The sequence below is a fragment of the Burkholderia sp. AU45274 genome (genome assembly GCF_030482505.1).
Taxonomy (GTDB): Bacteria; Pseudomonadota; Gammaproteobacteria; order Burkholderiales; family Burkholderiaceae; genus Burkholderia.
In genome coordinates, this window is sequence record NZ_JAUJQE010000009.1 from 224,202 (window position 1) to 280,143 (window position 55,942).

General features: G+C 64.4%; 55 protein-coding genes and 1 pseudogene (2 of these 56 only partly in view). 26 read left to right on the forward strand and 30 right to left on the reverse strand.

What is annotated here, in order from left to right; all coding sequences use genetic code 11:
- Positions 1-443: the 3' portion of an LLM class oxidoreductase gene (locus QZM35_RS28590; protein WP_218828885.1), read on the forward strand. The gene continues 517 nt to the left of window position 1, outside the view; only the last 443 of its 960 coding nucleotides appear in the window; its start codon lies beyond the left edge, outside the window; the stop codon is at positions 441-443.
- A 117-nt stretch (positions 444-560) separates the two neighbouring features.
- Here the strand turns inward: QZM35_RS28590 and QZM35_RS28595 are convergent, their stop codons facing one another.
- Entirely contained in the window at positions 561-1,061 is a 501-nt protein-coding gene (locus QZM35_RS28595; RefSeq protein WP_089431940.1) for a lipocalin-like domain-containing protein, read from the reverse strand.
- A gap of 163 nt (positions 1,062-1,224) precedes the next feature.
- Here QZM35_RS28595 and QZM35_RS28600 point away from each other — a divergent pair, with 163 nt between their 5' ends.
- Both QZM35_RS28600 and QZM35_RS28605 read left to right on the forward strand, forming a co-directional pair.
- Complete coding sequence (locus QZM35_RS28600; RefSeq protein ID WP_301777293.1) at positions 1,225-2,130, forward strand: LysR substrate-binding domain-containing protein; 906 nt, start codon at positions 1,225-1,227, stop codon at positions 2,128-2,130.
- A 130-nt stretch (positions 2,131-2,260) separates the two neighbouring features.
- Positions 2,261-2,698, forward strand: a complete 438-nt coding sequence (locus tag QZM35_RS28605) for an N-acetyltransferase (RefSeq protein WP_301777294.1) — start codon at positions 2,261-2,263, stop codon at positions 2,696-2,698.
- A 33-nt stretch (positions 2,699-2,731) separates the two neighbouring features.
- Here the strand turns inward: QZM35_RS28605 and QZM35_RS28610 are convergent, their stop codons facing one another.
- From QZM35_RS28610 to QZM35_RS28620, 3 genes are all read right to left on the reverse strand, one after another.
- Entirely contained in the window at positions 2,732-3,571 is an 840-nt protein-coding gene (locus tag QZM35_RS28610) for a peptidyl-prolyl cis-trans isomerase (RefSeq protein WP_089428648.1), read from the reverse strand.
- 353 nt (positions 3,572-3,924) lie between these two features.
- The gene (locus QZM35_RS28615) at positions 3,925-5,859 is read right to left on the reverse strand and encodes an SMP-30/gluconolactonase/LRE family protein (protein WP_301777295.1); all 1,935 of its coding nucleotides are present in this window, start codon (positions 5,857-5,859) and stop codon (positions 3,925-3,927) included.
- A gap of 543 nt (positions 5,860-6,402) precedes the next feature.
- Positions 6,403-7,707 carry a dicarboxylate/amino acid:cation symporter gene (locus QZM35_RS28620; RefSeq protein ID WP_089428650.1) on the reverse strand — a complete coding sequence of 435 codons (1,305 nt, stop codon included), beginning with the start codon at positions 7,705-7,707 and terminating at the stop codon, positions 6,403-6,405.
- A gap of 605 nt (positions 7,708-8,312) precedes the next feature.
- On the opposite strand from QZM35_RS28620, the gene QZM35_RS28625 reads away from it, so the two are divergent.
- From QZM35_RS28625 to QZM35_RS28635, 3 genes are read left to right on the forward strand one after another with little or no spacing between them, the layout of a single operon-like run.
- Positions 8,313-9,458 carry a glycosyltransferase family 4 protein gene (locus QZM35_RS28625; RefSeq protein WP_301777296.1) on the forward strand — a complete coding sequence of 382 codons (1,146 nt, stop codon included), beginning with the start codon at positions 8,313-8,315 and terminating at the stop codon, positions 9,456-9,458.
- Positions 9,458-10,024: a hypothetical protein gene (locus QZM35_RS28630; protein WP_226207417.1), complete on the forward strand. Its 567-nt coding sequence runs from the start codon at positions 9,458-9,460 to the stop codon at positions 10,022-10,024. Before QZM35_RS28625 ends, QZM35_RS28630 begins: the two co-directional genes overlap by 1 nt.
- A 23-nt stretch (positions 10,025-10,047) precedes the next feature.
- On the forward strand, positions 10,048-10,782 hold the full coding sequence (locus QZM35_RS28635; protein WP_301777297.1) for a polysaccharide deacetylase family protein: 735 nt from the start codon (positions 10,048-10,050) through the stop codon (positions 10,780-10,782).
- A 6-nt stretch (positions 10,783-10,788) separates the two neighbouring features.
- Here QZM35_RS28635 and QZM35_RS28640 read toward each other — a convergent pair whose 3' ends face one another.
- From QZM35_RS28640 to QZM35_RS28655, 4 genes are all read right to left on the reverse strand, one after another.
- Positions 10,789-10,911 carry a hypothetical protein gene (locus QZM35_RS28640; RefSeq protein WP_256976831.1) on the reverse strand — a complete coding sequence of 41 codons (123 nt, stop codon included), beginning with the start codon at positions 10,909-10,911 and terminating at the stop codon, positions 10,789-10,791.
- 78 nt (positions 10,912-10,989) lie between these two features.
- Positions 10,990-11,118 (reverse strand): hypothetical protein, encoded by a 129-nt coding sequence (locus QZM35_RS28645; RefSeq protein WP_301777298.1) that lies wholly within the window; start codon positions 11,116-11,118, stop codon positions 10,990-10,992.
- A gap of 2 nt (positions 11,119-11,120) precedes the next feature.
- Positions 11,121-12,005 (reverse strand): alpha/beta fold hydrolase, encoded by an 885-nt coding sequence (locus tag QZM35_RS28650; RefSeq protein ID WP_301777299.1) that lies wholly within the window; start codon positions 12,003-12,005, stop codon positions 11,121-11,123.
- A 29-nt stretch (positions 12,006-12,034) separates the two neighbouring features.
- The gene (locus QZM35_RS28655; RefSeq protein WP_089428655.1) at positions 12,035-13,090 is read right to left on the reverse strand and encodes a sugar phosphate isomerase/epimerase; all 1,056 of its coding nucleotides are present in this window, start codon (positions 13,088-13,090) and stop codon (positions 12,035-12,037) included.
- 110 nt (positions 13,091-13,200) lie between these two features.
- Between QZM35_RS28655 and QZM35_RS28660 the strand changes: the two genes are divergently transcribed.
- Positions 13,201-13,806: a TetR/AcrR family transcriptional regulator gene (locus QZM35_RS28660; RefSeq protein ID WP_174976013.1), complete on the forward strand. Its 606-nt coding sequence runs from the start codon at positions 13,201-13,203 to the stop codon at positions 13,804-13,806.
- Between the two features lie 125 nt (positions 13,807-13,931).
- Here QZM35_RS28660 and QZM35_RS28665 read toward each other — a convergent pair whose 3' ends face one another.
- Complete coding sequence (locus QZM35_RS28665; protein WP_301777323.1) at positions 13,932-15,014, reverse strand: porin; 1,083 nt, start codon at positions 15,012-15,014, stop codon at positions 13,932-13,934.
- 167 nt (positions 15,015-15,181) lie between these two features.
- Between QZM35_RS28665 and QZM35_RS28670 the strand changes: the two genes are divergently transcribed.
- The 4 genes from QZM35_RS28670 (at position 15,182) to QZM35_RS28685 (ending at position 19,673) form a co-directional block, all read left to right on the forward strand.
- Positions 15,182-15,478 (forward strand): hypothetical protein, encoded by a 297-nt coding sequence (locus tag QZM35_RS28670; protein ID WP_301777300.1) that lies wholly within the window; start codon positions 15,182-15,184, stop codon positions 15,476-15,478.
- A gap of 17 nt (positions 15,479-15,495) precedes the next feature.
- A complete protein-coding gene (locus QZM35_RS28675; protein WP_301777301.1) occupies positions 15,496-18,567 on the forward strand; it encodes a LuxR C-terminal-related transcriptional regulator in 3,072 nt (1,023 codons plus the stop codon).
- A gap of 242 nt (positions 18,568-18,809) precedes the next feature.
- Positions 18,810-19,004, forward strand: coding sequence for a hypothetical protein (locus QZM35_RS28680; protein WP_089428659.1), 195 nt, complete (start codon positions 18,810-18,812; stop codon positions 19,002-19,004).
- A gap of 216 nt (positions 19,005-19,220) precedes the next feature.
- Positions 19,221-19,673, forward strand: coding sequence for a glycine zipper domain-containing protein (locus QZM35_RS28685; RefSeq protein WP_089428660.1), 453 nt, complete (start codon positions 19,221-19,223; stop codon positions 19,671-19,673).
- Between the two features lie 1,401 nt (positions 19,674-21,074).
- Here QZM35_RS28685 and QZM35_RS28690 read toward each other — a convergent pair.
- The 10 genes from QZM35_RS28690 to thrS form a co-directional block, all read right to left on the reverse strand.
- Complete coding sequence (locus tag QZM35_RS28690) at positions 21,075-22,199, reverse strand: porin (RefSeq protein WP_089431932.1); 1,125 nt, start codon at positions 22,197-22,199, stop codon at positions 21,075-21,077.
- 573 nt (positions 22,200-22,772) lie between these two features.
- Positions 22,773-23,645 carry a gamma-glutamyl-gamma-aminobutyrate hydrolase family protein gene (locus QZM35_RS28695; protein WP_167357955.1) on the reverse strand — a complete coding sequence of 291 codons (873 nt, stop codon included), beginning with the start codon at positions 23,643-23,645 and terminating at the stop codon, positions 22,773-22,775.
- 28 nt (positions 23,646-23,673) lie between these two features.
- Positions 23,674-24,060, reverse strand: coding sequence for a GFA family protein (locus QZM35_RS28700; RefSeq protein ID WP_089428663.1), 387 nt, complete (start codon positions 24,058-24,060; stop codon positions 23,674-23,676).
- Between the two features lie 36 nt (positions 24,061-24,096).
- Positions 24,097-25,251 (reverse strand): PLP-dependent aspartate aminotransferase family protein, encoded by a 1,155-nt coding sequence (locus QZM35_RS28705; RefSeq protein WP_089428664.1) that lies wholly within the window; start codon positions 25,249-25,251, stop codon positions 24,097-24,099.
- Positions 25,248-26,459 carry an MFS transporter gene (locus QZM35_RS28710; RefSeq protein ID WP_059791125.1) on the reverse strand — a complete coding sequence of 404 codons (1,212 nt, stop codon included), beginning with the start codon at positions 26,457-26,459 and terminating at the stop codon, positions 25,248-25,250. The genes QZM35_RS28705 and QZM35_RS28710 overlap by 4 nt, the downstream gene beginning before the upstream one ends.
- Positions 26,460-26,463: 4 nt before the next feature.
- On the reverse strand, positions 26,464-27,837 hold the full coding sequence (locus QZM35_RS28715; RefSeq protein ID WP_059791123.1) for a peptide ligase PGM1-related protein: 1,374 nt from the start codon (positions 27,835-27,837) through the stop codon (positions 26,464-26,466).
- Entirely contained in the window at positions 27,830-28,753 is a 924-nt protein-coding gene (locus tag QZM35_RS28720; protein WP_174976016.1) for a fatty acid desaturase, read from the reverse strand. Before QZM35_RS28720 ends, QZM35_RS28715 begins: the two co-directional genes overlap by 8 nt.
- A 2-nt stretch (positions 28,754-28,755) precedes the next feature.
- Positions 28,756-29,532, reverse strand: a complete 777-nt coding sequence (locus tag QZM35_RS28725; RefSeq protein WP_301777302.1) for a hypothetical protein — start codon at positions 29,530-29,532, stop codon at positions 28,756-28,758.
- 233 nt (positions 29,533-29,765) lie between these two features.
- On the reverse strand, positions 29,766-30,455 hold the full coding sequence (locus QZM35_RS28730) for a LuxR family transcriptional regulator (RefSeq protein ID WP_301777303.1): 690 nt from the start codon (positions 30,453-30,455) through the stop codon (positions 29,766-29,768).
- Between the two features lie 191 nt (positions 30,456-30,646).
- Positions 30,647-31,855 carry a threonine--tRNA ligase gene (gene thrS, locus QZM35_RS28735; RefSeq protein ID WP_081053821.1) on the reverse strand — a complete coding sequence of 403 codons (1,209 nt, stop codon included), beginning with the start codon at positions 31,853-31,855 and terminating at the stop codon, positions 30,647-30,649.
- A 441-nt stretch (positions 31,856-32,296) separates the two neighbouring features.
- Here thrS and QZM35_RS28740 point away from each other — a divergent pair.
- The 3 genes and pseudogenes from QZM35_RS28740 to QZM35_RS28750 all read left to right on the forward strand — a co-directional run.
- Positions 32,297-32,410 (forward strand): annotated as a pseudogene (locus tag QZM35_RS28740) (IS5/IS1182 family transposase); the annotation flags it as partial.
- 912 nt (positions 32,411-33,322) lie between these two features.
- Positions 33,323-33,937, forward strand: coding sequence for a LysE family translocator (locus QZM35_RS28745; protein ID WP_089473832.1), 615 nt, complete (start codon positions 33,323-33,325; stop codon positions 33,935-33,937).
- Between the two features lie 110 nt (positions 33,938-34,047).
- A complete protein-coding gene (locus QZM35_RS28750; protein WP_046548863.1) occupies positions 34,048-34,296 on the forward strand; it encodes a hypothetical protein in 249 nt (82 codons plus the stop codon).
- A 59-nt stretch (positions 34,297-34,355) separates the two neighbouring features.
- Here QZM35_RS28750 and QZM35_RS28755 read toward each other — a convergent pair whose 3' ends face one another.
- From QZM35_RS28755 to pobA, 7 genes are all read right to left on the reverse strand, one after another.
- Entirely contained in the window at positions 34,356-35,714 is a 1,359-nt protein-coding gene (locus tag QZM35_RS28755; RefSeq protein WP_089428669.1) for an MFS transporter, read from the reverse strand.
- Positions 35,715-35,896: 182 nt separating this feature from the next.
- A complete protein-coding gene (gene pcaC, locus QZM35_RS28760) occupies positions 35,897-36,283 on the reverse strand; it encodes a 4-carboxymuconolactone decarboxylase (RefSeq protein WP_046548861.1) in 387 nt (128 codons plus the stop codon).
- 10 nt (positions 36,284-36,293) lie between these two features.
- Entirely contained in the window at positions 36,294-37,079 is a 786-nt protein-coding gene (gene pcaD, locus QZM35_RS28765) for a 3-oxoadipate enol-lactonase (RefSeq protein ID WP_301777304.1), read from the reverse strand.
- The gene (locus QZM35_RS28770; protein ID WP_301777305.1) at positions 37,079-38,452 is read right to left on the reverse strand and encodes a 3-carboxy-cis,cis-muconate cycloisomerase; all 1,374 of its coding nucleotides are present in this window, start codon (positions 38,450-38,452) and stop codon (positions 37,079-37,081) included. The genes pcaD and QZM35_RS28770 overlap by 1 nt, the downstream gene beginning before the upstream one ends.
- Positions 38,453-38,540: 88 nt before the next feature.
- The gene (locus QZM35_RS28775) at positions 38,541-39,197 is read right to left on the reverse strand and encodes a CoA transferase subunit B (RefSeq protein WP_034189746.1); all 657 of its coding nucleotides are present in this window, start codon (positions 39,195-39,197) and stop codon (positions 38,541-38,543) included.
- A gap of 18 nt (positions 39,198-39,215) precedes the next feature.
- On the reverse strand, positions 39,216-39,929 hold the full coding sequence (locus QZM35_RS28780; protein WP_011356717.1) for a 3-oxoacid CoA-transferase subunit A: 714 nt from the start codon (positions 39,927-39,929) through the stop codon (positions 39,216-39,218).
- Positions 39,930-40,071: 142 nt separating this feature from the next.
- On the reverse strand, positions 40,072-41,304 hold the full coding sequence (gene pobA, locus QZM35_RS28785; protein ID WP_301777306.1) for a 4-hydroxybenzoate 3-monooxygenase: 1,233 nt from the start codon (positions 41,302-41,304) through the stop codon (positions 40,072-40,074).
- 116 nt (positions 41,305-41,420) lie between these two features.
- On the opposite strand from pobA, the gene QZM35_RS28790 reads away from it, so the two are divergent.
- From QZM35_RS28790 to QZM35_RS28800, 3 genes are all read left to right on the forward strand, one after another.
- Entirely contained in the window at positions 41,421-42,347 is a 927-nt protein-coding gene (locus QZM35_RS28790) for a LysR family transcriptional regulator (protein WP_174976022.1), read from the forward strand.
- Between the two features lie 94 nt (positions 42,348-42,441).
- Positions 42,442-43,074, forward strand: coding sequence for a GTP cyclohydrolase I FolE (gene folE, locus QZM35_RS28795; protein WP_089428673.1), 633 nt, complete (start codon positions 42,442-42,444; stop codon positions 43,072-43,074).
- Complete coding sequence (locus QZM35_RS28800) at positions 43,074-43,877, forward strand: SDR family oxidoreductase (protein WP_175240267.1); 804 nt, start codon at positions 43,074-43,076, stop codon at positions 43,875-43,877. The genes folE and QZM35_RS28800 overlap by 1 nt, the downstream gene beginning before the upstream one ends.
- A gap of 45 nt (positions 43,878-43,922) precedes the next feature.
- Here the strand turns inward: QZM35_RS28800 and epsC are convergent, their stop codons facing one another.
- Both epsC and QZM35_RS28810 read right to left on the reverse strand, forming a co-directional pair.
- Positions 43,923-44,843 carry a serine O-acetyltransferase EpsC gene (epsC, locus tag QZM35_RS28805; RefSeq protein ID WP_046548857.1) on the reverse strand — a complete coding sequence of 307 codons (921 nt, stop codon included), beginning with the start codon at positions 44,841-44,843 and terminating at the stop codon, positions 43,923-43,925.
- Positions 44,844-44,980: 137 nt separating this feature from the next.
- Positions 44,981-45,214 (reverse strand): hypothetical protein, encoded by a 234-nt coding sequence (locus QZM35_RS28810; protein WP_011356723.1) that lies wholly within the window; start codon positions 45,212-45,214, stop codon positions 44,981-44,983.
- 279 nt (positions 45,215-45,493) lie between these two features.
- Between QZM35_RS28810 and QZM35_RS28815 the strand changes: the two genes are divergently transcribed.
- From QZM35_RS28815 to fnr, 3 genes are all read left to right on the forward strand, one after another.
- Positions 45,494-45,904 (forward strand): DUF3005 domain-containing protein, encoded by a 411-nt coding sequence (locus QZM35_RS28815; protein WP_089428675.1) that lies wholly within the window; start codon positions 45,494-45,496, stop codon positions 45,902-45,904.
- Positions 45,905-46,510: 606 nt separating this feature from the next.
- Positions 46,511-46,978: a universal stress protein gene (locus QZM35_RS28820; protein WP_301777307.1), complete on the forward strand. Its 468-nt coding sequence runs from the start codon at positions 46,511-46,513 to the stop codon at positions 46,976-46,978.
- Positions 46,979-47,081: 103 nt separating this feature from the next.
- Complete coding sequence (gene fnr, locus QZM35_RS28825; RefSeq protein WP_085038217.1) at positions 47,082-47,828, forward strand: fumarate/nitrate reduction transcriptional regulator Fnr; 747 nt, start codon at positions 47,082-47,084, stop codon at positions 47,826-47,828.
- A 53-nt stretch (positions 47,829-47,881) separates the two neighbouring features.
- Here the strand turns inward: fnr and QZM35_RS28830 are convergent, their stop codons facing one another.
- A complete protein-coding gene (locus tag QZM35_RS28830) occupies positions 47,882-48,775 on the reverse strand; it encodes a LysR family transcriptional regulator ArgP (protein WP_089428679.1) in 894 nt (297 codons plus the stop codon).
- 110 nt (positions 48,776-48,885) lie between these two features.
- Between QZM35_RS28830 and QZM35_RS28835 the strand changes: the two genes are divergently transcribed.
- Complete coding sequence (locus QZM35_RS28835; RefSeq protein WP_301777308.1) at positions 48,886-49,506, forward strand: LysE/ArgO family amino acid transporter; 621 nt, start codon at positions 48,886-48,888, stop codon at positions 49,504-49,506.
- Between the two features lie 385 nt (positions 49,507-49,891).
- Positions 49,892-50,839 (forward strand): aldo/keto reductase, encoded by a 948-nt coding sequence (locus QZM35_RS28840; protein ID WP_089431924.1) that lies wholly within the window; start codon positions 49,892-49,894, stop codon positions 50,837-50,839.
- Positions 50,840-51,179: 340 nt separating this feature from the next.
- On the opposite strand, the gene QZM35_RS28845 is transcribed toward QZM35_RS28840, so the two are convergent.
- A complete protein-coding gene (locus QZM35_RS28845; RefSeq protein ID WP_089431923.1) occupies positions 51,180-52,172 on the reverse strand; it encodes a helix-turn-helix domain-containing protein in 993 nt (330 codons plus the stop codon).
- 178 nt (positions 52,173-52,350) lie between these two features.
- On the opposite strand from QZM35_RS28845, the gene QZM35_RS28850 reads away from it, so the two are divergent.
- The 4 genes in view from QZM35_RS28850 to QZM35_RS28865 are tightly spaced (at most 18 nt apart) and all read left to right on the forward strand, a layout consistent with a single transcriptional unit that may run on beyond the window.
- Positions 52,351-52,884: a 2,4'-dihydroxyacetophenone dioxygenase family protein gene (locus QZM35_RS28850; protein WP_301777309.1), complete on the forward strand. Its 534-nt coding sequence runs from the start codon at positions 52,351-52,353 to the stop codon at positions 52,882-52,884.
- Positions 52,885-52,902: 18 nt separating this feature from the next.
- Positions 52,903-54,207 (forward strand): MFS transporter, encoded by a 1,305-nt coding sequence (locus QZM35_RS28855; protein ID WP_089428684.1) that lies wholly within the window; start codon positions 52,903-52,905, stop codon positions 54,205-54,207.
- A gap of 1 nt (position 54,208) precedes the next feature.
- Entirely contained in the window at positions 54,209-55,330 is a 1,122-nt protein-coding gene (locus QZM35_RS28860) for a 2,3-butanediol dehydrogenase (protein WP_301777310.1), read from the forward strand.
- Positions 55,308-55,942, forward strand: partial view of an SDR family NAD(P)-dependent oxidoreductase gene (locus QZM35_RS28865; protein ID WP_301777311.1) — the 5' portion only. The gene runs 88 nt beyond the window's last position; 635 of the gene's 723 nt are visible here — the first part of the coding sequence; it begins with the start codon at positions 55,308-55,310; its stop codon lies off the right edge, out of view. The genes QZM35_RS28860 and QZM35_RS28865 overlap by 23 nt, the downstream gene beginning before the upstream one ends.

The following is a 55,942-nucleotide window of genomic DNA, read 5'->3' on the forward strand; positions in this document are numbered from 1 at the left end:
CCGGCGCGGTACCGCTGATCGTCACCGGCGCATCGGGCCAGTCGCTCACGTGGATCGCCGAGCACGCGGACGGCTGGCTGACCTATCCCGGCGATTCGCACACCGGCGCCGGCCCGCTGCGACTCGCAGAAAAAATCCGCGCGTGGCGCGCACTGATTCCCGACGGTGGATTCCGGCCGCACATGACCAACGAATGGATCGACCTCGTGGACGATCCCGATCACCCGCGCACGCCGCTGCGCGGCGGGTTCATCCTGCGGACCGGCCGCAACGGGCTCATCGCGCTGCTGAACGAATGGCGCGAGGCGGGCGTGAATCATGTCGCGCTCGGTATCCAGTTCTCGCAACGGCCCGCGGCGGAGATCATCCAGGAACTGGCCGAGGAAGTACTGCCGCACTTTCCGTCCCATGACGGGCCGGCAGCGATCACGACGGCGTGGTAGCCGGGCGCGCGCCGGCCAGCACGGCGATCGGCTCCGGCCTGCGCCGGCAATCGGTCAATGCGGGCTGGCCGGCTGCGATCGCGCCCGCATGCCACCCGCGTCGGCCGCCCACCGACCTCAATCCACTCGCCGCCACACCGAGATCGGTATGTCGCCGTTCGCACGCGGCGGAACGCGGTAGCTCAGCTCGCCGTCCTTCAATTGATAGCTTCGCGTCTGCGTTTGCCCGATCCAGTTCGGGTACGACGAATTGACGATGTGAAACGCAAGCTTGTCTTTCGCGGGATCGACGGTCAGCGTGCCGTAGTGGGTGCTCGAGCCGAGCACGGCGTCACGGAATTCGTCCGGCGTGCCGGTCGCCTTGTCGTTCGACGCGAAGCGCGGGCGCTCCGACTTGAAGATCTGCAGCGAGTAATTCCCGTGCACGTCGATCAGCAGCAGCCCCTTCGGATCGGCGCCATAGTCGCGGCCAACCGTGCCGTCGGGATGCTGTACGTCCGCCGCGACCAACGTCCATGTCCCCGCGAGCGACGGCGCGGCCGATGCGTCGCCGGGAATCATCGAAGCGGCCAGCAGCATGCCGGGAAAGCCTTGGCGGAATATCGAGCGGATGTTCATTCACTGTCCTCGTGAGAAAGAAGGGAAGCAACCTCACGGGGCATCCGCAGCCGCGTACGGCGCGCATCCCCGTGAACCGGAACGACCGGTTCACTTGATGGTAGCGACGGGAATATGCAATAAATACGATAATTCGAAATCGATTTATAAGAAAAACCGAATCATGACGCTCCCGAATCTCGACATGGATGCGCTGCGCACGCTGATCGCCGCGGATCGGCTCGGCAGCCTCAACCGCGCCGCCGACCGGATCGGCCGCTCGCAGTCGGCGGTTAGCCAGCAGATGCGCAAGCTCGAAACGCAGATCGGCCAGCCGCTGTTTCGCCGCCAGGGGCGCGGCCTCGTGCCGACCGAGGCCGGCGAACTGATGCTGTCCTATGCGCGCCGCATTCTCGAGCTGAACGACGAGGCGGTTGGCGCGATCCGCGGCGCGGCGATCGAAGGGGCCGTGCGTTTCGGGCTACCGGGCGACTTCGCCGAATCGTGGCTGCCCGTCGCGCTCGGCCAGTTCAAGCGCACGCACCCGGGCGTGCGCGTCGACATCGTTGTCGACGGCAACGGCGCGCTGCTCGACCGGCTCGACGGCGGCGAACTCGACGTCGTGCTCGCGATGGGCCGCGGGCATCGTGCCGACGCCGAACATCTGGTCACGCTGCCGATGGCGTGGATCGGGCCGCAAGGCATCGACGTGCGTCCGCGCGCGGGCACGCCGCTGGATCTCGCGCTGTACAAGCCACCATGCCTGTTCCGCAAGGCCGGCACCGATGCGCTCGACAAGGCCGGGGTCCCGTGGCGACTCGCTTACACGACCGGCAGCCTGCAAAGCCTGTGGGCCGGAATCGCGGGCGGATTGGGCATTACGGCGAGAACGATGGTGGGTGTGCCGCCAGCACTGCGGCAGCTTGGCGAGCGCGACGGGTTGCCGCCGCTGCCGTCAGTGGACGTGTGCCTCCATGCGGGTGGAGGCGATGCGCCTTCCGCGCTCGCGAGCCTGAAACGCGTCGTGGTCGACACGCTGATCGCCAATCTCGCGGATGCGCAGAAGGTGTCCGGCCGGCGTGCCGCATGATCGGCCACGGAGGCGTGCGGGATTCGGCACGGCGCCCTTTGACCTGCGGCCCGTCATCGGGAATGATGCGCTGCGGGGGGGCGACCTTCCCGTCGACGATCCCGCCTTCCCGAACGAACGAGCCCGCACGATGACACACGCAATCCGCCTGCGCCCGGCGTCTGCCGCCGACCTGCCGTTCCTGTTGAACCTGCGCCGGCTCACGATGACGGAGCACCTGCAACGCGCCGGCATGCCGTCCGATGACGACGCGCACGACCGGCGCATCCGCGCGCATTTCGACGATGCGATGATCGTCTGCGAAGGCGATGAAGCCATCGGCTTGCTGAAGGTGACACGCGCCACCGACGAGTGGCACGTGCACCAGATCCAGATCCTCCCCGCGCATCAGGGTCGGGGCATCGGCGAAGCCGTGCTGAGCGCACTCCTGAACGACGCCGCACGCGCGCACGTGCCGGTGTCACTCAGCGTGCTGCACGGCAACCCGGCGCGGCGGCTCTACGAACGGCTCGGCTTCCACAGCGAGTCGGAATCCGACACGAGCGCGAGCATGATCTGGCGCGCGTGACGTCCGGCGTTTCGACGCCGCCGCGTGACTGCATCACTGCGTGATCTTCGCGTCCTTCAGCAGGTTGCCGATCATCTGCGCACTCGCCTTCTCCACGGCAGCCGCCTGCAGTTGCTGCTGAAGCCCCGGCTTCGCGGTCGCGAAGCCCGGCACCTGCGTCGGCCGCTTCGCATCCAGCTTCACGATCGCCCGCACGCCGTCGACCGGAATCGAATCGTTCGTCACGGCGCCGACCTTCAGTTTCTCGAGCGCCTGCGCGACCGGCAACGGCAAGCCGGACGTCTTGCCTTCCGTCGCCGGCGTGTGGAAGCTCACCCACGGCAGCTCGCCGCCGGTGTCGCGGCTCGGCGCCATGCTGTACTGACGCGCCAGCCCTTCGAACGACTTGCCCGCCTTCAGCTCGCTGAGCACCGTCGCGGCCGTCACCGGGTCCTGGACGATGATCAGGCGCGGCTTGTACTCGTTCTTGCCGAGCGCGGCCACGAGTTCGTCGTAGCGCGCCTTGACCTGTTCTTCGGTCACCGGCTCGGGCTTCACGTTGTCGCGCAGATACAGCTGCACTTCGGCATTCGTTTTCGCCTGCTGCACCGCCGCCTTGACCTCGGGCTTGTCGGCATAGTTCGCCTTCTCGGCGGCCTGCTGAACCAGCACGCGCGTGATCAGCTGATTCTTGATCGCCTGGCGGATCTGCGGCGAGTCCGGTTGCCCGGACGCGCGCAGCAACGTATCGACGTCGGCCTGCGTGATCGGCGTACCGTTGACCGTCGCGACGGTCGCGACGGCCGGCGCCGTCTCTGCGTGGGCAGTCCCGCTCAGCGCGCCGGCCAGCACGGCGATCAGCAACAGGCGGTTCGGGGTGGTTTTCGTCTTCATCTTTTCGTCACTTCGGCTCAAAAAACGCGGCAGGGGTTGCCGCGCACATGCACCGGGGCAGCAATGCGCCGGCGCAACCCGTCAGTCGATTCGGTTCATCGTCGTGGCACGCGCAGTGCCTGCCGATACCGCTGCCATTGTGCCCGGAAGCGATTTTCCGCGTCGTGTGGTTAGGGACAGCCGCCCGGCGGGCGGTGAGGCGCGCGTTGCGCACGCCGGCCATTACGAACGCGTGATGTGGAAATTCTGTGGAAGCGGCATGGAAATCCCGCGAAACCGCGATGAATCACATCATGGCGTCGCGAGCCCGGCCGCCGACCGAGGTCGAGGCGGCCGCGCATGCCTCATCAAAGTCAGGGCGTCCAGCGATACACGGTGATGCTGTTCCCTTTCACGTTGTTCTTCATCACCACGTACTCGCCATTCGATCGGCGGTATGCGCGGATGCTGTACATCGCATCGATCGCGCTGCTGGTATCCACGGTCGCGGGGCTTGCGTTGACCAGCGTGGTGTCGAGCTTGCCGGTGGTGAGGTTGAACGCGTCGACGTTCGGCCACAGCGGCCCGCTGCTGCTGAACCAGTAGCCGACGAACAGATGGTTGCCCACCGCGTCGATCGATTTCGCGCCGCTGTGCGGCAGCGTGATCACCGGGTCGGGCTTCGTCGTGTTGCCCGCGCTCCAGCCGTGATACACCTCGATGCGCGTGCCGATCGACGTCCAGTCGTTGCTCCCGATGGCGCCCTGCGCGAGCACCATCGTGTCGCTGTCCGCGAGATAGACGATGCGCGTGAGCGGCTGGATGCTGTCGGGCACGCGGGTCGCGACGCCCGGCCCCCACGACGGCTTGCCGCTCGCGTCGAAACCGGTCAGCGGGTAGTGGGTAATCGCGCCGGTCTTGTCGAGGCCGGCCCACACGCCGCCCTTGCTGTCGATGCTGAAGCCGCTCGTCACGCGCCGCGTCGTGTTGAACGCGGGGCCCGGGATCGAGCCGTCCGGGATCGCGATATAGCCGTTCGCCGCGTTGAAGTGGAAGAAGTAGAAGACCGGCGGATTCTGGCCGGCCGCTACGAGGATCCGGTTCGCCCCCACCGACGTGAGCAGCCCGAAATGCTCGTCGCGCTGCGTGTCGCTCATGTTGATGCGCGGATCGGCCGGATACGTGAACGGATCGACCGTGTTCGCGACGAACGTGCCGCCCGCGCCGCCGCTATACACATGCGTGCCGCCGTAGAACAGCGCGCCGTCCGTGACCGGGTCCGGCGCGGCGATCCCTTCGAAGTTCAGCGACTGCAGCGTCCACCGCAGGCTGCCGGTGCGGCTGTACGCGTGAATGTCGGTCGCGCCGTTGCGGCCGAGATCCCAGCTGCCGCCCCATGGATTGTTGAGCACGTAGAGATTGCCGCCGGTGTCCTTGCCGAGCCCGACGATGCGCGTGAAGCGCTGCGCACCGACCTGCCCCTTGATGCCCGTCGTCGTGTCGAGATAGCCGCCGCGCACGCCGAACGTGCCGGCCAGCGCGGGCCGGCCCGACACCGTATAGCGCTTGATGTTCTGGTCGGGGCCTTCGTCGCCCACCAGCAACTGGCCGGCCGCCGCATCGAAAACCAGCGCCGACGGCTGCGACCCGGCCGGCATCCGGATCGTGTTCAGCAGCGCACCGGCCGGGCTGAAGCCGGCGATCGCGCCCGCACTCTTCTGCGCGACCCACACGTTGCCCGCGCCATCCACCGCGAGCGCACCCGGCGCCGATACGCTGATGTCCCGCTGCCACACGCCGTCGGTGGTGAATACGCGCACGCGATTGCCGTAGAAGTCGCTCGCGTAGAGCAGCGAGCCGGCCGTCGCGAGCCCGGTGACGACGTCGATGCGCGGCTGGTTGGTCGCCGCGCTGACCTGGATGACAAGGTCGCGATACTTCGTCGCGCGGTTGTAGCGCCCCACCGCGCCGCTGCCGTATGTCTTGCCGGGCTGCAGCGCGACGAACAGCGACGTCGCGTTACCGGTGATCGCGCTGCCCTGGAACTCCGAGTGCGTGCCGATCGAGCCGATGCTCTTGCCGTTCTGGTAGATCGCGACGCCGCCCTCGTCCTCGTCCCACATCGACGCCGTATAGATCACGCCTTCGGGCGCGACCCACATCGCGCGCGCGACGTTGCCGACGTGGGCCGCGAGCGTGCCGTACGTATTCGCCAGCCAGTCGGTGGTGTTGCCTGCGTAAACGGCGGGAGTAATCGCGGCGATCGCTGCGGCGAGAAGCGCAGCCTGAAACCGTTGTCTGGCGACCATGACGGATGCTCTCCTGAATGGTGCGAACATTCACATGAAGGGCCGGCCGGATGGCTTGAAAACCGTAATACGTAAATTCTTCCCCTGAATCATCCGGCGCAGTCGGTATTACGTGCAGCATGCGTTCGATAATGCGCAGCGCGAGAATAGCGTTATATAAATCGAAAAAAATTGCGAATCGCTCGTGGCATTGCGATTTTCAAGGAATCGGCTTTGACGGCATTGCCGTTGACACCCAGGCGCGCTGACGGCGAGTGCGACTGCGCGACAGTGAATGGTCACTTACACGTCGAATCCGGGATCGGGAAAATCAGGCTTTCGCGTACCTGGGGGAATATCGCCGTGTGTTCAACGACGACGGATTGAAATGGCGAGCGCCAGGTATCAATCAGGGAATCGAGGAAAACGACCGCGTTCAAGACGGAATCGTCGTCCCAAAAACAAATCGCCGGCCTGAATCCGTTTCGAATCCAGGCCGGCGATTATCCACTACCGGGAAGCAGCCAGCGCACCCCTATCGCTGCGCTGCCGCACTGCTGCACATCATGCCGATGCCGAGGTCTCCGGCGCCTTCACCTGCATCGCGCGTCCATTGCCCGGATCGTTGTCGTCACGCGGGTCGTCGAGCTGCCCTTCCCACTTCGCGACCACGGCCGCCGCGATCGAGTTGCCGACCGCGTTGGTGGCCGAGCGCCCCATGTCGAGGAACATGTCGACGCCCATGATCAGCAGCAACCCGGCTTCGGGCAGGTTGAACTGGTTGAGCGTCGCCGCGATCACGACCAGCGACGCGCGCGGCACGCCCGCCATCCCCTTCGACGTGACCATCAGCATCAGCAGCATCGTGATCTGCGTGCCCAGCGGCAGATGAATGCCGTACACCTGCGCGATGAACAGCACCGCGAACGTGCAGTACATCATCGAGCCGTCGAGGTTGAACGAATAGCCGATCGGCAGCACGAAGCTCGAGATCTTGCGGTTCACGCCGAAACGGTCGAGCGCGTCCAGCAGCTTCGGATACGCGGCCTCGGAGCTCGCCGTCGCGAACGACAGCAGGAACGGCTCGCGGATCAGCCGGATCAGCGTGAACGCACGCTTGCCGAGGAACGTCACGCCGGCGAGCGTCAGCACGCCCCACAGCAGCGCCAGTGCCAGATAGAAGCTCGCCATGAACTTCGCGAACGTGAGCAGGATGCCGAGCCCCTGGGTGGTGATCGTCGACGCCAGCGCCGCGAACACCGCGACCGGCGCGAACCACATCACCGCGCCCGTCACCTTCAGCATCACCTGCGCGAGATCGTCGATCACGCCGGTCAGGCGCTTGCCCGACTCGCCGAGCGCCGACAGCGCGGTGCCGAAGAAGATCGAGAACACGACGATCTGCAGGATTTCGTTGTTCGCCATCGCTTCCGCGATCGACTTCGGCACCAGATGGACCACGAAGTCCTTCAGCGTGAAGGCGCCCGTCTTCAGCCCGAGGGACGCATCGGACGCCGGCAGCGGCAGGCTCAGATGGCTGCCCGGTTGCAGGATCGTGGCGGTCAGCAGGCCGAGCAGCAACGACGTGAACGACGCGATGAAAAACCAGCCGAACGCCTTGACGCCGACGCGGCCCACGGCACTGCCGTCGCCCATCTGCGCAATGCCGACGGTCAGCGTCGCGAATACCAGCGGCGCGATGATCATCTTGATCAGGCGCAGGAATATGTCGGACAGCAACGACACGTAGCCGGCGACCTCCTTCGCCATGTTCGGGTCGGGAAACGCGCTATGACAGGCGTAACCCACTGCGATTCCAAGAATCATCGCGACAACGATGTACTTGGTGATGTTGTGCTTCTTCTTCATTAGTAATCCAAATCACAAAGCGTATGTTGCTAACGGCTGGCACATCTTCCGCGCCCGGCTACGAATCGAAACCCACGTCTCTCTGGGTGCGACGAGTCCGCCATTGGCAGTCGCCATGGCGGACAAGGGGGGGCATTCTAACGCAAATGGCCGCCCGGCTTTCGAATCTGAAAGTCGAGGGGGTTGATCTGCGTCCGGATGCCGTCGAAAAGTCGGGTTTTGTCGCGATCCAGCCCGCTTCCTGCCCCCGCCGACGAGGGTAATCGGGCCGCATCACCGGTCGCGCCGGGCTCGCCACGCTCCACGCACCGGCGACAGGAACCCTATCGCCGGACTCCCCTCTTCCCCGGCGGCATCGCGCCGCGTGACGACACGGTGAACGATCGCGACACATGTTCACAAAGATGCGCAGACCTCGACACTACGGTACGTAATGCTTCTGTAATATTTGGAAACGATTCGCGGTGACGCCCCGCCCGGGCGTCGATGCGCGATCCCGCATCGACAACGCGGGACCAGGTTCGAGTCATTGCTTTCAACAGGCGGACACGCTCATTTTCTCAGCAGTCCTGCCCAATGAATGATCGGGGAAAGGCGGCATCGTGATGAACATACTGTATACCAACTTCCACGGCGACTACGGCGGCGGCCAGGACACCTACGTCCGTGATCTCGCCGCCGCGATGAGCCGGCGTCATCGCGTGACCGTCGCGTCACCGGAAGGCAGCCGCCTGTCGCGACTGTTGAAGGACAGTCCCGACGTGGCCATCTTCGACATGGAATTCAAACCGCGCTGGAACCGGCTGTGCCAGGAAATCCTCCGGCTGCGCCAGCGGATCGTCGCCGAGCGCTTCGACGTCATCCATGTGAACGGCTCCGCCGATCACCGGCAGGTAATGCTCGCGCTGCTCGGCTGCCGGTATCGGCCCGCCGTCGTGCTCACCAAGCACAACACCTACCGCGCCGACAGCTTCGGCAACGTGCTGCGCGCACGCCTCGCCACCGACCACACCATCGCGGTCAGCGACTACGTCGCGGGCATGCTCGCGCTCCGGTCGCCGTACGGGAACGTCACGGTCGTCAAGCACGGCGTGCGCCGGCAGGCCGCCGAACGACTGGCCAGCGACGAAATCCGTCGCCGCAAGATCGCGCTGTTCGGGCCGTCCGCCGCGGACGCGATCGTGCTGGGCAGCAGCGCCGGCACCGCGCCGGAGAAAGGCTGGATGGACCTGATCGCGGCGCTGGGCCGCCTGCCCGAACACGAGCGCGAGCGGTTTCGCGTGCTGCTGGTCGGCGCGGAGCCGACCGCCGAGCAACGCGAACAGATCGCGCTGCACCGCATGGCCGCGCGCACGGCTTTCACCGGCCGGCTCGACGACGTGCGGACACCGTTCTCGATCATCGACGTGTCGTTCGTGCTGTCGTACCACGAGAGCCTGTCGTATGCGTGCCGCGAAGCGATGTCGCTCGGCTGCCCCGCGATCGTGACGCGCGTGGGCGGGCTGCCCGAAAACGTCGAGCCGGGCGTGGACGGCTGGGTCGTCCCGCCGCGCGAGCCCGAAGCGATCGAGGCCATCCTGCGCGCGATCGTGCGCGAGCCCGGTTGCGTGCGCGCGATGGGGCGCAGCGCGCGGCTGAAGGGCAAGCGTGAATTCTCGTTCGAACGATTCATCGACGCGACGCTGTCCGTCTATCAGAAATCGATTCGCCACAACCCGTATCGTCGGGTGACATCCATGAGGTCCGTTTAATGGCAATGAATATCTGGAAGAAGTACTGGGACCTGCGCACGCAGGAGTGCCCGTGTGACGTGCACTTCGTCGAATGGCTGGAAACCGCGCGCCTCAACGGCATCCGCATCTATCACTTCGGCACCGGCGGCCATCACCATGTCGGCGTGGAATGCGCGCGGCCGCACCTGAACAACACGGTCTTTGGCGTGACGGCGTCGCCGAAGGAATACAAGTCGTACGTCGATCTCGTCACGCGGCAACCGGAGGTAAGCAAGACCTATCTGGCCTATTTCGGCGACATCTATACGAGCAATTCGGACCTGCTGCCGGCGTTCGACGTCGTCACGCTGTTCCATCTGTGCGAATTCCGCGACGAGTCGAACAGCCGCTACGGCGCGAAGACCGACGCCGAAGTGCTCGACCTGTTCGCACGACACACCGCGCGCGACGGCCACCTGCTGTTCTACAAGGGCTCGTCGGCGTACCGGAAGGCCGAGCCGATCATCGAGCAATGGGCGGCGAATGCCGATTTCGTCGAAATCGGCGACTTCAAGACCCTGCGGATTTTCCGCAAGGCCGCGTAATTCCCCGTTCCCGCGACCCGCTCATGCTGCTGCCCGCCACGCGCTACCCGATCCTGATGTATCACCAGGTCCGCACGCCGCCGCCACCGCCCGACCGGCTGCGCAGCCTGAGCGTCGCGCCCGATGCGTTCCGCCGCCAGATGACGCTGTTCAGGCGGCTCGGCTACCGCGGCCTGAGCGTGCGCGAACTGCAGCCGTACCTGCGGGGCGAGCGCAGCGGGAAGGTCTTCGGCATCACGTTCGACGATGGCTTTCTCAACGTGCTGACGCATGCGATGCCCGTGCTCGATGCGCTCGGCTTCACCGCGACCTGCTACTTCGTCGCCGGCCGGTTCGGCGGCGAGAACGACTGGGATGCGGCCGCCGATACCGCACGCTCGCCGCTGATGACGCACGCGGACATGCTCGCTTGGCGCGATCACGGCCATGAAATCGGCTCGCATACGCTCGACCACGTCGCGCTGTCGCACGTGCCGGCGCACGTGTCGGAGGTTCAGATCGTCGAATCGAAGCAGCGGCTCGAAGCGTTGAGCGGCCAGACGGTCGAATCGTTCTGCTACCCGTACGGCGATCTGGACCCGCGCGTGCGCGACCAGGTCGCCGCCGCGGGTTACCGCAACGCGACGACGACCCGGCGCGGCTGCGCCGATATGCGCGACGATCGGTTCCTGTTGCCGCGGATCACGGTCGCGGGCGGCGTCGGTGCGATGCGGCTGTGGTTCAAGTGTGCGAAGGCGCGGGTTCAGCGGCGCAGGTAGCCCTCGCTATTTCGGCCGCTGCCTGCGGAATGCAAGCAGACCAGTCAGCGCGATTCCCATAAACAGGAACCATCCCGGCGTGAGCGTCGTCCAGCCTGCGGCGACGCTGCCGATGAAGTTGCCGAGCATCCCGCCGATCGCCCACGAAATCGCGCGGACGCCGGACCGTACGACCACGCACGTCATACGTCCCCTTCGTCCATGCGCTCACCGCTGGAAAGCCCTGCGCATCTGCTCGCCAGCCACGTCGAACACCCGACGGGCTGCCGGCGTCACGCCGGCCATATGAATGCACGCATGGATCATCCCGGGCAGCACGACGCAATCGACCGGCATGATCAGCGGCTCCGTTCCAGGAACGGCAGCAGATGGCCGATGAACGCGTCGGGCGCCTCTTCCATGATGAAGTGGCCGCAATCGGGCACGACCGCGCCCTGCAGATCCGTCGCGTTGTCACGCATCGTGACCAGCGGTGCATCGCCGGTCGCATGTTCGGCACCAATGGCGAGCACCGGCATTGTCAGCTTGCGCTGCGCCCGTGCCTGGTTCTGCCGGATCGTCTCCGGAATCGCGCGGTAATAGGCCAAGCCGCCGCGCAAGCCACCCGGCGCCGAATAGGCGTCGATGTACACATCGACGGCCACGCAATCGCGCCGGAACGACCACCGGTTGAACATGAACTCCAGATAGGCCCGTTCACGTCCCGCAATCAGCGTCTCGGGCAGATCGGCCAGCTGGTTGAACATGAAATGCCAGAGGAAGATGTTCTCTTCCGGCGGAGCGAAAATCGACGGCGCGGGCGCCAGCCCGGGGATCACCGCCTCCGTGAGCGCCAGCGACGTCACGGCCTCGGGGTGATCGCTCGCCAGCGCGTAGGCCACCCACATGCCGACGTCGTGGCCGGCCACCTGGTACACATCGAAGCCAAGCTGCACCATCACGCGATGCAACGTGGCCGCCGTGCGGCCCGTGTCGTAACCCGCATCCGGCCGGTCGGAATAGCCGGTGCCGGGCGGATCGACCGCGACGGCCATGAAGCCGCGCGCGGCGAGCGCCTGCATCACATGACGCCAGGCATACCAGGTTTGCGGCCAACCCGGAATCAGCAGGACCGGGGTGCCCGCGCCGGCCGTGACGCAGTGAATGCGCTCGCCGTCGATGCGCACGTATTGATGATCGAAGCGTTGAGCGTCGGCCGACGACGACTGAAGTTGAGCGGACATATCGATGGTTCCTCGCAGTGGGGGCCGGCTCAGGCGATGCCGAGCATGTCGTGGATCTGCTGTTGATCGACCGCCGCACCGGCGAAGTCGTCGAAGATGCGCTCCGTCACCCGGATGATGTGGTCGTTGATGAACGCAACCCCTTCGCGCGCGCCGTCCTCCTGGTCCTTGAGGCAGCATTCCCACTCGAGCGTCGCCCATCCTGTGTAGTCGTACTGAGCAAATTTCGAAAAAATCGCCTTGAAGTCGACCTGACCGTCGCCGAGCGAACGGAAACGGCCGGCACGTTCGAGCCACGAACTGTAGCCGCCGTAAATGCCCTGACGCCCCGAAGGCAGAAACTCGGCATCCTTCACATGAAACATGCGGATGTGGTCGCGGTAGATATCGATGTACGCGAGATAGTCCAGCTGCTGCAGCACGAAATGGCTCGGATCGAACAGCATCTTGCAGCGCGCGTGCTGGCCGACCAGCGCATGGAAACGCTCGAAGCTGACGCCGTCATGCAGGTCTTCGCTGGGGTGGATCTCGTAGCAAAGGTTGACGCCGTTTTCATCGCAGACATCGAGAATCGGCCGCCAGCGGCGCGCCAGCTCGTCGAAAGCCGTCTCGATGAGGCCGGCGGGCCGTTGCGGGAACGGAAACAGGTAGGGCCACGCGAACGAACCCGAAAAAGTGCCCATGTCGGTCAGCCCCAGGCGGCGTGAAGCCCGCGCCGCCAGCTTGAGGCGATCCAGCGCCCACGCAGTGCGCGCGGCCGGATTACCGCGCACCGCTTCCGGCGCGAAGTTGTCGCACATGGCGTCGTACGCCGGATGCACGGCGACCAGTTGCCCGAAGATGTGTGTGGTCAGTTCGCTGATCTCCAGCCCGTGTTCGGCCAGCATGCCCTTCATGTCATCGCAATAGGCCTGGCTTTCCGCGGCCGTCTCCACGTCGAACAGCCGGCCGTCCCATGCGGGAATCTGCAGCGCCTTGAAGCCGACGCCGGCCGCCCATTGCGCGATGCTCGGCAAGCTGTTGAACGGGGCAGCATCGTCGGCGAACTGGGCGAGATGGAGACTGGGGCCTCTGAGGGTACGCATGATCAACTCCTATTGTTTGTTGATCGACAAAGAATAGAGTAACGGAAAGGCGCGTGTCAACACGGCGCGCGATAAAATCGGCGCACGATGTGACGACGGACGAAAGGGATATGGCGGGACGACCGAGAGAATTTGACCGCGACATGGCGCTGAAACGCGCGATGCTCGCGTTCTGGCGACACGGCTACGAAGGCACGTCGATGTCCGACCTGGTCGAAGCGATGGGCATCGCGTCAGCGCGCATCTATGCCGCCTTCGGCAGCAAGGAAGCGCTGTTCCAGGAAGCCGTGTCGCTCTATGAGCAAGGCGAAGGCGGCTTCGCCGATCGCGCGCTCGGCGAGGAAACCGATGTGCGCGCGGCCGTCGAACGGATGCTGCGCGACGCCGTTGCCGCCTACACCAAACGTGGCCAGCCGCATGGCTGCATGGTGGTGTCCGCCGCGACCAACTATTCGGCGGAAAACGAAGGGGTCATGGAATGGCTGGCCGCCCATCGGCGCGCACGCACGCAGTCGATCGTCGAACGCCTGCAGCGCGCGGCCGAGCAGGGGCAGCTCGCGCAGGGCACCGACATCAAGGCGCTGGCCGATTTCTATGCGACGCAGCTGCACGGCATTTCCGTGCAATCCCGCGACGGCGTATCGAAGGAGCGGCTGCTCGCCTCCATCGGGCCGGCGATGATGCCGCTCGCGATGGCGGTGCGGGACGGGGCGTGAGGCGGCGCGACTGACGGATTACCGTATCCGGATCGCCGCCCTGGAACCGTCCTGGGCACACCTTACGCACCCTGCCGGCACGCCGCCGGGTACCCCATCGGCACCGCGACGGCGCAGGCTCCCGCCTAGAACGTATGACGAAGGCCGACCACCGTCCCGACGGTCGTTCCGCGCCCCTCGTGCAGCGCGCCGTTGATCGCGAGCCCGGTATTCATCAGGCCGTGGTTGTGGACCACCCCGACCTGCCCGTACACCGTCGTCGCTTTCGACAGGAAGTACCTCAACCCGATCGCGGTCAGCACCGAACGGTTGCCGGTATCGTTGCCGTCGCTCGTCAGCCAGGCGCCCGCGTCGGCTTCGACCGCGGGCGTGAACAAGTAACTTGCCCCGGCGCCGTACACGCGGCTGTCGAACCCGCCGCTCACTTTGTAGAGCGCGTAGGAACCCTTGACGGTCAGGTTGCCGACACTGTATGCCGCACCGATGGTCCGGCCGGTAAACGGGACGGTGCTGGGAATCGGCGTCCCCGGCGTGCCGCCCGCGTTGCCGTTGTAGAGCGCCGCCGTGACGAGGAATCCGCCTCGCTGGTACTTGAGGCTCGCCGAATACTGCCGCCCCGCCTGGAAATCGCCCGCCTTCCCGCCCAGTCCGAACATCGCGCTACCCTGGAAGCCGGCGATGTCCGGGCTCGTGTAGGACACGGCGTTCTGGTTGAACAGCCCCGTCACCAGCACGCTGTCGACATAGATGACGGCGCCGCTGCCGAAATAGGCCACGTCGCGCGGGTCGGTTCCGATCAGCGACAGCACGAACGGCGAGTATTGCAGGCCGGCCTTGACCGCCCCGAAATCGCCGCTCAACCCGATCCACGCCTGACGGCCGAACAGGTTGCCGTTTGAATTGCCCAACGCGCCGCTCGGGATGTCGATGCCGCTCTCGAGGACGAACGTCGCCTTCATCCCGCCGCCCAGATCCTCCACGCCCCGCAAGCCGAATCGCGATGCCGCCGCGGCACCGTCGACCATCGCGAACTTGTGGCCGTCGTTCGCGCCGGTCCTCGTATTCAGCGACTTGTTCGTGTAGAGCACGGCGGCATCGAGCACCCCGTAGAGCGTGACGCTGCTCTGGGCATCTGCCATGCCGGACGTCGCGCCCAGCGACGCAGCAATGGCCAGGCCGAGCGTTCCCTGACGCCATGTCGATTTCATGTCTATCCTCCAAACCCAGATCGTTATTTTCAATGTCGCGTCACGGCGGAATGCCGATCGGCGCTTTCGCTACACGTCACAACCTGTCCGTCACGGCCGGTGCTGGCGCCGAGCGGAGACTTCCCAATCCGGACGCGCCGCGTCCGGCAGAAACTGAGTGCGCGTCGATGCGGTCGACGACGCGTATCGCCTTCATCGACGGCATTGAATGTCGAGTGACAATCAATCGCCACACGCCATCCGGCATTCACCATGAGGCGATCGAACCGTCACGGCTCACGATGACCCGCGCGGGCCAACGATGTGGCTGCGGCGGGCCGATCCCGGCACATGGAGGGAATGGCGTACGCGAATCGCGTCGACCCGCGGCAACGCTCGCGAATGCGCATGTGCGTCAGGCGGCGAACCTCGTCGGCTCCCCGGATGTGGTTCGCAGCAGGCAGGTACAGGTCGAGGACGTCTGACCGACCGGCGATTCGGCATGCACGCAGGACTCCTTGATGAATTTCCGGTAGAGCGCGATTCGACGAAGCACGTCGTTCACGACGTCATGCGAAACGATGATGACCGTATCGCAGCGCCGGACCGACGTGGACTGAATGCAAGACTAAGAGCAGGCCGGGGGGATTCGCCCCCCTCCAAAGGGGAGGCAGAAGTCTGGCGACGGGGGGGTGCCATGCGATCGCCCCCCTACCGTGGGAAAACCCCCATCGTCGTGGGGGCGACTATCATTAACATGATGTGGTGCATTCCGGACTTTCCCCCCATGAACTTGCCGTCCGAATCCGATGAGCCCCTTTGGAATCTCTCGCTGATACAGACGAAAATGGCGCCACCGCGCCCGCCCCGGTTCCGAGTCGCGCGGCGGACGCTGTCGAAGAAGCTGGCCGCGACGGCCGAACACGCAGTCACGCTGGTCATCGCGCCGGCCGGGTTCGGCAAGACGACGACGCTGTCCGAATGGTGCGAAGTGCTCCGCACCCGCCATCAGCTCGTCGCGTGGCTGAGCCTGGACCATGACGACGACCATCCCGATCAGCTCGGCGCCTACCTCGTTGCTTCGTTGAACCATGGCACGGGCGGCGTCGGTCAGCAGGCAGAAAAGCTGCTGCGCCACGATCCGATGACGCCCGGCAAGACGGTCATCTCCGTGCTGCTCAACGAGATCGCCGCGTGCGGCAAACCGGTCTTTCTGATCCTCGACGATTTCGACCGGCTCACGTCGCCCCCGGTATGTGCGGTGGTGTCGCGCCTGTTGCGCTACGCGCCGGCGAATTTCCACGTCCTGCTCGGCGCGCGCGGCGAGCCGAGGCTGGCGCTGGCCCAGTTCCGCACGCAGGGCCAGCTTCTGCGGATCGACGAATCGGATCTGCGCTTCTCCGCCGACGATGCACAGGCGTTCTTCGCACGCACCGGCACCGCGCCGCTCGATCGCGGCGCCGTCGAGATGCTGAATGACGCGACCGAAGGATGGATCACGGGCCTGCAACTCGCGTCGCTGTCGCTGAAGGAAGAAACGGACGCCGCCAAGGTCGCGCGCGATCTCGCCGGCAATCGATTCGGCATCGACACCTATCTCGACGACGCCGTTCTGTCACATCTGCCGCGCCCCGTGTATCAGTTCCTGCTGCGGACCTCGATCGTCGATCACCTGAGCCCCGACCTCTGCGACGCCATCATGGGCGCCGGCGCGCGCAGCTGGGAAAAGCTCGACTGGCTCGAGCGTCACAACCTGTTCATCCGCGCGCTCGACGACGAGCGTCAATGGTTCCGCTATCACGCATTGCTGTCCGACGCGCTGAGGCGGCGGGCCGCCCGGCAACTGGCCGATGAATTGCCGCGGCTTCACCAACGCGCCGGCCAGTGGTTCGCGAATGCGCGGCAATGGCCGGACGCCGTGCGTCACGCGCTCGCCGCCGGTGACACACTGCAGGCCGCGATCTGGGTCGAGCACTGCGCAGCGGCGTTGATGGATCGCAGCGACGTGAACACGCTGCTGAGCCTGATCGGCAAGCTGCCGCGCCAACTGGTGAAGTCGCGGCTGCGCTTGCGACTGGCGAATGCATGGGCGCTCGCGTTCCTGATGCGCATGCCGGAAGCCGGCGAGGTGCTGCGACACGCGCAATCCGACTTTGCGCGCCATCACGCCGATCGCTCGCGGACAGAAGGCGAACCCGACGCGGCGCTGCCGATCGAGATGATCGCGGTGGATGCGGCGATTTCCGGCTTCGACGACGACAGCTACCGGTCACTCGAACTGGGACGCGAAGTCGTCCTCTCGTCGTTGCCCGCGTCCGCGTGGGTCAGGCGGCTCGGGGAAACGGCGCACATCTTCGGCCTGATCTACGACAGCCGCTTCGACGAGGTCGAGCACCTCAGGCACGGCGCAGCCGCCGTCCCGGCCGACGATCACGACTTCATCTACGCCAACGTCTACCGCGAATGCATGTTCGGGCTGAACCTGCTGGTGAGCGGCCGCCTGCCGGAAGCGATGGTGCTCATGGAGTCGGCGATCGCGCATGCGGAAGCGAACGTGTTCCGCCAGTCGGCGGCGGCGGCGGTTCCGGCGGGCTACCTGGCGGCACTCTGCTACGAGCAGAATGACGTGTCCCGTGCGCGGCAGCTGATCAACGATCGCTCGGCCATCACGGCGGAAGCGTGCCCGCTCGGCTCCCTGTCGAGCTACTGCCGCACCGCGGCGCGGCTCCACGCACGAAACGACGACATCGCATCCGCGCTGCTGTGCCTGCAGCAGGCCGGCGAAATCGCAGCGTCCCGACACTGGTTGCGCATGCGTGCATCGTGTGACGCGGAAATCGTGCGGCTGTGCCTGCAGCAGGGCTGGGTCGATCGCGCAAGGGAAACCGCCGACGCACTGGACTTGCTGATGCCCGAGCAGATCCCGACGCCGATGGGCAGCTTCATCGAGACGTGGGCGAGCTGGTGCGCGATCAAGGCACGCCTCGACATCGCGACAGGCCGGCCGGATCGGGCCGCCGAACGGCTGCGCGAGTTGAGGACCACGCTCTCCCGTGCCGGGATGACCTACCTGGAAGCACGGATGTCGCTGCTGTACGCCATGGCGCTCCAGCAGGAACACGCGCATGAAGCGGCATTGGCCGCGCTGACGGACGCGCTGCGCTATGCGCAGCAGAACGGCATGATCGGCAGTTTCGTCGACGAAGGCGAACCGATGCTGCGCCTGCTGACTCAGTTGCGGCGTGAAGCGCCCGGACGCGATGCCGTTCAACCGGCCTTCGTGGACCAACTGCTCGCCGCGTTCGATCCGCGTCGCACGCCGACGGACGACGGCGACGTGCGCGACGCGCGAAACCTGCTCAGCGCGCGTGAGATCGAGATCCTCAATCACATTGCCCGCGGCATGTCGAACAAGGAAATCGGGCGGGCGCTGCGGGTCGCGCCCGAGACCATCAAGTGGCATCTGAAGAACATCTTCGAGAAGCTCAAGGTCGGCTCGCGCTACGAGGCCGTCCAGAGCGCGCTCGGCGTGACACCCGCCGAGCGCGGCAAGGTCAGGGAAGCCAATTCCTGACACACAGGCGACGCATCGTATTTATGACGATCGGAAACCCGTCTCCAACGCTGTCCCCCCCGGACGACACCCGTCGAAAATCAGCTGCACGACCGCAATGGACCCCGATATTCAGGACATGCTCCGCCGCTATCACGAACGAGAGATCGACCTGCATCAGTTGCGCGTGTGGCTTGACGGCGAAAGAACGCGTATGGACGCACACATTCCCCGCTGTGAATGGCTGAAACTGAGGCGAGGCAGTGAAGCGCAAAGCAACGGTCCGATCGCGCATCTGCTTCCGGCGTGCAATCTGGGCGCTGTCCAATGACGAGCGCACCCGCGGCCTCGCGCTGCTGTGCTGCTCGAAGGCGCGGTGCGATCTCGAAATCGACGTGCGTGAAATCGCCGGCGTCCCGCGAGAGCCTGGCGTCGATGGACGTCTTTGTGCGGTTTGATGGAGAAACAATGGATTCGGAATAAAAAAGTAGCGATGCCGAAGGGGCCTTCCGGGCGCACACAATCTGTTACGACAATGGCGAACCGGGTTTGAATGGGAGTGCTATCTTTCGCCGGCCTTTCGTTGAAATGACTCGTTGAAATGACTCGTTGAAACGAATCGGCAGCAACGCAAGAAACCGGACTTCAGATTGAGCACAAGGAAGAGCATTCGCATGTTGAAGAAGATCGCCTCCGCATTCATCGTCACCGCGGCCGCGGTGATTTCATTGCCGGCCGCGGCGGACAACTGGGACAACGCGCTCGGCGGTGCGCTGGGCGGTGTCGCCGGCGCAACCGTCGGCGACGCACTGGGCGGCCGCACCGGCGCGGTGGTGGGTGGCGCGATCGGCGGTGGCGCCGGCGGCGCGATCGCGGCGAACCGCGACGAGCGCGACGGCGCAATCATTGGCGGCGCACTCGGCGGCGGCGCGGGCACCGCGGCCGGCCATGCGATGGGCGGCCGCAACGGCGGGCTCCTCGGCGCGGCGCTCGGCGGTGGCGGCGGCGCGGCGTTGGGGGGCAACCTCAGCCGCAACGCGCGGGAGCGTGACGACGCGCGAGACCGCGACAACATGCGCAGGATGCGTCGCAACAAGCATCGCTACGACGACGCGTACTACGACTAAAGCGCTTACCGAACCGTTCATTGACGCCTGGCGAACGCGCATGCGATGAATTGAAATGCGCGTTCCGCCTGTCACGTCACACGGTGCAATTTCGCTGTCGGCGCGCCCGCCGAGTTCGCGCAGACCGCATCATCATTCATGTCGTGTCTTGCACGGGGGAGATGAGCATTGTGCAAGGGAACCGTCTGGTCGACGTGGCCGCACTTCGCGGTAACGGTGGGCTGTGCGGGATCTGTACTGTTGCCAACCGGGATACGCATGTCCTGAAGCGTTAAGGCCGGTATCGCGCTCAATTGTCTCTACGGCGAGTGCGGTTAGTAATCGCACATTGCGGGCACCATGTTCCCGCACTGATATTGATCGGCCGAGACTCCCAGACGTGGCCGCGATGGCATTGCCAAGTCAATTTGGTCCGCCGCCCTTGATACTCCGTCGACAAACACAGTCCACCACGGGCGGCCGCAAGCGCTCGCATGTCATCAATTGTCTGACGCAATTTGAGGCCCGTACATTGCCGACACCAGCGTCCGAGCCAAATCTGACTCGCAATTGCCACCCATTCGTGTCCCACCGCGCAACGAAAAGGGTATTTTTCGGCTGAGCCCACATAAGCATCTGCCAAACAAACGCCTCCCTTTTCCCGGGCGGCCCCCTGCAGACGCGCCAAGCCATTGGGATCGACTTGCCCGGAGGAGGTCAATTTTGCGCAACGACCACACCAGGTTCCCCGGAAGATATCGTTTGCCCTCGCTTCCCAACGATGCCCCTTTGCACATTCGAATCGATATAGACGACTCTCGATCGTATAGTGAGCCGAAAGACATTTCCCGTTTCTCTCTTGTGCTTTCGCGTGAAGCCGGGCCAACCCCTCCGAACAGCAGCTTCGCCGCGTCGCGTCACCATGCGCGCAGCTCGGACACCAACGCCCCTCACTGATCTTCCTTCCCTCCACGCTCCACTCGTGCCCCGCTGCGCAACGAATTTGGTAACGCGCGAATAATCCAATGAATGGACCATTCAGAAGCGTCCCTCCTCGCTCTGCCAATTTCGCCAACCATCTATCACGAATATCTTCCTGCTGACAGGATATGCAGACCGGTGCACCGCCATTTCGATAGAGCAGGGTCAATGCCACGCGCTCGAAAACGTGCCCACGAGCGCAAGCGAACGGATGACGTGAATTGACACCCAGCCACTCGCTCGCCAAACATTGCCAGCCATATTGGGCAACGCACTGTCGCAACCTCTCAAGCATGCTCCCTCACTCCGCCGTCACATTCCCGCCAAAATCGACAATTCTCCATCGTTTCGCAATACTGATGATTTTCAAGAATCCAATTCAGACATCAAAAAAAAGCGCCCGAAGGCGCTTTTTCGGAACTGACTAGCCAGCCGTCACGCTTAGAAGCGGTGACGCAGGCCAACCGTTGCGGCGGTTTGGCTGACCTTCGAGCTCGGGAACGCGTTGATGTCGCCGTTGTAGATCGATGCGCCCAAACCGGCGCCCTTCGTACCACGCTGGTACACCGCCTGAGCGTAGACGTCCGTACGCTTCGACAGGAAGTAATCAGCTTGCACGCCGAACTGATTCCAGTGCGTGCTGTTGCCGTTCTGCTTCGCGTTCGTGTACGTATAGGCTGCGCCCAGGCCGAGGGCCGGCGTCAGGTTGTACTTCGCGTTGACTTCGTAGTTGTCCGCGCGCAGCGTACCCAGGCCGTTCGTCTGGTTGTCGAGACGCGATTGCGTCCATGCCGCGCCGACTTGAGCCGGACCGAATGCATAGGCCGCGGCAATACCATACGTACGCGTGCGGCCCTGAATGCCGAACGCGTTGCCGCTCGTGTCGACGGACGGGTTCACCGCGCCCGACGTGGACAGGCCAGCGTTGTTCGCTTGCGAGTACGCCGCACCCAGCTTCAGGCCTTCAAACTGGTACGACACGCCAGCGCTGTATGCACGGTTGTTCGCAAAGTTCGTGCTGTTCGAGAACGAGTACGTGCCGCCGAATTGCAGGCCGGCATAGTTCACGCTCGTGTACTTGATCGTGTTGTTCAGCGCGACGTCGCCGTTCGTGCTCAGGCGGTCATTGTTCAGCGGGTGCGCGAAGTACGTGCCGCCCCACGAGCCCGTTGCCGTCAGCGGTGCCAGGTAGTCTTGCGTCGCGTCGTATTGCTTACCCAGCGTGACGGTGCCGTACTGGCTCGACAGGCCGACGAATGCCTGGCGGTTGAACATGCCGCCGTTGCCGTTCGCGAACTTGCCGTTACCGATGTTGAAGCCGCTTTCCAACGTGAAGATCGCCTTCAGGCCACCACCGAGATCTTCCGAGCCACGCAGGCCGAAACGGCTCTGGTCAATGCCCGAACCCATCGAGAAGCGCGACTTGCCTTGGCCCGATGCGGTCTGGACGTTGCTTTGGTAGGTGATGCCTGCGTCCAGCACGCCGTACAGCGTCACGCTGCTTTGCGCGTGAGCGACGGTAGCGAACGATGCCGCAGCTGCTGCAACGATCAGGGTCTTGTTCATTCGTGGTGCTCCCTTCTAAAAAGAGGCAGGTCTCGCGACCTTGTTCATAAACGGTCTGCAACCGCCCGGGGACCTTGTTCTGTCGGTCATGCCCGGATAGATGCCCGTTTGGGGAATCGCGAGTGTAAGAGCAGTGAAAGCAACGAGCCCCACGAAGAAATAGAAATTGTGTATTTCTTTTCTCACAACAGAAAACTCATACAAATACGCAAGCCGATGTTATTAAATGATTTTTTTGCGTGCCGGCGTGAATATTCATACGGTATCTTTGCCGCGATTTTTCTTATACGAAGGCCTTGACAGTAGTCAAAAAACTACGCCACACAATCTCAACAATTCTCGGGCGCACCGGGTCGCTTGTTCGCGCCCGGCTTGATCGGCTTCATCCCGACGCGCTCACTCGGGAACGGTTGATTCATGCCTCGAGGGTCTGACGGCCTCAGTGGATGAGGAACGCGAGCGAGTGCCGAAAAACTCGACCCCACATGTGGGCTCTCAGAAAAGGTGTCTTTGGCCCCCTAGACAGTTCAAGGACTTGGACATCTTTTCTGAGAAGACTGCCTGTCCTTCGTCTCAGAAAAGATGTCCGTGGCCCCGGATATTCTCGGAAAAGTTGTCTTTGAGAATGTTGCCCGCCCCCGTCGGCGTATCCCGACAGGACTGGGCGTCGAATCGACGGCGCAAATAGGTTGCACATTCGCGACCGAACCGCGCCCAGACTGCACGGTTCAACACACTATCCCGCACATACCACTCAGGATGCCACTGCACACCGAAGATCGGTGCCCTGATATGCGACACCGCCTCGATGGTGCCGTCGTCGGCATATGCATCGACACTCAATCCGTTCGCCAGGGCGGCAATGCCCTGCCCATGCAACGAGTTCACATGAGCGCGCCGACAATCCGGCGACATTGTCCGAATCGCCTCGTCAAGCCAGCCGCCGCTCACCAACTCGACCGCATGAACGTCCCGATAGCGCTCCTCGAAAGCCAGAGTGCGATTCGCCCGGTGATCCCGTCTCCCTGGCTCGTCGTGAAGTGTCGCGCAAAGGGTGCCGCCCAACGCGACATTGATCTCTTGCATGCCGCGGCATATCCCGAACACCGGGCGCCCCGATGCCATGGCCTCCCGGACGACACGAATCGCCATCCTGTCACGTGTCCTGTCGAGCGATCCGACGTGTGGTTGCGTGCCGCCGTAAAACGCAACGTCGACGTTGCTCGCGCCGCCCGGCAGCATGATTCCGTCGAGACGATCGAGCAGCGTGTCGAGACTTCGATCGGATGCAATATCGTCCGTCGAACCGATCAGGAGCGGCAGTACCCCGCCAAACTCCGTCGCAGCCTGCAGATATCGGTCGAACACCGCCTGATGGGAAAGGCACCCCCAACCCGGTATCTCGATATCCTCCGCCGAGCACAGCACGCCGACGACGGGTTTCATTTCCTGGAGTTGTCGCATCGCGGCCGAGTCATTGCGGAAAGGACTGGATGTTTTCTTCCCAGTTCTTCCCGTCAAACGGAACCACATCGAAAGCGTTGGCCCCTGCAAGATCCAGACAGCGCAGATTGACGCTGTAATCGCGGGGATGAGAACGCGGACGATAGAATGGCTTCACGCCGCAAACTCGGCAGAACGTGTGCTCCGCAATCCCCGTATTGAAGCGGTATCGCGTCAATTTCTCGCCACCCTCGAGCAACTCAAAATCGTCGTGCTCGACCGGAACGTGTAGGAAGCCCGATGCAAAACAGATCGAGCAATTGCAATCGATCACCTTGCGCGACGCTGTCGATCGAATGCGAAAGCGTATCGCACCACAGTGGCAATTTCCGTAGATATATTGTGTTGCTTCCGTCATTGATCGCCCCTCGTTTCAGAAAATACACACGGCCTTTCATCGGTGCCCTGCACGCAGCGCAACATCCAGATCCTGTCGAATCATGTCGGGATCTTCGAGCCCGATGCTCAACCGGATACCGATACGCCTGGCATTGTCTCGAGACACCGTGGTCGGACAAGCGACGGACTCGTAACCGCCCCAGCCCCAGCCTCGCCCGATCAGCGAGAGACCGTCGATGGCATTTCTGACCGCCCCCTCGCCGCCATCCTTGAGTACGCATGCAAACACACCGCCCGCACCCGAATACTGTGTTCGCCATGCGGCGTGACCGCTATCGCCGACCAGCGGCGGGTAGTGAACGCTTTCGATCAGCGGATGATCCCGCAACCACGACGCTACATCGCACGCGGACTGAAAATGCCGATCCATCCGGACTGCCAGCGTCCGCAATCCTCGTAAAGCCAAATTCGCGTCGTCCGCACCGACGGCTTGCCCCGTCAAACGGCTTACGCTCTTCACGCGCTCGTACATGTCGAAGCTCGCAAACACCGCTGTGCCGACCATCGAATCGGCGTGCCCGCCGATGTACTTCGACATGCTGTGAATGACGATGCTCGCACCTTGATCGAGCGGATTGAAGAAATACGGCGTGCCCCAGGTGTTGTCGACAACGACCGGAACGGGTCCGGCAATCTCGACGAGGTCTCGTAACACGCACATATCGAAATGCGACGACCCCGGCAGGTCGAGGTAAACCACACACGTCCGTTCATCGAGTTTCGCCGCCAGTTCAGCCGGATCGGCCAGCGAGAATTCGTCGATCGATACACCCTGTCGATGCAGCACCTCGTCGCAGAATTTACGTGCCGCCGGATACGACGAACGCGAGATCAATACCCGCCCCTCGGGAGCCGCCAGCGTCTGCAACACCGTCGCGATAGTGGCCAGTCCCGAACACATCACGAGCGCGGCAACGCCATGTTCGATTTCCGTCATCGCATCGCACAACGCATCCGTTGTCGGTGTCCCCCAGCGTCCGTAGTGATAAGGGGCCGCACCAGGTGCCATTTCGTCGAATGATTCAAAAAGGACTGTCGACCCTCGATATACGGGCGGATTGACGAAGCCGAAATGTGCGGCAGGCGCGCGGCTCACTGTGGTCAGGGCAGTGCCCGTCGCGCCCTTCCCCGTGACAGGCTCGCGATTCATTTATGCCATCTCCAGAATGCAAGTAGACCCATCAGGGAGATGCCCATGAACGCGACCCACCCCAGGGTATGCACGGTCCAGCTTGCCGCGGCGCTGCCGATGAAGTTGCCGAGCATCCCGCCGATCGCCCACGAGATCGCCGATGCGCCAAAATAGCTGCCGGCGTTGCCATCGGTCGTCAGATCGGCGAGCGCGATATTCGATGCAGGAAGAATCAGGCTTTCACCAAACGTGAAGACGACCGCGACGGCAATCAGAATGACCAGCGACGCACCAGCGCTCCAGCCGTGATCGAACAGCAGTGTGGCAATCGCGAAGCAGCAACACATCGCGGCGTGCCCGATGGTCATCATGGATCGCCAGGTCGTGCGCTGAAACCAGCCCATGCCAAACGAAGCTGTAGCAATGCCAACCAGCGCATTCGTTATGTAGAATGGCCTGACGCCGTTATAGCCGCTCGAGCCGTTCGAAAACGTCAGCGGGATGAAGACGTAGATCTGCGTATACACCGTCCAGAACGGAACGAGCGCCCAGCACAGTCGGCGGAACCGTCTGTCTCCAAACGCGATCATCAAACCACGCAGCGGATGTACCGCAGCTGCGTTGCTCGCTCTCCGTCCTGAGATCCAGGGCGCCACGAGCGCAAGCACGGCGAAAATCATGCCGCTTACCAGAAACGGTAACGTCCGGTCCGTGTTCGGCACGACGATCAGCACCGCCGGACCGATCAGCGCGCCGAGATTGAGCGCCAGGTTATTCAGCGCGAACACCTTTGGACGTACCGCGGCATCGAGCGAACCGAAGATCGAATACGCGGTCGTTTCGTAAAGCGCAGCGCCGAGCCCGGACAAGAATGCCCACATCAGCAGTCCGGCAAACGACGGCGTAAGCGCCAGTCCGACAAATCCCGCGGCGCGGCAGATCAGACCAAGTGTTGCCAGCACGCGGCTGCTGAAGCGATCCGTCGACGCACCCAGCACCAGCGGCAACAACCGGCTCGCCAGCAAATTCACCGTCAGTACGCTGGCAACGCTGCCCGCGTCCAGATGACGCTCCAGGTCAAGGAACGCAGCGAGCAGCGGAAGCGACCCGAACACAGACAAATTCACGAGGAACTGAAAACTCAGCAGGATCCGCGTCGAAACCGGCACACCGTCGGCCATGCCGCTGAACCATGCCGAGGGCCGTGTGAACTTGATTGCATCCATCGTTTCACCCCGGTACAGCGACTGATTCTTGAGCCATCTCGAATTCGCGCTGGAACGTGCGCTCGAGCGCAAGCGCACCTGACAAATTGCGCGCATATACCATGTATTCGATCGTGCCTGTACCCGCCATATCTTCCGTAAGGACGACGACACCGGCTTCGTCGCGCTGCTGCGTCAGTCGATGCGAGACAGTCAGCGCAGCACGCAGGTCGCGAGCGGGCACCCTGTTGCGCGTCACGACGGCGTGCGTGGACAGGTAGTCCGGCCCCACCAGTTCGCACAGGATCGCGTCAAGATGGCTGCAACCGCCGATACGCCCGTTGATCTCGGTAAAGACGACTTCGCCGTCGTCGGTCACGATGGCGTCGAAATTTGCGCGCCCGACGAATCCGAGGCGCTGGGAGATCGACGCAAGCACGTCGCCTTGCGCCAGAAATGTGTCGATCACGCCCGGAGACAACTGGCTGGGGATTTGAAATCCGGTCCACATGATCATGCCATTGCCCCGCTTGTCGCCCGAAGCGTCCATCCGCAGGTCGCCATAGCTCACAAGCCGAATCGCGTCCGCACCAATCTCATATTCCGCATACAGGACATCCGAACCTTCGTGGAACCGTTCGACGACCACCTGGCAGTTGCCCGCCGTGTCGGTCTGTCTCGACCACAAGTCACGGGCGAATACGGTATCGACGTCCGACAGGTGCGTCAGCGCATACACCTTGCGGACACCGGGATAACTGGTGCGACGCTCGAGTGTGACTGCGATGTTTCCGTCACCGCCGGCATTGACATCCTGCTTGACAATCACGCTCGCATACTTCGCAAGCATGTCACGCAGCGTCAGGTAGAACTCACCGAACGACCGGCAGACTCGCCCGTCCGCACATCCGACCCGACCCGACGCGAGCGCTCGAAATACGGCCTTTCGGTTCAAAAGTTCAGCACCGGCCTGTTCCATGAAGTGCGATCCATTCGACACGGGCTGCGCGATGTCGAGCTGATCGCAAAGCAACCCGACCGATGACGTATGAAAGTACGGGTAAACCGTCCACCCTGCGCCACCGACGCGAAGGCCACGCAATGCAGCGAGCGTCGCTTCATCGAGCAGGCGGTCGGAAGTCAATACCACCGGATCGGAGATATCGGAAGACGGTGACACGATCTGCGTAGTGGAAAGACTACGCCTCATCACAGCCGATACGTACTCGATCATGGGGACCGATACCGGCGACGGCAGAATCGCCACGTCGTCGCTTGCCATCTGCCATACGAGGCGCCTTGCCGCAATCGCTGACACCTGACGAAGCGGAAGCGATGCACGCTTCGTATCCCCGATCATTGCCTCGTTATCGACGTTGCCTACAATGAGTTTAGCCATGAGTTGCCCCGTGCTCCCGACGTTGGATAAGATCCCGGCAAACGCGCCAGTGCCATTTCAGATAAGACGATTCACGATGAATGCCAACATTCGGGTGCGCCCCGATCCGGGCGAGCAGTGGTGCCGGAGCTCCCGGATAGCGATGATGCTCGGTATGAAAATTCGCGTTCCACATGAAAAACCGGACGATGCCGTTAGTCGTCATCGTTCTCGACGCCAGGTAACGCGGCTGCACCGGTTCACAGCCGTAATGCTCCGGTAGTCCGAAGAACATCAACCAGAAGTAGGCAAAAAACACCGGACCGATATAGGCCGTAACCAATGCCGACGGCCAGGCACAGGTTGCCGCCGCGATGGCGAGCAACCATGCTGCAATGAACCGCGCTTCGTTGCGCGCTCGCACTTTCCGTCGCACTGTTGCGAGATAGGACGGTGCGCCTCCGGCGATCAGATGTACGTTCAGTCGCAGATTCGAAACGAGAAAACCAACACCGCTCATCGCACCCGCATAGGCACGCAACGTGTCGAATCGGGAGGCCGACTCGGTGTCCTCTTCCGTCGCCAAACACCGGTGATGCTTCAGATGCTTGTCGGTATAGGCCGTGAAGTTTACGAACAGGACATTCGCAGCCAGATTGCCGATGATCGCGTTGACGGATTTCGCACTCACCAGGCTTCGATGCAGACATTCGTGGGCGAGATTCAGGAACCCGCTCAACACAAAACCTTCGGCAAGCATCAGGACGATCCGGCCCATTGCGTTTCCGGATCGGCACGCCAACCATGCCACCAAACTAACGACCGCGATCGCGCCAACGACCTTCGCAATCGCAGCTGCATCGCGGAGCCCGCCTCGCCGCGCGCGATATGCGTCGATCTCGAGCAACACCGGATCCGGACCGTATTCGGCGCTCATGTTCATTCAGCCAGCGAAACAAGCGCCGCACACCACGACACGTTGTCGGAAACGGCCTGCGCAACCCGTACGGCGAATTCAGGAATTTCGTCATCGCTGACAAGGAGCTGAATCATTCGTCTCGTCATTTCGACGTGGTACGCCTCGGCAGGATCATCACCGCCAACGTGACATTGAAAATAAACGAGTCCTTGTCGGTCGACACCATAACAACGACTCGTCGACGCCCAAAGTGCGTCGATCATCGCATTCGCGTGCAGTTCGAACGCCACCATGTTCGCGCACCGCTCGAGCGCCGTCTTCGCACCCAGTCCGGCAAGTAGTTTCGTCAGATAAGGCCCCGTCGGTACGCTGAAATTCGGAACCGCGACGCGTCCTGTCAGTCTCTCGATGTCATTTTTCAGGAGGCTCGAGTGAAACCATTTGCCGGTATCGAGAATGCCCCGCAGTCCCTGTTTGCCGTATCGTTCGATGACGTATGCGCCACCCGTCTCGTCCCAACAGAGAAAATTTCCCACCACGCTCGTGATTTCGACGTCTCGCGCCACCGGTCGATTCGATTGAATGGCATCCAGAACGGCGTGAACTTGCGCACCCGCCTGCAGATACGGAAACGCCTGCGACATCGCCAGGTAGTGCGGAAAGATTTTTTCCAGTGCAGCACACGACGACACGTGCCGGAACGGATGATCATCGAGTCCGTCGCGCAGACTGACCATCAGCGAATCGATTTCCCCATCGACGACCGGGTTCAGAATTTCGTCACAAACATCAGCCATGCGTTCACCTCATCTACCATCGCGATTGTGATGGGCCGGCACAAAACGCCTGTGCCGGCCGCCGAGTATGGCGATCAGAAGTCGATCTGGTCGCTTGCGTCGGTACCACTTTGCCGATTTTCGATGCGGTCTCACACTACAAAAGCTTGTAGTCCCCGTGCCGACGTGGCGTGATTTGACGCATCGGCGCGCGCACGGTCCCGGTCCACTTCGCGTCTCGTGTCACCAACGCGTTACAGCAATCCGAATCTGGATGCCATCAGAACGGCTTGCCGGCGTGTCGGCACGTCGAACTTCTTCATGATGTTGCGGATGTGATGAAGCACGCCATGCTCGGTCAACGCGACAATGCGCGAGATATCCCAACTGGACTTTCCTTCGGCGACCCATTTCAGGATTTCGAGTTCACGCGCGCTGAGGCACGGTGCATCGGATTGCAGCGCCTCCAGCCTGCGGCACGTGTCGAGCGTCAGATTCGCGACAAGTGTGCCCCACGACGGAATGGCGAAGGGCAAATCGCCGTTGTCAGACGCCCGCGCCTGTCGAACGAAGCTCACGCACGCCACATCGCCATGCCTGTTGTGAGCCGGAAACGACACTCCGTCGCTTAACCCGTACATGCGACTTCCGTCTCGAAGTTCGCGCTGTTCGGTTGTCGCGAAGATCCGGTCGCACCAGATCAGCGGTGTCAACGACGACATCGCATGCTGCGCGACCGGGTCGATCATCAGGTAAGCCCGCTCCCGATAACGGGACAACCACGCCTCCGGGTAGTTCGACAGTGTGCGGCCGCTCTTCAGTGTCCCGCCCGTCATTCGATAGTCCTGGTAACAGACATGGTCAAATCCCGCCAGGCGTCCGATGTCGACCAGCATCCGGCCCAGTTCGTCCATGCAAGTGCAACCGCCGATCTTGAACACCATCTCAAGCATCCGCTCACCGCACCGACACGATGCGGACTCACGACATCCTTCGGCCCATAGAATGACGCGTTCTCTGGCTTCTCTCATAATTTTTAGAATTACTAATCAATTTATGTTTGAAAATCGATTCGATGAATTCTCAAGGCGCCCTCAATCCGCCTGCGATAGCAGGAAACGGCCCCGTCGTCGAATCAGAACACCCGCGTCGCTGACGGGACGCGCGCATGCTGCTTGACGTACGCGAGCGCATCGTTGATCGTCAGAACGTGCTGCTCCCCGTCCCTCATTCGTAACGACACCTCTCCGGCCAGCGCCTCCTTGCGTCCTGCAATTGCGACGATCGGCGCGGCCAGTTCCCTTGCATCGAAGATCTTGCGCGGCAGGCGCTCGGCGCGGAAATCCCTCAGCACCCGACAGCCGATGTCTTCGAAAGCGAACGCCGCGTTGTCGGCAAATTCGCGGTCATCTTTCCCAATGTTCGCAACGACGATCTGGTCCGGTGCCAGCCAGGTCGGCAACCATCCCTCGTAGTGTTCGAGAAGAATACCGATGAACCGTTCAAGGCTTCCCAGGATCGCGTGGTGCAACATGACGGGCGTTGCCTTCGCACCGTCCTCTGCGACATATGACGCACCGAGCCGTTCCGGCAATACGAAATCGAGCTGGATCGTTCCGCACTGCCACTTTCGTCCTTGGCGGTCGAGCAGATGAAATTCGAGCTTGGGACCATAGAATGCCCCTTCTCCCGCCTGGATCGCGAAATCGAGACCTGCCGCGCGCGCAGCGGATGCCAGCATCGCTTCCGAACGATCCCAGACCGCATCGTCACCCGCACGGACCGCCGGCCTCGTCGACAAAGCCACATCGAATTCGCCAAATCCGAAGTCTGCGTAGATCGTCTTCAGCAACACACAGAATCGTGCGACTTCAACCTCGACCTGATCCTGCATGCAAAGCACGTGAGCGTCGTCCTGCGTGAACGCACGGGCACGCATAAGGCCATGCAACGCCCCGGACGGTTCGGCCCGGTGGACCGCCCCAAATTCGGAATATCGGATTGGAAGATCGCGATACGACCGACTGCCTTTTTTGAAAACCTGCACATGGCACGGACAACTCATCGGTTTGAGACAGTACGGATTGTTGTCACTCTCGAGTGAAAACATGTTTCGCCCGAATTTCTCCCAATGACCGCTCTGTTCCCAAAGATCGCGCGAGACGATCTGAGGCGTCCGCACTTCGGAAAAGCCCGCCTGACGCATCCGGACTCGGATATATTCCTCGACAACCCGATAAAGAACCATGCCGCGCGGATGCCAGAAGACAGCGCCCGGGCTTTCGTCCTGCTGATGAAACAGATCGAGTTTGTTGCCGAGCACTCGGTGATCGAAATCGTCCATCATGTTCTCCGTTGACTTGATACCGGTCGACGGAGCACAAAAAAGCCCCGTCCGTTTCCGGCGGGGCTTAGGGATGGTTTGAGGCACTGACTTACGACGTGCAACCTCCCCCCGGCCCGCCGTTGGCGGTCGTGGTAGTGGTCGCGGTAGTCGTAACGAAAAGTGCGTTCATGGGGCTAATCTAGTCAACCTGCCAACGTCTGTCAACAAACATTCGAGTCCAAATTCAGCGCCAAAATTTTATGATCCGTTAAAAATCCTCAAACGGAAAATAAATGAAATTCACAGAAAGCATAATGAAATACTCTTTAAAGTAAACAAATAATGGTTTTATTCATGGAATGGAAGTTGCGGGCAATCAGAAAAGGCGATCACTAGCAGGCCGTTCCCGAAATCAAGGAAAAGCAAGCCGATGCGAGGCGAGGCGAGGACGGTTATAACGAATCGTTGCACAGTCTGGTGGGCAACGTGCAAGCCGGGGCAAATGGCCGAGCCGAACGCAACGTTGCCGCGGAGATGTTGCGGGACGTCGCGCGACCAGATCGCCGCATCACAAACATGTGGGCTCGCAGAAAAGGGGGCTTTTGGCCCCTATACAGATCAAGGACTTGGACATCTTTTTTGAGAACACCGCATGCTTCTTGTCTCAGAAAAGATGTCCTTGGCCACGAAAATTCTCAGAAAAGTCGTCTTTGAGAATGTCACAACCCCGCCTAGGTCCCTCGACGAGATCTAGCCACAAGCAGTGCCACAGACAGGCGTACACTCCCAGGACAAGTGTGGGCCGGGTTGCAAAGCAACACAAATAGCCATGGCTCACATCGTCACGATTGGCATGACAATTGGAAGTGTGTGGCGCAGAAAGGCTGCACAGAGCCTCTAGGTCTACTTCGTCAGGTCATCAAGACGATCGACAAAGCCATCCCCGGCGATTCGATCAAGTTCTCGCTAAAGCAAGATCACGACAACCTCCGACTCGGAGCGGCCATAGAAGCCAATCTTGGCGATGCACTCAAGTGCCACATCGACCTGCACGGGGAGGGTTAGACGAACGAGCCGAGTAGCTTCGGCAGATGGCTTGCGCCCTGAACTAAGCATCGACCTCCCCATTGGCTTGTGAAAACACACCCAGACGTGAAACGGCGATTGAGCGTCGTCAATGCGGCGACATCGATCTGACACCATCGACTAAACATTGCGTCGTAGGCCGTCACTGCCAAATATTCTCCGATCATTTCTGCCTATCCATACGGGTTACATGCCCAACGCATGAAAGGTAGCCAATTATTCAAAGACAACTTATTGAGACTGCGGACATCTTTTCCGAGAGACAACAACACAAGCCCGCAATCCCATTCACCCCCTCCCCCGTACCGGCATTCGTCAACCCAACTGTACCGGTACTGTACAGAAAACCGTCGCTAAACTGACCTCCATCCCAGTCCAGAACCGAATGGAGAATCCGCGATGGAATTCCTCACCCTCAGCGCGTTGCCCGCCGGCATGCTGTTCGCGCTCGTCACGTCGATCACGCCCGGCCCGAACAACACGATGCTGCTCGCATCCGGCGTCAATTTCGGTTTCCGCCGCACCATGCCGCACCTGTTCGGCATCAGCATCGGCGTCGCGATCCTGATGCTCTGCGTCGGCTTCGGCCTCGGCGAAGCGTTCAAGCGCATGCCGCTGCTGTACACGATCCTCGAAGCCGCGAGCGTCGCGTACCTGCTGTACCTCGCGTGGCGCATCGGCACGTCGGGTGAAGTGAAGGCGCACGGCGGCAAGCCGCGCCCGATGACGTTCATCGAAGCCGCCGCGTTCCAGTGGATCAACCCGAAGGCCTGGATGATGGTGCTGACCGCCGCGACGACGGTCCGCCTGTCCGCCGACTACGGGATGAACGCCGCCTGGATGGCCGTCGTGTTCATCCTGATCGGTTTCCCGTGCATCTGCCTGTGGGCCGCTTTCGGCCTCGGCCTGCGCCGCTTCCTGTCGAACCCCCGAGCGCTGCGCATGTTCAACATGACGATGGCCGTGCTGCTGATCCTGTCGCTGTATCCGCTGATCGCGCACCTGCTGGCGTAGTGAGCACTCACCGCGCGCCCGTTGAGATTCGCCCGATGCAGGCGTACCCTTTTGTTACGGGCGCGCGCAGCCGTTTCGCCGGTTGCGCCGCTGCTGCCGGGAGAGTGCCGATGAAGCCATTGCTGAGGGCGGGCGAACACATCGAGGGGATGCACTGGATCGCCGAGTATCACCCGCTCACGCACGAGATTCGCGTGCTGCGCGAGGACATCGAGATCGGTATCTACAGCGCGCCGCCGACGATGTTCGGTGAAGAGGAAGACATGGGCGCCGCGAACCTCGCCGATCATCGCGGCCGGGAGGCCGCGCTGCGCGCATATCTGCGCAACTTCGTGCGGGAACACGACACGGAAGAATAGCCGGCGGCCCGCCGGCCGCCGTATCAGGGGCCGGCGCATCGCATCGGCCCGCGCTTCGCTCAATGCCCGAGCGATTCGATCTTGCCTGCCGGCTGCGTCACGCCATGCGGCCGCGCCATCTGCTTGATCAGCAGCGCGACACATGCGAGCAAACCCGCGACGGCGATCGTCGCGAACACGCCCGCGAACGAGAAATGCCGGCGCGTCAGCTCGGCGACGAGGAACGATCCCGCAATCCCGCCGAAGCGGCCGACACCGAGCATCCATGCAACACCCGTGCCGCGCCCTTCGGTCGGATAGAACGCGGCGGCGAGCGCCGGCATCGACGATTGCGCGGTATTCATCAGCACGCCGGCGACGAACACGACCAGCACGAGCAGCCCGACGTTACCCGCCGCCTGCCCGATCGCATAGACGCTCACCGCCGTCAGCGCGTAGCACACGGCAATCACACGGTTCGCGTTGAAGCGGTCCATCAGCACGCCGCACAGCACCGCGCCGACGCCGCCGAGCGGGAACAGCGCGGAGATCAGCGTCGCGCTCTTCGGCGTCAGGCCGGCATCCTTCAGCAGGATCGGCATCCAGTTGATCGACGCGTAGAAGATCACGAGCCCCATGAAGTACGCGAGCCACAGCATCACCGAGCCGACGATGTACGAGCGCGACAGCACGACGCCGAGGCCCTTGCTGCCGGTCTGCGGCGCGGCTTCGGTCAGCGCGAACGAGCCGGCGTTCAGCGCATCGCGCGAGATGCGCGCGAGCGTCGCGCGAACCTTGTCGACGGCGTGGTTGTTGGCGACCATGAAGCGCACCGATTCCGGCATCTTCAGCAGCAACAGCACGCCGAGCAGCAGCGGCGTCACGCCGCCGAGGATCAGCACGCTGCGCCAGCCGAAATGCGGGATCATCCATGCGGCGAGGAAACCGCCAAATGCGGCGCCGAGCGGGAAGCCGCAAAACATCAGGTTGATCACGGTCGCACGGCGCTTGTCCGGGCAGAACTCGCCCATCATCGTGACCGCGTTCGGCATCGCCGCGCCGAGCCCGACGCCGGTGATGAAACGCAGGATCGTCAGGTGTCCGATCGTCGTCGAGAAGGCGGACATCAGGCATGCGACGCCGAACAGGAACACCGAGCCGAGCAGCAGCGAGCGGCGCCCGAGCTTGTCGGACAGCGGGCCCGACACGAGCGCGCCGCACGCGAGGCCGAACAGCGCGGCGCTCAGCACCGGTGCGAGATCAGGTTTGGTGAGGTTCCATTCGCCGAGCAGCGACGGCGCGATGAAGCCGATCGCAGCCGTATCGAAGCCGTCGAGCAGCACGATCACGAAACACATGAGGAATACGAGCCATTGAAAACCGCCGAACGGCTGCTCGTTGATGAAGGTCTGGACATCGACCACGGGTGCGCGATTCATCGCGAGTCTCCTGATATATAAGCGACGCGGCCTCGGAACCACGTCTTGCCTTTGTTCGCGCACCGGCCATCCGGTGCGCCGCGCGCCGATGCTCTGCCGGCGCGTTCATTCATCGCCGAAGCCTGCGAATCATCCGCAGGCCTCGGCTCAACATCGGACTACAGGTACTTAACCGGCCGCACCTAGGCGGCCCCATCCTGCTCCTTGAAGATCTTGTCCGCGAGATGAAACGCGGAATTCGCCGCCGGCACGCCGCAATAGATCGCGGTCTGCAGCAGCACTTCCTTGATCTCGTCGCGCGTCACACCGTTGTTGCGCGCGGCGCGCAGGTGCAGCGCCAGTTCCTCGCCGCGGTTCAGCGCCACCATCATCGCGATGGTCAGCAGGCTGCGCGTATGGCGCGGCAGGCCGTCGCGCGTCCAGATCTCGCCCCACGCATAGCGCGTGATCAGGTTCTGGAATTCGTCGGTCACCTCGGTGCGGTTCTCGAGCGAACGGTCGACGTGCGCGTCGCCGAGCACCGCGCGACGCACCTTCATCCCTGCTTCATAACGTTCCTGGTCATCCATCGCCGGTGCCTCACGCGGTCAGGAAATCGAGCAGCGCACGGTTGAAGCCGTCGGTGCACTCGATGTTCGAAATATGCGCGGCGTCGAATTCGACGTGCTGCGCACCCGGAATCGCGGCGGCCAGCGCGCGGCCCTGGTCGGGCGGCGTCGACATGTCCTTCGCGCCGGTCACGACGAGCACCGGCAGCGCGATGCCCTTCACCTCTTCGCGCAGGTCGGCTGCGTTCAGCGCGTCGCAGTTCGCCGCATAGCCGTCCTTGTCGGTATGCACGAAGGTGTCGCGGATCGCATCGAACAGGCGCGGCTCGCGTTCGACGAACGCGTCGGTAAACCAGCGCGGCAGCACGGCGTCGGCGAGCGCGGCCATCCCTTCGGCACGTGCCTTCTGCGCCCGCGGCGCCCACACTTCCGGCGAGCCGATCTTCGCGGCGGTGTTCGACAGCACCGCGCGAACGATGCGCGACGGGAAGCGTGCGGCCAGCGCCGCGCCCGTCAGCCCGCCCATCGAGATCCCGCAGAAATGCGCGCGGGCGATGCCGACGTGGTCGAACAGGCCGATCACGTCGCCGGCGAGCTGCTCGATCGTGTACGAACCGGCCGGCGCATCGGAATGGCCGTGGCCGCGCGTGTCGTAGCGGAGGATGTTGAAGTGCTGCGTGAGCGGGCGGATCTGCGGCGCCCACATCTGCAGGTCGGCGCCGAGCGAGTTCGAGAAGACGAGCCACGGCGCGTCGTCGCGCGCCGCACGGTCGATCCGGTAATGCAGTTTCACGCCGTTGACAGTGGCGAAAGGCATCAATGTTCTCCTGGTGATTGCGCGCCCGCGTGCAGCGCGAGCACGGCGTCGACGTAGGCCTGCGCCTCGCCGACGTAATGAGCGGGATCGAGCAGCCGCGCGAGCGCGTCGCGCGACAGGTGGGCCGACACGGTCGCATCGGCGGCGAGCACGTCGAACAGCGTCGCGCCCGTGCGCACGGCTTCCTTCGACGCGTGTTCGACGACGTGATGCGCGTCGAGCCGGCCGATCTTGTCGCCGAGCGCGAGCATCACCGCTTCGCCGAGAATCAGCCCGCGCGTCAGGTCGAGGTTCGTGGCCAGGCGCTCGGTGTTCACGTCGAGACCCGCGACGATCTGGGCGATCTGCGCCAGCGCGCCGCCGGTCAGGCGCGCGAGATCGGGCAAGGCATCCCATTCGGCCTGCCAGCCGCCGAGCGCGCGCTCATGCTCCTGCACCATCCCCGCGAACACCGTCGCGACGAGGTTCGGCGCACGCACGGCAGCCGTCAGCACGGCTGCGCAGCCGACCGGGTTGCGCTTGTGCGGCATCGTCGACGAGCCGCCCTTGCCGGCGGCAACGGGCTCGCCGAGCTCGCCGACTTCGGTCTGCATCTGCAGCGACACGTCGCGCGCGATCTTGCCGAGCGTGCCCGTCAGCATCCCGAAGCAGGACGCGGCTTCCGCGATGCGGTCGCGCTGCGTGTGCCAAGGCACGGCCGGCGCCGCGAGCTTCAGGTCGGCCGCCAGCGCGGCCGTAACGCCGGCCGCCTGCTCGCGCAGGCTCGCGAGCGTGCCGGCCGCGCCGCCGAACTGCAGCACGAGCGCACGCTCGCGCAATTCGGTGAAGCGCGCGCGATGGCGCAGCAGCGCATCGAGCCATTGCGCGAATTTCAGGCCGAGCGTGATCGGCAGCGCCTGCTGCAGCCACGTGCGGCCGATCATCGGCGTCGCGCGATGCGTGCGCGCGAGCGCCGCGAGCGATGCGCATGCGTCGTCGAGCATCGGTTCGAGCACGTCGAGCGTGTCGCGCAACTGCAGCACGGTGGCGGTATCGATGATGTCCTGGCTCGTCGCGCCCCAGTGCACGAACTTCGCGGCCTCGGGATCGTCGGCCTTCACTTGCGCGGTGAGCTGCTTGACGAGCGGAATCGCGAGATTGCCGCCGAGCGCCGCGCCGTGCGCGAGCGCGTCGGCGTCGAGCCGGCTCGCATCGCACGCGTGTTCGATCGGTGCGACCGCGGCGGCGGGAATCACCTGCTGCGCCGCGAGCGCACGCGCGAGCGCGGCTTCGACGTCGAGCATCCGCTGGATCGTCGCGCGGGGCGACCAGATCCGGTTGAGCGGCTCGGTGCCGCAGATGAGGGAGGTCAGGCGGGCGCTGTCTTCGAGCATGGCATCAGATTGGGGAAACGGCGTGCGCCTATTGTCCACCCAAGCGTGCCGGCCTGCGCGCAAGCGCACGCGCCGGCACGCTCGGGGTTCAGGCAGCGGCCTTTTGCGTCGCGTCGATCAGCGGCACGCCGGTCAGCTTCTGCAGTTCGTCGAACGACAGGTCGGTGAAGATCTCGCTCACCGCGAGGCCGTCGGCCGTCACGTCGAGCACGGCGAGATCCGTATAGATGCGGCTCACGCACTGCACGCCGGTGACCGGATACGAGCATTGCGCGACGATCTTGCTCTCGCCCTGCTTCGTCAGGTGCTCCATCATCACGAATACCTGCTTCGCGCCGATCGCGAGATCCATCGCGCCGCCGACCGCCGGAATCGCATCGGGCGCACCCGTATGCCAGTTCGCGAGGTCGCCGGTCGCGGATACCTGGAACGCGCCGAGCACGCAGTAATCGAGGTGGCCGCCGCGCATCATCGCGAACGAATCCGCGTGGTGGAAATACGCGCCGCCGGTGAGCAGCGTGACGTGCTGCTTGCCGGCGTTGATCAGTTCGTCGTCTTCCTCGCCGGGCGCGGGCGCGGGGCCCATGCCGAGCAGCCCGTTCTCGCTGTGCAGGAAGATTTCCTTGCTCGGATCGAGGTGGTTCGCCACCAGCGTCGGCACGCCGATGCCGAGGTTCACGTACGCGCCTTCGGGGATGTCCTGGGCGACGCGCTTGGCCATTTCATCGCGGGTCAGTCGTTTCATGTCGGTTTCCTCAGGCGGTCAGGCAGCTTGCGATGCGTGTTCGGCGGCCAGCTCGGCCGCGTGCGCGGCCTGCGGCACCTCGACGATGCGCTGGACGAAAATGCCCGGCGTCACGATGTGTTCCGGGTTCAGCGCGCCGAGCGGCACGACTTCCGACACCTGCACGATCGCGACCTTCGCGGCGCTGGCCATGATCGGCCCGAAGTTGCGCGCGGTCTTGCGATAGACGAGATTGCCCCAGCGGTCGCCCTTGTATGCCTTCACGAGCGCGAAATCGGCGTGGATCGGCGTCTCGAACACGTACGGCTTGCCGTCGATCACGCGCGTTTCCTTGCCTTCCGCGAGCTTGGTGCCGTAGCCGGTCGGCGTGAAGAAGCCGCCGATGCCGGCGCCCGCCGCGCGGATGCGCTCCGCGAGGTTGCCCTGCGGCACGAGCTCCAGCTCGATCTCGCCGGCGCGGTACAGCCCGTCGAATATCTGCGAGTCGCTCTGGCGCGGGAACGAGCAGATGATCTTGCGCACCTGCTTCGCCTTCAGCAGCGCCGCGAGGCCGGTCTCGCCGTTACCCGCGTTGTTGTTGACGATCGTCAGGTCGCGCGCGCCCTGTTCGATCAGCGCGTCGATCAGCTCGGACGGCATGCCTGCCGTGCCGAAGCCGCCGATCATGATTGTCGCGCCGTCGTGGATGTCGGCCACCGCCGACTGAAGCGATTCGAAAATCTTGTTGACCATGTCTCTTCCTGATACGAACCCGCGGCTCGATGCGCGGCCTGTCGAGGGGACACGCGCGTGCCGCGTGCCGCGCCGGGGCCGATGTCGATCCCGGTTTTGTTCGCTATTCGAACCTAGATTCGATTAGCGAACGATGGGCCGATCATAGAGTCGCGCACAGCGCGTTGTCAAGGCGGGTTGCCTCGGGGGGCGCTGCGTCGTCGAACGGCAAGCCGACGTAGTTTTCGGCGAGCGCCTGCGCGGCAGCCCGCGAGCGCGTCACGTATTTCAGCTCGGCAAACTTCAGGCGATTGACGAACGGCGAGTCTTCAGGCGACGAATGCAGCATGTTCGTCATGAAGTACGAGAAGTGCTCGGCGCGCCACACGCGCTCGAGGCAGGTCGCGGAATACATGTCGAGCAGCGTCGCGTCGCCGTGGCGGTAGCGCGCGCCGAGCGCGCGGGACAGCGCGCGGACGTCGGCCACCGCCAGGTTCATCCCCTTCGCGCCGGTCGGCGGCACGATGTGCGCGGCGTCGCCGGCGAGGAACAGGCGCCCGTGCTGCATCGTCTCGGACACGAAGCTGCGCATCGGCGTCACGCTTTTCTGCGTGATCCGGCCCTCGGTCGGCGTCCAGCCCGTGTCGTTCGAGAAGCGCGTGTGCAATTCGTCCCAGATCCGCGTGTCGGACCATTCGGTGAGGTCTTCGTCGGGCTTGCACTGCAGGTACAGGCGCGTAACCGTCGGCGAGCGCATCGAGAACAGCGCGAAACCATTGTCGTGATGCGCGTAGACGAGCTCGTCGAGCGACGGCGCCGCGTCGGCAAGGATGCCGAGCCACGCGAACGGATAGACGCGCTCGAACGTGTTCAGCCGCTCGGCCGGAATCGTCTGGCGCGCGATGCCGTGGAAGCCGTCGCAGCCGGCGATGTAGTCGCAGTCGATGCGGTCTTCGCGGCCGTCGGCGTGCTTGAACGTGACGAACGGCTGCTCGCCCTCGACGTCGTGCAACGCGACGTCGCTCACTTCGAAGTGCATCGCGTGGCCATGCTCGACGCCGGCCGCGATCAGGTCGCGTACCACTTCGTGCTGGCTGTAGACGGTGATCGCGCGCCCGCCGGTGAGCGCGGACAGGTCGATGCGATGGCGCTGGCCCGAGAACAGCAGCTCGATGCCGTGATGTTCGAGCCCTTCGCGACGCATCCGGTCGCCGAGGCCGGCTTCGTTCAGCGTGTCGACCGTGCCCTGCTCCAGCACGCCGGCACGGATGCGGTTCTCGCAATATTCGCGCGAACGCGCTTCGACGAGGATGGAATCGACGCCTTGCAGGCGCAGCAGATGGGAAAGCAAAAGGCCGGACGGACCGGCGCCGATGATGGCGACTTGGGTGCGCATTGTTCGTCTCCTGAACATTGGTTCGAGTAATGGAACACATTTGAGCGCTTTCCCGACTATGCGGCAACGCGATTCAGGAGATATGTTGTATACGTTTTGACGATACTGTTCCGGCGATGGATGCGCTCGATCTGAACCTCATTCCCTACCTCGTCGCGCTCGACGACACGCGCAACGTGAGCCGCGCGGGCGACCTGCTCGGCGTCAGCCAGCCGCGCGTGAGCACGGCACTCGGCCGCCTGCGCGAGTACTTCGGCGATCCGCTGTTCGTGCGCACGTCGCGCGGGATGGAACCGACGCCGCGCGCGCTCGCGCTGCTGCCGGCCGCCCGCGACGCGCTCGCGCAGATCGAGCGCGGCCTCGTCGCCCCGCACGACTTCGACCCGGCCGCGAGCACGCATACGTTCTCGATCGCGCTGTCGGACGTCGGCGAGATCGTGTTCCTGCCGAAGCTGCTGCAGGCGTTCGCGACGCGCGCGCCGCATGCGAACCTGCGCTCGGTGTCGCTCGCGCACGACGAGGTCGGTCGCGGCCTCGAAGCCGGGACGATCGATCTCGCGGTCGGCTACTTTCCCGATCTCGACGGCAACAACTTCTTCCAGCAGCGGCTGTTCACGCACCGGTTCGTGTGCCTGATGCGGCGCGGCCATCCGTTCGAACAGGCGCCGCCGTTCACGGTCGAGCAGTTCCTTACGTGCGGGCACGCGGTGGTGCGCGCCGAAGGCCGCAGCCAGGAGGTGCTCGAGAAATATCTCGCGAAGCAGCGCATGCAGCGCCGCGCAGTGCTCGAGACGCCGCACTTCATGAGCCTGCCGTTCATCCTGAGCCGCACCGACCTGATCGCGACGGTCCCGCATGCGATCGGCTACGCCTATGCGGCCGAGCACGCGTTCATCGTGCCGGTCGAGCCGCCGCTGGCGCTGCCGCGCTTCGACCTGAAGCAGCACTGGCATCGCAAATATCACAACGATCCGCGCACCGCGTGGCTGCGCGGCGTCGTCGCGTCGCTGTTCAACGACGAGCAGGACGAATGGCCGAAGTGAAGTGAGTGCCGGGCCGCACACGCGCCCCGCGAAAGCATGAAACAATGCCCGGATTCCGCGCCGCCCCGGCGGCGGCATTCGATGGAGCAAATAGATGGCTAAAAAGAAGTCCGCGCGGCCCGAGCCGGCCGCATCCCGACCGAGCCGCGAAGAAGCGGAAGACGCGGTTCGCGTGCTGTTGCGCTGGGCCGGCGACGATCCCGCGCGCGAAGGCCTGATCGACACGCCCGCACGCGTCGTGCGCGCCTATGAGCAATTCTTCGCCGGCTATGCGGTGGAGCCGCGCGACATCCTCGCGCGCACGTTCAGCGAAGTCGACGGCTACGACGAAATGATCGTGCTGAAGGACATCCGTTTCGAGAGCTACTGCGAGCACCACATGGTGCCGATCATCGGCCGCGCGCACGTCGCGTATCTGCCGAACCATCGCGTGGTCGGCATCTCGAAGCTCGCGCGCCTCGTCGACGCGTTCGCGAAGCGCCTGCAGATCCAGGAAAAGATGACCGTGCAGATCGCCGACACGCTGTTCGACGTGCTGCAGCCGAAGGGCGTCGGCGTGATCCTCGAAGCCGCGCATCAGTGCATCTCGACGCGCGGCGTGCACAAGCCGGGCGTCGAGATGGTCACGTCACGCATGCTCGGCTCATTCCGCACCGATCCGTCGACGCGGCGCGAATTCCTGTCGATCGTCGCGAATCCTTCTTCCGTGAATCTGACGAATACGTAATGGAGCAGACGAAGCAAGCGGCGCACGCGCCCGTCGTGCTCGTGACCGGCGCCGCGCGCCGGGCCGGGCGCGCGTTCGCCGAGTATTTCGCCGCGCACGGCTATCGCACCGCGGTGCATTACGACCGTTCGGCCGATGCCGCGCAGGCGGCGGCCCGTGCGATCGCCGAGCGCGGACACGATTCGGTCGCGCTGCAGGCCGACCTGTCGGATGCCGCGCAGATCACCGCGCTGATCGACCAGGTGTATGCGCGCTTCGGGCGCCTCGACGTGCTCGTCAACAACGCGTCGGTGTTCTGGCAGGACCATTTCCCGAGCTTCGACCTCGCGGCGTTCGATCAGGCGTGGGCCGTCAACTGCCGCGCGCCGATCCTGCTCACGCGCGCGTTCTACGAACGGGCCCGCGCGGCCGGCGCGCAGGGTGTCGTCGTGAATGTGGTCGACCAGAAGATCAAGGAAAACTTTCACCGCGACCATTTCAGCTATACGGTCGCGAAGGCCGCGCTCGGTAACCTCACGCAGATGCTCGCGCTGTCGTCCGCGCCGGTGCTGCGCGTGAATGCGGTGTTCCCCGGGCTGATGCTGCCGAGCGACGACCAGACGCAGGCCGACTTCGAGCACGCGAGCCGCGCATCGACGCCGCTCGCGCGCATCGCGGGCCCCGACGACGTCGCGAGCGCGATCCTGATGCTGACGGGCAACGCGTACAACGGCGTGGATTTCGTCGTCGATGCGGGGCAGAACCTGATCCGCGTCGACCAGGACGTGCTGTACAAGCACCGCGCGCCCGACCGCAAGCACTGACCGGTGCGCGCGTCGACGGCCGGCAGCCGTCGGCCGCGCGCCGCGTTACGGCTTGTCGGCGCTCCCGCCTTCTCGAACCTTGCCCTGCGCGACGCTCGTGCCGGGCGGCACGCTGTGCGTAAGCCACACGTTGCCGCCGATCACCGAGCCGCGCCCGATCGTCACACGGCCGAGAATCGTCGCGCCCGCGTAGATCACCACGTCGTCCTCGACGATCGGGTGCCGCGCATTGCCCTTGACCAGCGCGCCTTCGCCATCGGCGGGGAAGCTCTTCGCGCCGAGCGTGACGGCCTGGTACACGCGCACGCGCTCGCCGATGATCGCCGTCTCGCCGATCACGACGCCCGTGCCGTGGTCGATGAAGAAGCTCGGGCCGATCTGCGCGCCCGGGTGGATGTCGATGCCGGTCGCCGAGTGGGCGATTTCATTGATGAATCGCGCCAGCAGCGGCACGCCCAGCTGGTGCAGCGCATGCGCGAGCCGGTGATGCATCATCGCCAGCACGCCGGGGTAGCACAGCAGGATCTCGGTGATGTGCTGCGCGGCCGGATCGCCTGCATAGGCCGCCTGGATATCGCTGACGAGCAGCGCGCGGACCGCCGGCAACTGTCGGCCGAATTCGCGCGCGATTTCGAACGCGCGTTCGTCGAGCTCCGCGAATGGCGTATCGGCATGCTCGGGCAGGAACGGCAGCGCACGGCGGATCTGTTCGGACAGAATGCGCAGCGTGCTTTCGAGCGTGTGGCCGACGTAGAAGTCGACGCTTTCGTCGGTCAGATCCGGTGCGCCGTAGTGCGTCGGAAACATCGACGCGCGCAGGCCGGTCACAATCTTGCAGATTGCATCGCGCGACGGCAGTTCGCGAATGCCGCGCGGATGGCGCGTGCGATGGAGTTCCTCGCGCGACTCGCGCAAGCCGGCAACGATTTCTTCAAGGCCCCACTGACGGGCGGGTGATGTCGACATATGCCAATGCAGGCGGCCGCGCTCGGTCGCACGGCCGCTAATAAAGTGACGGGTTCCGCAAGATTACCGCGTTTTCCGTCCGGGAGCGGCACGCCGGGGATCGGCCGGACGGCCGATGCCACGGGATCGCGACGGCGTCAGATCGTGATGCTGCTCGCGTCGATCCATCGCACGGCCCAGTCGCGCGCGTGCGCGATCGCGTCGCCTTCGTCGTTGAACTGGAGTTCGATCGGGAAAAATCGGTTCGCAACGAGTTCCCCGTCGCTCGATCGGGAGATCACGACGTAGGGTTTGAACGATCCGTCACTGGCGCGCGCGGGCGCGCAGTTCAACAGATAACCGCGGTGCGTGAAGGCAGTAGTCGCTTGCATGAATCCGCCACCTCTAGTCCCTTGCTTTGTTGTTCACTACCCGTCTTTAAGGGGTGCTGCGGCCCCCCGGCGCGGGCAGAGGCGGCGCGACTGAATCCCCTGTCGCCGCTTCGCAGGAAAAGAATCATACTCTGTAGAAAACGGGTCTTCTAGCTGAAATAAATCATGACAAATCAGTGCGCGTCGCGCGACCGCGGCGATCGCCCGCGCGCCTTTTCCCGTCACGCCCGGAACGGGATTTGCTTCGATCCGGAACGCTTCGCCGCGAGGAGAGCCGCGATGGAATCATCCGGTCAAACCAATCGCTCGCGTCCGCGCAGCATCGAGCTCGACAACGACGACACGCACGACAGCACGGTCGACACCGACGGCAAGAACCGCGAGGCGGCGCGCCTTGCCGGCGGCGGGCCGATCTCGCCCGACGAAATCACGCGCAGCAACGCGTCGCTCGTCAATGCGATGCCGGAAGCCGGCGACGGCTTCGCCGGTTTCGACAGCCGCCCCGGCGGCAATCATCCGGCGTTCGCGCTGCGTGCCGGCTACATGGTGATCGAGAAGGGCTTCGACGCGCCGCCGCCCCTGAGCGACGCGCTGTTCGGCCCCGTCCATCGGATGTACGGCAGCACGTACTGGCCCGGCCACCAGCGTCGGCCAGAGCGCGTCTTCGAGCTGACGCCCGTGCCGAGATAGCCGGCGCGGCGTTTGAATCGATCGTTCGTTTGCGAACCGGTATCGGCAAACTAGCCGATGGCTGGGGATCGGCGTACGCGACCGTGCGCCGATCGTGCACCGGTAATCGCGCGGTGCACGATGCACGAACGAATGATTCCGCGCAGCAGCGCGGGCGGCGTCATGCACACCGTGAATTGCACCGACGCACATGCGTTGATCGAGGTCATGTCGAAACGGCGCGGTTGCGATTGAATGGCGATGCGGGCAATGCATCCGCGTGACTGTCGTGTCGTGTCGATGCGATCGGCGTGCGCGGCGAGGCGTGTGCGTGCGCCACACGCGACACCGATGCGCGCGCATGCCTTCCCGCCAACGATGCAGACAACAGCGACCACCACGTCGCACGACATGCGTCGCGTGTCGCGTGTCGCGTGTCGCGTGTCACAGCATACGTAGGTGCCTGGCCGTGCGCCGCGCAAACGGAAGCGGCGCCGCCGCGCGGCACGACCGGCACCTCACTGCAAAGTCCCTGCCATTGGTTTACTCTGCCTCGCAGCATTGCGCATTGCCCAGCCCGATCGGCCATCCGGCCGACTTCGTTTCAACCCGCCACTCGGAGACACTATGTACAAGCGTATTCTGGTTGCCGTCGACGGCAGCGACACGTCCCGCCATGCGTTCGATGCCGCGCTGGCGCTCGCGAAATCGCACGGCGCCGAGCTGCAACCGTTCTACGTCGTCGAGAACGCCGCGATCTACTACAACGTGCCCGGCTACGATCCGTCCGTGCTGCGCGATCAGCTCGTCGCGCAGGGCAACGCACTCGCGAAGGAATTCACCGCGCTCATGCAGGCAGCGGGCGTGAAAGGCGAGACGAAGCTGGGCGAAGCGACGTCGCTCAACGACGTGTCGTCGCTGATCCTCGACGGCGCGAAAGCGTTCGATGCCGATCTGCTCGTACTCGGCACGCACGGCCGCCGCGGGTTCCGCCGTCTCGTGCTCGGCAGCATCGCCGAGCAATGCGTGCGCCACGCGACGCTGCCCGTGCTGCTGATTCCGGCGGCCGCCAACGTCGACGAAACGGTTGCGTAAGCCGCGTTCGGCATGCGCGGGCAGTCGCGACGTTTTGTCACCCGACAGCGGCAAGTTGCGGTGGGACAATGATTCCGTCGATTCAACGCCGGAGTAAACGATCATGCTGACGCCCGTCGCCACACGTCCCGCCGCCACACCTCATGCCGGTAGCTGGGCTCCTCGCCAGGCCGCGCACTGCTCGTCGTGCGCCATGCGGCACCTGTGCATGCCGCAGGGCCTGGCGCCCGAAGCGCTCAGTCGCCTCGAGTCGGTCATCTGCGCGGCGCGCCCCGTCAAGCGCGGCGAAGCGCTGTTCCGCGAAGGCGACGCATTCGACAACCTGTACGCCGTGCGCTCGGGCTCGTTGAAAACCGTCGCGACGCGCCACGACGGCCGCGAGCAGGTCACCGGCCTGCATCTCGCCGGCGAAGCGCTCGGCCTCGACGGCATCTGCGACGACACGCATCCGCGCACCGCGGTCGCGCTGGAAGACAGCTCGGTCTGCGTGATTCCGTACAGCGCGCTCAAGACGCTCTGCTCGGAAGCCGGTTCGATGCAGTTGCGCATGCACAAGCTGATGAGCGAACAGATCGTGCGCGAAACGTCGCAAACGATGCTGCTCGGTTCGCTGAATGCCGAAGAGCGCGTCGCCGCGTTCCTGCTCGACGTCTCGTCGCGCTACCTGAAGCGCGGGTACTCGCCGTCGGAATTCAACCTGCGGATGACGCGCGAAGACATCGGCAGCTACCTCGGCATGACGCTCGAAACGGTCAGCCGCACACTGTCGAAATTCCAGAAGCGCGGCCTGATCGAAATGCAGGGCCGCCACGTCCAGATCGTCGATTTCGACGGCCTGCATCACGTCTGATGTGATGCCGCACGGCGCGCACCTCGCGCGCGCCGCCTGCGTCACGCGATCGGTCAATCGAGAAACAGCGCGGCGCGCGCCTTCAGCGCCGCGCTGAAATCGTCGAGCCAGCCGATCGACAAACGCCAACTCTGCCAGTAAAGGTCGATGTCGATCGTTCGCCCGCGCGACATGTCGACCAGTTCACCCGCCGCCAGTTGGCGGTCGACCATCCGGTCCGGACACATCCCCCATCCCAATCCCGTTTCGCACGCACGCAGGTAGCCCGCGACGTGCGGTATCCAGTGCTGCGGCGGATCGAGATCCGCGCGCGTCACGCGCCGGATGAAACGCGCCTGCAGACCGTCCTTCGGATTGAACATCACGCACGGCGCGCGGCGCAGCGCATCGCGCGTGATGCCCGCGTCGAAGTAGCGCGCGTAAAACGCCGGCGAGCACACCGCGCGATAGCGGATGCGCCCGAGCCGCTCCGACCGGCACCCCTGGATCGGCTCGGCCTGCGCGGTCACCGCGCCCTGCACGCTGCCGTCGCGAATGCGCGACGCGGTGTAATCCTGGTCGTCGATCACGAGGTCGAGCAACGTCTCGCGCTCCGTGCAGAACGGCCCGACCGCGTCGATGAACCACGTCGCGACGCTGTCGTCGTTGACGGCCACGCGCAACGTCGGCCACGTGCTCGCGATCTGGCCCGGCAATGCGGGCATCCGGCCGCCCAGCTCGGCCTCGAGCAGTTGCACGCGCTCGGTATGGCGGCACAGCAGCGCACCCGACGTCGTCGCGACGCATGGCTGCCCGCGCTTGACGAGCACGCTGCCGACCCGCTCCTCCAGCAGTTTCACGCGCTGCGACACGGCCGACGCCGTGACGTTCAGCTCCTTGGCCGCCCGCTCGAACGAGCCGTGCCGGATCACGGCCGCGAGGGCATCGAGCAACGCGTAGTCGAGCATTAGATTTCCTTAATCGGCATTAGGTGATTTAGCTTCTCTTATTTTCAGGCTGACCGCAGACTAGCGCTACCCGATTCATTCGTCTACTGCTTCCACTGTTGTCACCCACCATGAACTGGCTCGCTTTTTCTCACGGCGCCGTACTCTGCGGCTCGCTCATCGTCACCATCGGCGCACAGAACGCATTCGTGCTGCGGCAGGGCATCATGCGCTCGCACGTCGGCAAGATCGTGCTGCTGTGCGCACTGTCCGACATGATCCTGATCGGCGCGGGCGTCGGCGGCGCGTCGGCGCTCGTCGAACGCTATCCGACCTTCGTCCACGCGGTGCTGTACCTCGGCCTCGCGTATCTCGCGTGGTTCGGCATCAATGCGCTGCGCCGCGCGTTCAAGCCGGGCCACGAAACGCTCGACGTGCGCGGCGACGCGGTCGCGCCGCCGCCGCAGAGCGGCCTCGCGATCGTGCTGATGACGCTCGCGTTCACGTGGCTCAACCCGCACGTGTATCTCGACACGTTCCTGCTGATCGGCACGGCCGGCGCACGCGAGCCGGAAGGCGCGCGGCTCGCGTTCGCGATCGGCGCAATGTCGGTCAGCGTCGTGTGGTTCCTCGGGCTCGGCTACGGTGCGCGGCTGCTGGCGCCGTGGTTCCGCAAGGCCATGGCGTGGCGCGTACTGGATGGCGCAATCGGCAGCATGGTGCTGTTTCTCGCGGCGGTGCAGTTGCGCTGACCGGCTCACCGTCGCACGGGCGGCCGCTTGCCGCCCGTCGTCCCGCCCGCTTCGGCGCAATGCCGGAGCATCCACGTTCCCGCCCTCCCGCCTGCTTCCGCCCACGCGCCGTGCCGCGTCAAGTCGCGCCAGCCGCGACAAAAATCGGTTCCTGATCGAACGCAGCCACACGAAGTACCCACGCAACGGACGGAGCGTCCGTCATCCGCGTCAGGCCGTCCGCCATCGCGACGGTGCGCCGCCTGCACGATTCGGAGCGATCGGCGAGAATGTCCGGCGTCCCGCGACAACGGCGTGACCGCACCACGTACCCCGTCGTCTCGCCGTGATCGTCTCGGCCCATCCCGCAGTTCCATTCCGTCACCCGCAGATATCGGAGCAGAACATGGCACTACGCACCCTCGGCACATCGAACATCCAGGTTTCGCCGCTCGCGTTCGGCGGCAACGTCTTCGGCTGGACCGTCGACGAGAACACGTCGTTTGCGCTGCTCGACGCGCTCGCCGACACCGGCATCAACTTCATCGACACGGCCGACGTCTACTCGGCCTGGGTACCCGGCAACCACGGCGGCGAATCGGAAACGATCATCGGCAAGTGGCTGAAGCGCTCCGGCAAGCGCGAGCAGGTCGTGATCGCGACCAAGGTCGGCCTGCTGGGCGCGCGCGCGGGGTTGTCGAAAGACAACATCCTGAAGGCGGTAGACGATTCGCTGCGCCGCCTGCAGACCGACTACATCGACCTGTATTTCTCGCATCGCGACCTTGCCGATACGGCCCCGCTCGAAGAAACGCTCGGCGCCTATCAAACGCTGATCGACGCGGGCAAGGTGCGGATCATCGGCGCATCGAACTACAGCGGCGCACGGCTGCGCGAAGCGGCCGACATCAGCAAGCGCGACGGCCTGCCCGCCTACCAGGTCATCCAGCCCGAATACAACCTGCTCGACCGCGCCGATTACGAACGCGATCTCGAACCGGTCGTGCGCGACCTGAAGCTCGGTGTCGTCAACTACTACGCGCTCGCGAGCGGCTTCCTGTCGGGCAAGTACCGCAGCGAGGCCGACCTGAAGAAGAGCGTGCGCGGCGATCGCGTCGCCGGGTATCTCAATGAACGCGGGCTGCGCATCCTCGCGGCACTCGATGCGGTGGCGGCGAAGCACGGCACGCAGCCGGCCGCCATCGCGCTCGCCTGGCAGATCGCGCGGCCGACGATCACCGCGCCGATCGCCAGCGCGACGTCGCTGGCGCAGTTGGCATCGCTCGGCGAAGCGATCCGCGTTCAGCTCGATCAGGACGACATTCGCCGGATCGACGAAGCCAGCGCGGCCTGAAGTCAGCTGTAGCAGGCCGGTCGATCGGATCGCGCAGTCCGCGCGGTTCCGCGACCGGCCGGTGTCATGTGCGCGCGCTTGTCACGGCATTCGCGGGGGCGGGTCATTCGTGAGTGGCGGGTGAGTACAATGGCGCGCGTCCGGGCGGCCCGCCGCACAATCTGCGATGCGTCGGTGGTGCCGCGCATCGTGTCCGGCAATACGAACGCTCCGACGATCACGATGTCGGAACGCTGCGCCGAATTCATGCTCGCGGAGTAACGCAACGCGGCGCGCGGGCGTTTTCGTTCACGACAATAAAAAGACGGCGCGTGAGACACGCGCCGCCGCTCCCTCTGCATCACCTGCCGGAATCAGCCCCGTCCGCCCGCGCCGCCTCGCGCAGCGCCATCGGCGACGCGCCATAGCGCTCGCGAATCGCACGGCTGAAATGAGCCTGGCTCGAAAAGCCCCAGCGGAACGCGATTTCGCCGACGCTCGTCTTGCGCAGCCGCGCATCGGTCAGCTCGCGATACGCATGCGACAACCGTTCCGACCAGATGTGCTGCGTGATCGACTCGCCTTCGGCTGCGAAGAGCCGGCTCAGATGCCGCAGCGATAGCCCGACCGCGTCGGCGACGGCCTGCGGCCCGAGTTCCGGATCGCCGAGATGCGTCGCGACGTACTGCTTCGCGGTCAGCAGATACGACAGCGACGCACGTGAGGCACCCGCACCGTTCACCTCCGCATCGATGAGTTCCGCGACCAGCGTGCGCGTGTGTTCGGCGAACTGCGCGGCGTCACGCTCGACCGGATCCTTCATGAAGCGCTCGACGCTCGCGCGCAACGTCGCGCCGAGCATCGCGCCCGCGCCCGGTTTCGGCGCGATCCGCAGCGGCAGCGCCGCCAGTTCCGCATCGAGCCGGTCGTCGAACGTCGTGATCGGGATATCGATCAGCAGCTGCCGCATCGGCGTCAGGAATCCGAACAGATAGGGCACGCGCGTGTCGTAGACGACGACATCGCCGGCGTCCGCGAGCAGGCAACGGTCTCGCTGGATGAAATACGCGCGCCCGCTCAGGATCTGGCACGCAAACAGCGACTCCTTCGGCAACTGGCGCACCAGCGCGGGGCTGCGCTCGATCACGTGATCCTGGCCGCTGATGTCCGCGATGCCGAGGCCCGGCAACGCGATATCGGTCTTCTCGACCTCGAGCCCGGCCGGCGACAGCGACGAACAGCGCAGCCCGACCAGCGTCGCCGCATTGAACGCATCCCAGTACGCCATCCTGTCGCGCGCCGGCACGTCGGCCGTCGAGCCTCGCGTGCGGGAAAAAACGGTCGAATTCGTCACGTCGCCTCCTGCGGGCGCCTGTCGTGCGGAGCGGCACGGATTGGGGGATGGTTCGTCTGGATTCTGGTGCGATGCAATGTCCGGCGCGGTCAAGCAATTCGTCCAGCCCAGTCAAGAGCGGCGCGCACCGGCTGGCTACAGTCGAGCCCACGACAACTGATACCTAAGGAGACAAACCGTGGTCGACAAAGCCGTAGCCGAATTCTGGCAAAACATCCCGCCGATTGCCAATCCGTTCAAGCCCGATGCGCTGCCCGAAGCGTACATCGCGAACGCGGCCACCGACGACGATCGCTATTACGTTCCGTTTACCGAAACGGTTTCGTCGCGGCCGCTGTGGATCTCGCCGTCGCAGAACAAATGGTGCGACATCCTGATGGCGAAGGAAGCCGGGCTCGTGAACCGGCACTATCACCCGCACGAGGTGTTCGCTTACACGCTGTCGGGAAAGTGGGGTTATCTGGAGCACGAATGGACCGCGACGCGCGGCGACTTCGTGTACGAGACGCCAGGCGAAGGCCACACGCTCGTCGCGTTCGATCACCCGGAGCCGATGCGCGCGTTCTTCATCGTGAAGGGGCCGCTGATCTGGCTCGACGAAGCAGGCAATCCAGACGGCTACTTCGACGTGCATTCGTACATCGCGATGTGCAAGGCGCATTACGAGAAGGTCGGCCTCGGCGCGCAAGCGATCGACAAGCTGTTCCGCTGACGCGCGGCGAGGCTCACCATGACATCCCCTTCCGCCTCCCGATCCGCGTGGACGTATGAGAACAGGTTGCTGCTGATCCTGTTCATGACGTTCGGCTTCGTGTTCTTCGACCGCCTCGCGCTGTCGTTCCTGTTCCCGTTCATGTCGGCCGAGCTGCACCTGACGAACACGCAGCTCGGCATGGTGTCGTCCGCGCTCGCGCTTACGTGGGCATTGTCCGGCGCCGCGACGGGCGCGTGGTCCGACGCGCGCGGCACGCGCAAGCCGCTGCTGATCGCGGCCGTGCTCGGCTTTTCCGCGTGCTCGGCGCTGTCGGGGCTCGTCGGCGGCTTCGCGAGCCTGATCGCGTTCCGCGCGCTGATGGGCATCGCCGAAGGCCCCGTGCTGCCGCTGTCGCAATCGCTGATGGTCGAAAGCTCGACGCCGAGCCGCCGCGGGCTGAACATGGGCCTGCTGCAAGGCTCCGCCGCCGGCCTGCTCGGCGCGATGATCGGCCCGCCGGTGGTCATCGGCATCGCGACCACGTACGGCTGGCGCGAGGCGTTCTACGTGTCGTGCCTTCCCGGCTTCCTGATCGCGTTCTGCATCTGGCGCTGGGTGCGCGAAGCGCCGCCCGGCGGCGTGCGGCACGCGCGGGCCGAACCCGGCGGCGCACCGGCCGCGAGCGGCGCGGCAATCAACCGATGGGCGCTGCTGAAGGAGCGCAACATCCTGCTCTGCGTGCTGATCAGCGGCTTCTTTCTCACGTGGTTCGTCGTGATCATCTCGTTCGCTCCGGTGTTCCTCGTGGAAAGCCGCCATCTGTCGCCGTCCGACATGGGCGTCGTGATGACCTGCCTCGGCGCCGCGTGGGTGTTCTGGGGCTTCGCGGTGCCGGCGATCTCCGACCGGATCGGCCGCAAGCCGACGATGATCGCGTTTGCGCTGATCGCGGCCGTGTGCCCGGTCGTGATGATCCATGCCGGCTCGCTGTGGGCGCTCGGCGCGCTCGTGTTCGCCACGTACACGGGCCTCGGCTGCTTCACGCTGTTCATGGCGACGATCCCGGCCGAAACGGTGCCGCCGCGCGCGATCGCCAGCGCGCTCGGCCTGATCATGGGCGCCGGTGAGTTGATCGGCGGCTTCGTTGCACCGACCGTTGCCGGCTTCGCGGCGGACAAGTACGGCCTGCAGTTCGCGATGTGGACGTCGGCTGCCGGCGCGATCCTCGCGTGCGTGCTGTCGTTCGGCCTCGTCGAGACCGCGCCCGCCGTGCTGCGCAAGCGCGCACTCGCCGGCTCGGCCGCGAACCATCTCGATCCACAAAACCTCGGAGGCCACTGACATGCGGGCACTTCAATGGCATGGCCCGCGCGACGTCCGTCTCGTGGAAATCGACACGCCGCGCGTCGGCCCCGGCGACGTGCGCATCGCGATCGCGTACTGCGGGATCTGCGGCAGCGACCTGCACGAATATGCGGACGGCCCGCACGCGATTCCGGTCGACACGCCGCATCCGCTGTCGCGCCGCACCGCGCCGCTGACGCTCGGCCACGAGTTCTGCGGCACCGTCGTCGAGGTCGGCGACGACGTGACGGCGCTGCGCGCGGGTGATCGCGTCGCGGTCGAGCCCGAGTATCGCTGCAGCCAGTGCGCGTATTGCCGCGCGGGGTCGTACAACCTGTGCGTGTCGATGGGCTTCGCCGGGTTGATGGGCGACGGCGGCATGGCCGACTTCGCGGTCGTGCCGGCGTACATGCTGCATCGCCTGCCTGACGGCGTGAGTCTCGAGCAGGCCGCGGTGATGGAGCCGGCGGCCGTCGCGCTGCACGCGTTGCGGCGTGGCGAACTGCGGCTCGGCGAAACCTGTGCGGTGTTCGGCCTCGGCCCGATCGGCCTGCTGCTGATCATGCTCGCGAAACTGCAGGGGGCGACCACGATCGTGGCCGTCGACGTCTCGCCCGAACGGCTCGCGGCGGCCGCGCGCTTCGGCGCAACGCATACGTTCGACGCACGCGCACTCGGTGCATCCGCGCTGCAGGACGCGATCCGCGCGGTCACGGGCGGGCTCGGCGTCGACGCGAGTTTCGAAGCGGCCGGGCTGCCGGCCACGTTCGAATCGGCGATGCAGGCACTGCGCAAGGGCGGCCGCGTCGTGATGGTCGGCCTGATGCCGCATGCCGGCTTCGACGCGTTTCGCGCGGTCAACGACGAGCTGACCTTCACTGCGAGCGTCGGCTACCGGCATGCGTACGAAGACCTGCTGCGCATCGTCGCGTCGGGCGCGCTCGACCTCACGTCGATCGTCACGCGCACCGTGTCGCTCGAAGACGCCGTCGCCGACGGCTTCGACGCGCTGCTCGCCGACCGCGCGCAAATCAAGATCCTCGTTTCACCCGCGCAACGGCCCGCCCGTCGCGCGCACACCATCGGGAGCGTCGAGCATGAGTCGTCAGTGGGCGTTTGAGGGGCAGTCCGTCGTCGTGACGGGCGGCACGTCGGGCATCGGTGCGCGCACGGCGATGCGGTTCGCGGAGGCCGGCGCGTCGGTCGTCGCGCTCGGGCTCAATGCGGCCGGCCCGCATGCGCCCGTGCATGCGGGCGTTCGCTGCGTGGAACTCGACGTGACCGACAGCGATGCGCTGACGCGCACGATCGCGGCGCTGCCGCGGCTCGACGTGCTCGTCAACGGCGTCGGCATCAGCCGGCACGCGGACGAATACCGGATGGACCAGTTCGAGCTCGTGCTGAACGTGAACCTGACGTCGGTGATGCGTGCCTCCGACGCCGCGCGGCCGGCGCTGTCGGCACACGGCGGCAGCATCGTCAATGTCGCGTCGATGTACACGTACTTCGGCAGCAAGGACCGGCCCGCGTACAGCGCGAGCAAGGGCGGCATCGCGCAGCTCACGCGCTCGCTCGCGCAGGCGTGGGCCGATCGCGGCATTCGCGTGAATGCGGTCGCGCCCGGCTGGATCGATACGCCGCTCAGCAGCGGCCTGATGGCCGACATGCAGGCGTCGCGGCGCATCCTCGAGCGCACGCCGCTCGGGCGCTGGGGCACGGCCGACGAAGTCGC

Excerpts from the sequence above, each read along its gene's own strand:
- QZM35_RS28595 (WP_089431940.1), bottom strand. The coding sequence starts at position 1,061 with ATGAACATCCGCTCGATATTCCGCCAAGGCTTTCCCGGCATGCTGCTG.
- QZM35_RS28600 (WP_301777293.1), top strand. The coding sequence starts at position 1,225 with ATGACGCTCCCGAATCTCGACATGGATGCGCTGCGCACGCTGATCGCC.
- QZM35_RS28605 (WP_301777294.1), top strand. The coding sequence starts at position 2,261 with ATGACACACGCAATCCGCCTGCGCCCGGCGTCTGCCGCCGACCTGCCG.
- QZM35_RS28610 (WP_089428648.1), bottom strand. The coding sequence starts at position 3,571 with ATGAAGACGAAAACCACCCCGAACCGCCTGTTGCTGATCGCCGTGCTG.
- QZM35_RS28615 (WP_301777295.1), bottom strand. The coding sequence starts at position 5,859 with ATGGTCGCCAGACAACGGTTTCAGGCTGCGCTTCTCGCCGCAGCGATC.
- QZM35_RS28620 (WP_089428650.1), bottom strand. The coding sequence starts at position 7,707 with ATGAAGAAGAAGCACAACATCACCAAGTACATCGTTGTCGCGATGATT.
- QZM35_RS28625 (WP_301777296.1), top strand. The coding sequence starts at position 8,313 with ATGAACATACTGTATACCAACTTCCACGGCGACTACGGCGGCGGCCAG.
- QZM35_RS28630 (WP_226207417.1), top strand. The coding sequence starts at position 9,458 with ATGGCAATGAATATCTGGAAGAAGTACTGGGACCTGCGCACGCAGGAG.
- QZM35_RS28635 (WP_301777297.1), top strand. The coding sequence starts at position 10,048 with ATGCTGCTGCCCGCCACGCGCTACCCGATCCTGATGTATCACCAGGTC.
- QZM35_RS28640 (WP_256976831.1), bottom strand. The coding sequence starts at position 10,911 with ATGCTCGGCAACTTCATCGGCAGCGTCGCCGCAGGCTGGACGACGCTC.
- QZM35_RS28645 (WP_301777298.1), bottom strand. The coding sequence starts at position 11,118 with ATGCCGGTCGATTGCGTCGTGCTGCCCGGGATGATCCATGCGTGCATT.
- QZM35_RS28650 (WP_301777299.1), bottom strand. The coding sequence starts at position 12,005 with ATGTCCGCTCAACTTCAGTCGTCGTCGGCCGACGCTCAACGCTTCGAT.
- QZM35_RS28655 (WP_089428655.1), bottom strand. The coding sequence starts at position 13,090 with ATGCGTACCCTCAGAGGCCCCAGTCTCCATCTCGCCCAGTTCGCCGAC.
- QZM35_RS28660 (WP_174976013.1), top strand. The coding sequence starts at position 13,201 with ATGGCGGGACGACCGAGAGAATTTGACCGCGACATGGCGCTGAAACGC.
- QZM35_RS28665 (WP_301777323.1), bottom strand. The coding sequence starts at position 15,014 with ATGAAATCGACATGGCGTCAGGGAACGCTCGGCCTGGCCATTGCTGCG.
- QZM35_RS28670 (WP_301777300.1), top strand. The coding sequence starts at position 15,182 with ATGCGGTCGACGACGCGTATCGCCTTCATCGACGGCATTGAATGTCGA.
- QZM35_RS28675 (WP_301777301.1), top strand. The coding sequence starts at position 15,496 with ATGCACGCAGGACTCCTTGATGAATTTCCGGTAGAGCGCGATTCGACG.
- QZM35_RS28685 (WP_089428660.1), top strand. The coding sequence starts at position 19,221 with ATGTTGAAGAAGATCGCCTCCGCATTCATCGTCACCGCGGCCGCGGTG.
- QZM35_RS28690 (WP_089431932.1), bottom strand. The coding sequence starts at position 22,199 with ATGAACAAGACCCTGATCGTTGCAGCAGCTGCGGCATCGTTCGCTACC.
- QZM35_RS28695 (WP_167357955.1), bottom strand. The coding sequence starts at position 23,645 with ATGAAACCCGTCGTCGGCGTGCTGTGCTCGGCGGAGGATATCGAGATA.
- QZM35_RS28700 (WP_089428663.1), bottom strand. The coding sequence starts at position 24,060 with ATGACGGAAGCAACACAATATATCTACGGAAATTGCCACTGTGGTGCG.
- QZM35_RS28705 (WP_089428664.1), bottom strand. The coding sequence starts at position 25,251 with ATGAATCGCGAGCCTGTCACGGGGAAGGGCGCGACGGGCACTGCCCTG.
- QZM35_RS28710 (WP_059791125.1), bottom strand. The coding sequence starts at position 26,459 with ATGGATGCAATCAAGTTCACACGGCCCTCGGCATGGTTCAGCGGCATG.
- QZM35_RS28715 (WP_059791123.1), bottom strand. The coding sequence starts at position 27,837 with ATGGCTAAACTCATTGTAGGCAACGTCGATAACGAGGCAATGATCGGG.
- QZM35_RS28720 (WP_174976016.1), bottom strand. The coding sequence starts at position 28,753 with ATGAGCGCCGAATACGGTCCGGATCCGGTGTTGCTCGAGATCGACGCA.
- QZM35_RS28725 (WP_301777302.1), bottom strand. The coding sequence starts at position 29,532 with ATGGCTGATGTTTGTGACGAAATTCTGAACCCGGTCGTCGATGGGGAA.
- QZM35_RS28730 (WP_301777303.1), bottom strand. The coding sequence starts at position 30,455 with ATGGTGTTCAAGATCGGCGGTTGCACTTGCATGGACGAACTGGGCCGG.
- thrS (WP_081053821.1), bottom strand. The coding sequence starts at position 31,855 with ATGGACGATTTCGATCACCGAGTGCTCGGCAACAAACTCGATCTGTTT.
- QZM35_RS28745 (WP_089473832.1), top strand. The coding sequence starts at position 33,323 with ATGGAATTCCTCACCCTCAGCGCGTTGCCCGCCGGCATGCTGTTCGCG.
- QZM35_RS28750 (WP_046548863.1), top strand. The coding sequence starts at position 34,048 with ATGAAGCCATTGCTGAGGGCGGGCGAACACATCGAGGGGATGCACTGG.
- QZM35_RS28755 (WP_089428669.1), bottom strand. The coding sequence starts at position 35,714 with ATGAATCGCGCACCCGTGGTCGATGTCCAGACCTTCATCAACGAGCAG.
- pcaC (WP_046548861.1), bottom strand. The coding sequence starts at position 36,283 with ATGGATGACCAGGAACGTTATGAAGCAGGGATGAAGGTGCGTCGCGCG.
- pcaD (WP_301777304.1), bottom strand. The coding sequence starts at position 37,079 with ATGCCTTTCGCCACTGTCAACGGCGTGAAACTGCATTACCGGATCGAC.
- QZM35_RS28770 (WP_301777305.1), bottom strand. The coding sequence starts at position 38,452 with ATGCTCGAAGACAGCGCCCGCCTGACCTCCCTCATCTGCGGCACCGAG.
- QZM35_RS28775 (WP_034189746.1), bottom strand. The coding sequence starts at position 39,197 with ATGAAACGACTGACCCGCGATGAAATGGCCAAGCGCGTCGCCCAGGAC.
- QZM35_RS28780 (WP_011356717.1), bottom strand. The coding sequence starts at position 39,929 with ATGGTCAACAAGATTTTCGAATCGCTTCAGTCGGCGGTGGCCGACATC.
- pobA (WP_301777306.1), bottom strand. The coding sequence starts at position 41,304 with ATGCGCACCCAAGTCGCCATCATCGGCGCCGGTCCGTCCGGCCTTTTG.
- QZM35_RS28790 (WP_174976022.1), top strand. The coding sequence starts at position 41,421 with ATGGATGCGCTCGATCTGAACCTCATTCCCTACCTCGTCGCGCTCGAC.
- folE (WP_089428673.1), top strand. The coding sequence starts at position 42,442 with ATGGCTAAAAAGAAGTCCGCGCGGCCCGAGCCGGCCGCATCCCGACCG.
- QZM35_RS28800 (WP_175240267.1), top strand. The coding sequence starts at position 43,074 with ATGGAGCAGACGAAGCAAGCGGCGCACGCGCCCGTCGTGCTCGTGACC.
- epsC (WP_046548857.1), bottom strand. The coding sequence starts at position 44,843 with ATGTCGACATCACCCGCCCGTCAGTGGGGCCTTGAAGAAATCGTTGCC.
- QZM35_RS28810 (WP_011356723.1), bottom strand. The coding sequence starts at position 45,214 with ATGCAAGCGACTACTGCCTTCACGCACCGCGGTTATCTGTTGAACTGC.
- QZM35_RS28815 (WP_089428675.1), top strand. The coding sequence starts at position 45,494 with ATGGAATCATCCGGTCAAACCAATCGCTCGCGTCCGCGCAGCATCGAG.
- QZM35_RS28820 (WP_301777307.1), top strand. The coding sequence starts at position 46,511 with ATGTACAAGCGTATTCTGGTTGCCGTCGACGGCAGCGACACGTCCCGC.
- fnr (WP_085038217.1), top strand. The coding sequence starts at position 47,082 with ATGCTGACGCCCGTCGCCACACGTCCCGCCGCCACACCTCATGCCGGT.
- QZM35_RS28830 (WP_089428679.1), bottom strand. The coding sequence starts at position 48,775 with ATGCTCGACTACGCGTTGCTCGATGCCCTCGCGGCCGTGATCCGGCAC.
- QZM35_RS28835 (WP_301777308.1), top strand. The coding sequence starts at position 48,886 with ATGAACTGGCTCGCTTTTTCTCACGGCGCCGTACTCTGCGGCTCGCTC.
- QZM35_RS28840 (WP_089431924.1), top strand. The coding sequence starts at position 49,892 with ATGGCACTACGCACCCTCGGCACATCGAACATCCAGGTTTCGCCGCTC.
- QZM35_RS28855 (WP_089428684.1), top strand. The coding sequence starts at position 52,903 with ATGACATCCCCTTCCGCCTCCCGATCCGCGTGGACGTATGAGAACAGG.
- QZM35_RS28860 (WP_301777310.1), top strand. The coding sequence starts at position 54,209 with ATGCGGGCACTTCAATGGCATGGCCCGCGCGACGTCCGTCTCGTGGAA.